We start from the raw sequence: 53445 nt of genomic DNA, 5'->3' as shown, positions 1-53445 counted from the left end.
TGGGGCTGCCATTCTTCGCCAAGCCGGCGCGCCAGGGCTCGTCGTTCGGAGTGAGCAAGGTGAACGACAGGGATGGTTTCGATCAAGCCCTCGAAACGGCTTTCCGCTATGACGGCAAGGCGTTGATCGAGGAGTTCGTCGAAGGCCGCGAGATCGAGTGCTCGGTGCTGCAACGGGCCGACGGCTCGCTCACGGTGTCGCTGCCCGGCGAGATCATCCCGGCCGGCAAGCACGGCTTCTACACCTATGAGGCCAAATATCTTGACGCCGACGGCGCGGTGGTCAAAGTGCCCGCCGATGTGCCGGCAGCGGTGATCGACCGGGCGAGGGAAATGGCTGGGCAAGCCTTCAAGGCACTCGGCTGCGAGGCGATGGCGCGCGTCGACTTCTTCCTGCGCGCCGACGGCTCCCTGCTGGCCAACGAGGTCAACACGCTGCCCGGTTTCACCGACATATCGATGTACGCCAAGGCGCTGGCCGCGATCGGCATCGGCTACAGCGAGGTCATCGATATCTTGATCGAGCATGCGCTGGCGCGGCACGGCGCGCGCTGATCCGAGTCAGCGGCCGCCGTATCGGATAAACCGCCCTTTGGACGGCGTGTCTTTCCACCTCTGGCTAATGTTGCTGGCCGGCTCTATATGCCCGATCATGGGACTGGCAGGGGAGGCATGGAATGGCGGCCAATCGTCGAAACGGGATGGCGTCGCCCGCGCATGGCTTGGAGGATATTCTTTCGCCCGCCGCCCCGCACCCCCGAACGTCGTTGCCCAATGTAGCCACCATCGTCACCACGGTGGCGGCGTTGTATTTCGGGCGTGAGGTTTTCCTGCCGATAGCGATCGCGCTGTTGCTGACTTTCGCGCTCGCCCCCCTTGTGTCCGCGCTCAAACGGGCCGGTATTCCCCGGATTGCCGCCGTCATCGTCAGCGTATTGGGGGCTTTCGCCGCACTTGCCCTGTTCAGCTTCATCGTCGCCACGCAGGTCAGCGAACTGGCGCAAAACATCCCGGTCTACCAGGCCAACATCCTGACCAAGGTCCGCTCGCTCAAGGAGACTGGCGTTGGGGGAGGGATCATTGCCAGGTTGAGCAAGGTGGTCGAACGTGTCGGCCAGGAGATCGACAGGCAGGAGACGCCGCCGCCGGCCGCCGCCCCGGAAAAGCCGCGTGAACCGGTGCCGGTCGAGATCGTCTCGCGCGAAAGGCCTTTGGAGGTTCTGCAGAACATAGTCGGGCCGCTGATCAGCCCGCTCGGATCGGCCGGGCTGATCATCGTCGTCGTCATCTTCATGCTGCTGGAGCGGGAGGATTTGCGCGACCGCTTTATCCGCCTTGTCGGGTATGGCGACCTTCACCGTACCACCGAGGCGCTTCAGGATGCCGGCAAGCGTGTTGGCCGGTACCTGCTGATGCAATTGGTCGTCAACATCGTGTACGCCGTACCAATTGCGGCCGGCCTGTGGATCCTGGGCATTCCGAATGCCTTGCTGTGGGGGCTGCTGGCCCTTGGCCTGCGTTTCGTTCCCTATATCGGGCCGGCGATCGGCATGCTGCTGCCGCTGTTCCTGGCGCTGGCCGTGGCGCCGGGCTGGTCGCTCGTGCTGTGGACAGCCGCCCTGTTCGTGGTGATGGAACTGATCACCGGCAATGTCGTGGAACCTTGGCTTTATGGCTCGCGAACCGGGCTGTCATCGCTGGCCATCATCGTTGCGGCTATCTTCTGGACGTGGCTGTGGGGCCCCCTCGGGCTGGTTTTGTCAACACCGCTCACCGTGTGCCTGGTGGTGCTGGGCAGGCACGTGCCGCAGTTTGAGTTCCTCGATGTCCTGTTTGGCAACGAGCCCGTGCTCGAACCCCACGCACGCCTCTACCAGCGTCTGCTGGCCGGTGACCCTGACGAAGCCACGGACCACGCCGAGGAGATGCTGGAAGAGAAATATCTGGTCGAGTTCTACGACAAGGTGGCCATTCCCGCCCTGCTGCTGGGCGAGCAGGACCGTGCGCGCGGTGTCATGGGCGACCAGCAAAGGCGTCAGGTGGCCGAGAGCGCCCTCGTGATGGTGGCAAACCTCGACGACAGTGCGCATGAGGAAGCAGAGGAAGAGGATGGCCCGCCGGCGGCCGAAGAGGAGCCGGATGACAAGGATCGGTCCGGCGAAGACGAGACCGAACTGCCCGACGGCACGGATCTGTCGGTGCTTTGCACAGGCGGGCGCGGTGAACTGGACGATGCCGCCGCCGCGATGCTGGCACAGGTGCTGGAAGTCCAGGGCACGACGGTGTCGAAGGCCGGCTTTGCCGATATGGAACCCGCCAACATCCGCCGTCTCGAGCTCGAAGGCATCGATACCGTGGTAGTCGGCTTCCTGAACCGGGATTCCGTCAAGCATGCCCGGTTTCTGGTTCGCCGGCTGAAGCGGGCGAAAGCGGCGTTGAGGGTGGGAATCGTGTTCTGGTCGCAGGGCCCCAATGAGGACAAGGAAGCGGCCGGGAAGCTCGCCCGTGACATCAACGCGGATTTCGTGGCGCATGGCATGGTGGACGCAGTGGTCGGCGCGCTGTCGAACGAGCCGCCAATTGCCCTCAAGCTCGTCGCCAAACGCCGGATGCGGCGACAGCGCGCCACCTCCCAAAAGGCCTCGGCGGCCTCGACCTAGGTGTGGGTGCCGGCTGATCTCAGAGACTGGGTCGATCTCGGTCGTTCACATATTGGAAGCGACATCGCGGGAGGAGGGCGACCTTGGCTTGTGTACCGGCCTCACCGTCGCGGCCTGGCGGGGGACGCGGGACACGGGTTTGACTGAATTTCCAGCGGGTGATTTCTGCACCTTGCGGCGCTGGAGCCAGCTGGACGACAGTTCGGCAAGCAGACTGCGCAGGACCTTCACGACATCCTCCTCTGCTGGACGATGCGGTAATCTCCGAAGGCCGGACTGGTTCCATGGCGCATGGAGCCGTCGCACCTTGGCGCTTCTGGCTATTGCATCGAGCCTGATCGATGTAGAGCGAGAGGGATCATCGAGCTCTCATCACGGTTCTCGACGAGTCCGGTTCCAGGCGGGGCCAATCCGTTGCCCAAAGCGTCGAATTCGATCGCAGCACCAACCAGTTGGGCAGCCTGCAGGACCAGATGTTCAATGTCCTCGAGGGCGACGTTCTCGGCCAGGTTCCTGACCCTGATCCTTTCCGCCACCACCGACACGTTGATGATGCCCGCGGTCTTGAACGCTGCGCGGACGCTCGCATAGACGTCTTCACGCAGTCGCGTGGAATAATCGTATCGCATTGAAACCTCCCAAAGCGAGTTGGTTTCCTCAAGCTGGCAGAATGCGCCCCATGGCGGCGCATGGCAAGTTAAAAGTGAAAAAAGCGTGAACAAAATCAGCTAGTTAGCATAGTTACACGAATGGGCAACCTGCGTTGGATGATCATCATTGGTGCGACGCTGCATTCACCCACTGACCGCGCTTGACGCAGGATGCCGAAATTCCTAACTGTAAGTAGAATGAGACGGTTACTAACTCGCCTGATCTTTGCGCTTGGAGGCGCACATGGCTGACCTGGAACGCCCGGAACGACTGCAGATCATGTTGACCCAGGATGAACTGGCCGCACTGGAAAACTGGCGTTTCGACAAACGCATGCCCAGCCGCTCGGCGGCGGTACGCGAATTGCTGCGCCGTGGCCTTGCCTCCGATGGCTTCCTGACGGCCGAGGTGGGCGCCAAGTCGCAGGAATTCGGCGTGCTCCTGCCCAATGGCGACGGCAAGGCCCCGCCGGAACAGGCGGAGTAAAACTTTCGCGGTAAGCCTTCCATTCTCGCGCCGGCGATTGCCTTGATCCGTTTGCGCCTTATCTGATCGGGAAAGATGCAATTGCGGGTGGCGATGAACGACATCGATGGCAGCGACAGACAGGGGGCGACCGCCGACGCCCGGCTCGCGGCAATTGTCGATTCCTCCTTCGATGCCATCATCAGCAAGGACCTGAACAGCGTCATCCAAAGCTGGAACCAGGCGGCGGAACGCATGTTCGGCTACACCGCCGAGGAGGCGATCGGCCAATCCGTCCTCATGCTCATTCCCGATCACCTCAAGAGCGAGGAGACCGAGATCATCAGCAAGATTCGCAGCGGCGACCGCGTGGCGAGCTATGAGACGACGCGCAAGCGCAAGGACGGAGCGCTGATTTCGGTCTCACTGACGATTTCGCCGATCAAGAACGGCGATGGCGAAATCATCGGCGCCTCGAAAATCGCCCGCGATATTTCCGCCGCCAAGGAGAGCGAGCGCCGGATCAGGCTGCTGATGCGGGAGGTCAACCATCGGGTCAAGAATCAGTTCGCGGTCATCCTGTCGATGGTCAGGGAGACCAGCAAGCGCTCGAATGGTCCGGGCGAGTTCGAGGAATTGATCCGCGCCCGCATCATGGCACTGTCGCGGTCGCACGATCTGCTCGTCACCTCGGAGTGGGCGGGGGCGAGCCTGTTCGACCTTATCCAGGAACATCTCAAGCCCTTCGGCCTCGAGGAGCAGATCCTGCTCTCCGGCCCGGTCCTGACGCTGCAGTCGAACGCGGTGCAGAACCTCGGCATGGCCTTTCACGAACTGGGCACCAACTCATCAAAGTATGGCGCGCTGGGCAGCGAAGGCGGCCGGGTCGAGATTACCTGGACCATCGGCTCCGGAGCGCATGCTCCGGGCTCCGCGGGCGAACGGGAATTCCAGCTGACCTGGGAGGAAAACTGCGAACCGCATCCCGGCGACCGGCGCGATCAGACCACGCGCAAGGGGTTCGGCACTGTCGTGCTGCAGCGTGTGGCGCCGCAGTCGCTGGGTGGCTCCGCCATTCTGGAGCGGTCGCCCGGCCATCTCAAATGGCAGCTGAGCGCGCCCCTGGCCTCCATCATCGTGGCGCAGGCCGGCAGCGAGGCCGATGGTGTTTCGCCGGGTTTCGGCATTTAGGGCGATCCGCCGGTGTGGACGCCGCCCCCTATTCCCTGTCGGGCTGCACCTGCTCGACCAGGATATGCGCCTCGCGCGCGGCCTCGACAAAGGCCTCCCTGGCGGTTTCGGGGGGCAAGTCGCCGCTCGTTGCCCTGCGGCAGGCGCGCAGTGCGGACTGATGTTTCAGGCTCCCGGCATCGCGCCAATGTGTCGTGAGGAGTTCGATCGCCTGTTGTGTGTTGGACAGGTTGCGGATGGCTCCGGCAACGCCTACCGAAACGACGACGGGCTTGGAGAACCATGCAGTTTGCATTGGAACCTAGACCATGTTTAGCCCGTGGAACGCGTTGGGCGGCATGAGGTTTCATCGCCGCCGATCACTGTAGCGTGAGGCTTTCGGGCATCTCCGCGCGAACCAATCCCTAGAGGATGCTGGTCGTCACTTCGACAATGATCGCGGCGCCTTCCAGTCCACCGTTGGGAACGTGCACGACGCGCGAGACCCGCAGATCCTGTGGGTTTCCGTCGACCGACAGGGACACGCTCTCGCCAATGCGCGGCACCGCCTGGAAAGTAACATTGGTGGCGTCGGGCCTGTTGTCGATGGATATGCGGCAATTGACGGTCATGGACTCTCTCCGGTGTCTGGCGATGCCCCGGTCGTCAACGCGGGGTCCATGAAATGGTTTCAGGAGGTTAGCTTCAAACACCTGCCGACCGCGGGCGAAATCACCAACTGCCCGGTAGCCCCGGCGTCCGGCCTCTGATTCAGTCGTCGGCTCTCGGAACGAAATAGCTGGTGGTGACCGCATCGCCGCCGATTCCACGCGTGACTTGAACCGAGGCATAGCCTTCCGGGGCAATCGAGCCGGTCGCCATCCGGTCGACCTGCTTGCACCGGCCGACCATTTCGCCGCTCGGCCACGGTGCCAATCTGATTTCAAGCGCCGCTTGGCACTCCGCCATCGATGAATAGACGACCGGGCGCGACTCCATGGGCCGACAGAGCGATGCGTTGCACGACAGCATGATCATCACCGCCGCGGTTGCCGGATCCATGAAACTCTCCTGTTGGCCGACGATGAACGTCCAACAGGCCGCAAGGTTTCATGCTGACGGGAGGAAGTGACCCCAATCAGATGGTCTGATTGTCGAGAAGCTCAGGACGTGCGGGAACAGGCCAGGACCGAGATCTGACGGCGCACTCACGCCTTATCAAAGGCCCGGCGGCTTCGGTCTCCGCGCCTCTGGGCAGCCAGAATTCCGGGAACATCAAAGGCCAAACGAGGACATGGTCCAAGGGTTTTGGTACCCAAGGCGCGGCTTGGCATTCGCTGCGTCGGTCGGGGTCGATGTTGCTGTTCCGGTTGCTGTGCAGTCCAATTTTGCTGCCACCGCCGCCTTGATCGACAGACCAGCGCATGCCTTCGAGGCGGTGACGGTCGCCTTCTTTTCGTGTGCCGCAGCGACATTTGAGCCGGCGAGGACAAGCGCCAGGCAAATGAAAACCATCTTCATTAGATCCCCCTAGTTTAGCTTAAGCTAAATTAAAGTTAACGTAACGTTACCTGGCCGTCAATCGCGACGGAGGTCCAGGGAGGAAGCCACCTTCCTCCTGCCCGGATACCGGCCGGTTCCTGTCCCGGATCACGGCATCATTGATCGGAGAGGATCGGGAGCTACCCGACCTGGTTCCGGCTACTCGTTGGCTTGCAGCTGCCTGGTTCCCGCTCATGGGCTCGAACCACGATTCACGCCTTCAAAGGGCGCTGTCCTACCATTAGACGAAGCGGGAAAGCCGGCACGTTATGGCGCCCAGGCAGCTTGCGGTCAATTCGGGAAATTGTTGACCGGCTCTTCGCAACGATAGACCGGGCAGTCCCCGTCGCGGGACGGGACATAGGCCGACATCGGCACTTCAGGCCAGTCGCACTCGTTGCCGAACTGCCTGACATAGCGATCGTAGGTGTTGGGGCCAGTGGTCAGCACCACGGCGCGGTGGTTCTGGATCATGGCCCGGATCTGAGCGCAGCCCATGGAGCGGCTGTCGGGCCGGGCATCGGCCAGACCGGTCGCCGCGAGCACGACGGCCATGGCCATCAACAGGGTCGGAACGCGAGCGGACATGATGGTTCTCTTCGGTTTGACGGAATTGCGAACGCGGCTGGCCCGGATTCGCCGGGGAATGGCCGCATGCATTGTCGCACATAACCCCCTATCGTGTCCGTTGGTTCCGCGACGGGCCTTGCCGGGCGCGCGTTGGCGCGCCGCGCAACCAAATCAGGCGTCGCGCATTGCTGGGCATGGACGGCAGGAAACCTTACGAAACACCGCAATGGCGGCCCGGAAACGAGGGCCGCGAGGCGATGTGCTGCTCCTTCTGCGGCGGCCGCGACCATCGGTTCGAGGAATGTCCGCGAATGCCCGATCCTTTCCGGCCCGGCGAGCCCGAGGGCGAGGATATAGCGGAGGAACCAGCCGGCTGATCCGAGGTGCCCGGTGGCGGGTGGCTAACCGGCATCCGACTTGAGCCCGCCGAAGAAATCGATCAGCGCACCTGCCGTTTGCGCGGGCGCCTCCTCCGGGAAGAAATGTCCGCCCGAGATCGCGCGGCCGCGCACGTCGTCGGCCCAGTTCCGCCAGAGCGCCAACGGCCCACCTTCGCCGGCATACCATTGGGCGAGCGCGCCTTGCCCGCTCCACAAGGCCAGCACCGGGCAGGCGATGCGCCGGCCGGCGGCTTTGTCCGCCCGGTCGTGATCGCGGTCCAGCGTTGCCGCGGCCCGGTATTCCTCGCAGATCGCGTGGAGGTGGGCGGGGTCGCGCAAGGCTTCGACATAGGCCTGGCGGATGCCGGCCGGAAAGACATCGGGCGACGACCCCCAGCCACCCAACGCATTGTCGACGATGGCGTTGGCGGCGCCCGCCAGGATCTTTTCCGGCAAGGGTTCGGGCTGTGCCAGCAAGGACCACGGCCAGAAGCCGAGGGCCAGCCGGGCGTCGGCCCGATCCCAGGCGTCGGCCGTGGGGACGATGTCGAGCACGGCGAGTTTTTCGATACGGCCGGGATGGTCGAGCGCCATGCGGTAGGCGACGCGCCCGCCGCGATCATGGCCGGCGACCATGAAGCTGGTAAAGCCGAGCCTGGCCATCATCGCCACCATCTCCGATGCCATGGCCCGCTTGGCATAGGGAGCATGATCGGCGCTCGAGGCCGGGCAGGCGCTGCGCCCATAGCCACGCAGGTCGGCGCAGATGACGGTGAAACGATCGGCAAGCAGCGGCGCAATATCGCGCCACATCAGATGGGTTTGCGGAAAGCCGTGCAGCAAAAGCACCGCCGGTCCGGCACCGGCGCGGCGCACGAAGATGCCGGCGTCCTCGATATCGACGTCGATAGGCTGGAAATGCTCGAACATGGCTGGCCTCCGGCACAGGCAACGGCTGGAGAACGGGATTGGTTGCGGCGCCTTCGCAAGCGCCGGCCGCAACGGGCCGATCCCGCGCAAGCTCTCCCCCAATCCCTTGGGCCAACCTTTTGGGCCGGCGGACGTTGTCCCCGTGAACGGAAGGCCGCCGTGGGGCGGCTTCAACGAAGGAGGCCGAGATGAAATCCCTCGTCATTGCGTCATGCGCCGCGATGCTGGCCCTGGCATTGCCGGCAGCGGCACAGACGGCCCAGCAGTCGCCGAACCAGCAGGCCGACAAATGCCGGGCACAAACGGATCAGGGCGGCAAGCAGCAGCCCGGCAACGGCGATCTGAGCGAGAAGCTCAATGATTGCGGTGGCGTGCTGAAACCGCCGCCTACTGGCGATCAGGGCATGGCCGCGCCGGCGCCCGACGAAGGCAAGACGCCGGTCATCAAGCCGGGCGAGGTGCCGCCCCAGCCGCCAAAGCAGTAGAGATCGTTCAGCAGCATTGTCATGACGGCGGAGGAACTTCGCGGATCAGGAAACGTTTCTGTGACAAAACCGGATCTGGAAAGGATGGAGCCGTGAGAGATGTTGCCAGTACCGCCGCGTTGCTTGCCTCTATTGCCATCGTCATTGTCCTGATGCTGACGGCGCCGAAGAGCTTCGGCTTCGAGGCCTCCCACCCGATCGTGGACGGCGATCTGCCAGTGTAATGACCGAAAGCGGTTCCGCAACAAGAAAGCAGGCGAGTTCGCCTGCTTTTCGTTTCCATGGTGCCTTGACTTACCTGACCAGAAGGCCGGCGTGATCGCAGAGCGCGGTGAAGGCTTCCTGCGCCTGTGCCGCGCCCTCATTGTTGGCCAGCGCCGACTCGATCTTTTCGCGCGCGATCTGGTAGAAGGGGCCGCGCCTGGCTTGTGGCCAGTCGATCAGGATTTCACTGGCGTCCTGAAGCGTGGCCACCTCGCGGATCGTGTCCGAGCCATGAGGCTTGACCCGCAGCGGTGTCGACAGCATCAAACCGGCCATTGGTTTCTCCCGCTACTGGGTCCTCATTGCCCGCTACCAGGGCCTCATTGCAGGATGCGCGCCTCGCGCGCGGCGTCGATCATCGCCCGCATCGCCTTTTCCGCCGGCGTCCAGCCGTCCAGCGCATCGCGGCAGCTGCGCAGTGCCGCCCGGTATCGGCGGCCTTGGCCGGCCGGCCAGTCGCCAAGGCATTCCAGCCCCTCCCAGGCGCTGCGCACCACGCGCTCCCGCTCGGGAGCGAATTTCAGGCGGATCGGTCGGGGAAACATCTTGTCGTTCAACGGTCGTCTCCATGAATCATGCACATCGGCCGACATGCACCGAGGAAGCGCCGGATAACGTCGACGACAGGGGAGGGTTCCAAGCCCGGACAATCAATTTTTAACCATGCTTTCAGTCGCGCGCGACGGCGTCCGACAAGGGCCTGGGCGCCGGCAGATCGACATCCTGTGCTTGCGGCCGGTCATGTTCGAACTGCTCGGCGTCGGGCAAGGCATGCAGCCAGGTTTCGCGCCGGCCGGTCCACAATTCATATTGCGGTGCCAGATCCGTCGGTGCGACGTCGAGGCTGCCGAGCATCACCTCGGCCTCGTTGTCGTCGACCCAGGCGACGCGGCTGCCGCAGGTCGGGCAAAAGCTGCGTGTGCCGTAGCTGGCGACCTCGCCCGATGTCTCGAACGCATCGCGCGGCCAGATGGCAAAGGCCGAATAGACCGAACCACCCGCCTTGCGGCAATCCTTGCAATGGCAAAGGCCAACCCGCGACGGCTGGCCGTTGACGACGAAATGCACGCCACCGCACAGGCAACTGCCGGTCCTGCGTGTTGTGTCGGACATGGTTGCGCCCTCCGTTTCGCCAGCCTGGCTTTGCCTGCCATACGGGTGCTCCAGCCGTGGCCGGCTCCGTCAGTTTGGCATGCCGCGGGCCGGGCGGGACAGATGCTCGTCTGCCATTTCGTTGGCCAGGATGAGAAACCGGGAAAAAGACATCCTGTTCACCGTACCGCCGAGCCCGGTTGACGCGGCCCGCAGCATTCTTCAACGCCATGCCGGCGAATTGGTTGCCGCCTTGCGGCCAGTCCTTCTATCCGCGGGCGGCCATGTGGTTGTCGAGCTTCTTGCGCGAGGGTCCGTAGCGCTTGATGATGGTCTGGGCCTCGCTCTGCGGAATGCCATATTTGCGCGCGAAGGCCGCGACCTCGTAAGTTTCCTCGCTCGAGACCAGCTTGCGGTCCTGTTTGGTCTTGGATTTGTCGTCAGGCATGTCGGGCCTCACTTTCTGTAAGCCGCATGGTCGCGCGGACACCTATATGTCGCGGTCACACATAACACGGATCGGCGATGCTGGTTCCATCGCGGAGCAATCCAGTTCAGCCTAGGCCGATGAAGAGGTCGGGTCGGCGCTGTCGGTGTCGCTGCATTGGGCGCAGCGCGCGCTGGCGCCGGGACAGCCGCGGCGATGCGTGCCAGCGGGGCAGCAAAGGCCGCTGGAACTCGTCCAGCGCGGGCATTGGAAAACCTGTCCGGTGCCGCCGCAGCCTTCGCACTCCAGAACCGGTGTCCGGACCAGATAGGACTTCGTCCCCAGCCTGACGCTTGCGCCCAAAACCCACCCACCCATATCGTGCACCAGACACAGCTGTGCATTAGCCCTGGCTAACAATATCACGATCAGGGTTACGGACAAGTTTCAGGATGATTAAGAATTTCTAAAGCTGGGCCTGCCGGGAAGCGGTCTTGCTTCTTCCTTCGAGCGGTGCGCTGCCATTGCATCGGGCGTCAAACCGGAACCGGTGAAAATTTTCGCCCGGCATGTCGGATCGGCACATGGCGGGGCGTCCTTGGGGCTGATGAAGCTGGAGAACAACCATGTCGCCCCAAATCGCACAATCGCCGTGGCAGACCGCGGCCCTTCTCGTCGCCCGCCTGATCTTCGCCGCCGTCTTCCTGATGGCGGTGACCTTCAAGTTCCTGGGCATGGAGGCCACGGCGGGCTATATCGCGGCCGCGGGCTTTCCGTTCCCGCTCTTCCTGGCATGGTGCGCGGCAATCCTGGAGGTGGCCCTGGTGCTGTGTTTCCTCAGCGGCGCCTTCTTCACCCAAGCCGCCCTTGTCGCCGCCGCCTATGTGCTGTTCCTCGCCTTTGCCTTCCACGGACCCAGCCACTGGGCCGGCAACCAGGCCGAGTTCGGTTTCTTCGTCGACCATTTTTCGTTCCTGGCCGGACTGCTGTTCGCGGCGGTCCACGGACCTGGAAGAATTCTGGCGCTGAACCTGGGATGGCCGGGCAGGGCGTAATGAGCATGCCGGGGGCAGGGCACGAGGAGTCCGCCAGGGGCAGGGATCTCACATCTGATCGTTGTAGGGCTCCTTCATCTGGCCGACCATGCGGGCCAGCTTCGAGAAAGACGGCATGTCGGCCTCCGGCTGGCACTGGTTGGCGAGTTCCAGCAGCCGGATCGGAAAATTGACGGCGTCGCGGTTCGACGCCGACATGCCGTCCGATCGCTCCTCGCCGGTTTCCGACGCCTCGGCCTTGCGAAGCGCGATGTCGATCTCCTCCGACGTCAGCACCCCCTTTTTGACCAGGACGTGGTTGATCGAGGCGACGGCCATCAACAGGCCTTCGAGTTGCAGGTTGGCGACGTTCATGGATTTCTCCCTCCGTTGATCGCAGTGGAACGCATCAGCGGCGTTTCCGATCCGGCCGGCGTGCGGGAACCAGCGCGCCGATCGTGAGCGGTCAGGCGCTACTCCTGCGTCAGGCGCTCGCCATACTCGCGCCAAAGCGCCCTGACTTCCAGGCTGCCGAGGCGTGGGATCGAAGGGTCGCCGCAATCTATGGCGACGGTGCCGATGTCGTAATTGGGGTAAGCGTTGGCGACGAAGCGGATCGCTTCGCCAAGCGAGTGCACCCGGATGACCGGATCGGCCTGACCCTGGCCGGTGCTGCGCACACCGGAAACCGTGGCCGGAGCGTGCCGCATCCTGAAGACGGATGCCATGGCTGGTCTGTCCATCGTCCTCTCCCACAAGGCCGTGCGACGGGAATCATTCCATGAGCTGGCGCTGATGATTTCACAGGTGCCGGTTCATGAACAGCCGGATAAACGTCAGCCGCCGGGATCATGCCTCCCGGAGAAATATGAATTTTTTCCTATTTGGCATTGACCGGTGAGGGCAGCGATGCTATAAATCCATCCATGGTGCTGATTTGCGCCACCGACCCGCCGCCGAGGCGGGTTTTCTGTTTCTGGCCCTGGTTGGGCTGCCTGCCGATGCGGTGGCGCCGTAGAGCGCTGCTTCCGCGAGATGCGAGAATCCCATGCCCCGCTATGCCAGCATCATCACCGGCGATGACGGCCGCGAGATCGTCAGCGCCATCGGCGAATTCGAGGGCGCCGGCCCGGTGGCGCGCCTCGGCCGCGTCGAGGAGGTTCCCGCCGGCGTGCTGATCGGCATGGTGCGCGATGCGGCCGGTGGCTTCTGCTTTCCGCAGGCCGGTATCGGCGCACAGCTCGTAGGTCTCGCAATGGCGCGGCTCAAGGCTGCAAGGCCTGTGGCGAGGCCCGCACAGGCCGCGAAGCCGAAGCGCGGAAAGGCCAGGAAGAAATCCGCCCGCTTGAAAAAGCGGGCCAGGCAGGCGCCGCCGAAGGCCGCCGCCGATGATGTCAATGTCGGGGCGCGGACCCATGACTGATGAAACCGGGCCGGCGCGCCGCAAGGCCAGGGCGGCAAGGCGCAAGCCCGCTGCCAGTCCGGTAGCCGCCAAGACGCCCCGGCCGAAGCGGACCAAGAAAACATTGGGCGATGATTTCCTCGCCGCCGTGCGGGCCGATTTTCAGGCGCATGGCGCCGGTGTCCTCGCCGAGGTGCGGACCGACAAGCCGGACCAGTATCTGAAGATCGTGCTGTCCGTGCTGCCCAAGGATTTCGGTGTCGCCGTAAACCAGCTGGACGCCCTCTCGGATATTCTGTTCGAGGTGATCGTGCGGAAGTTCAGGCCAGCCCCGGAGGACTGACGGCCGGCCCTGCTTTGGGACCGGCACCTGAGGCCTCGATCGAACCAAAAGCCCGCCTTGGCTCACGCCAGGGCGGGCTTTCTCGCGTTTCCGGGCAGCTCGCCGTTTCACGGATACGAGGCCCGGCTCCTCTTCGGCGCAAGGTCGGAAAACCGTACTCAGGCCAGGATGTTGACGGCGCGGGCCGCGACCAGCGCGATCGTGAGCAGCGAGATCATCGCCTCCGCCATCATCAAAAGCTTGGCGCGCTGGGAAAGCGGCAAGGTGTCGGTTGGTGAAAACGCCGTCGCATTGGTAAAGGCGAGGAAGAAATAATCAACGAAGCCAGGCAGCCAGTCGCGGATCTCGCGATCGTCCAGGGTCATTTGCGGAAACAGGAAATCGGCATGGGCGCGTTTGACCAGTCCGCAGGTCGGCGGCCCGCCGCGATCGGTGCTCCAGAACCACAAGGCGAAGACGATGATGTTGGTGAGCCAGATGTTGAGCGCGTCGACGAGCAATGTCTGGCCGCTGCTGCCGGCATGTCCCGCCAGCAACACGCGCACCAGCAGCACCAGCGAACCGCAGTTCATGACGCTGACGACGCCGGTCATTACCAGGGCCGTCCTGCGGATCATGACGCGAAAACGGCCGACGAGATACCAGTGCTCTTCCTCGACCGCTTTCTGGGTGGCGACCTGCGTCCAGGCGGTGGCCACGGACAGGGGCACCAGCAGGGCGGCCTCCAGCGCCGGCGCCAGCCAGCGAGGGCCGAACGAAAGATCGTTGATGACCAGAAGCTGCAGGCAGATGATGACGAGGACAGCCGCGCGCGCCAGCCAGAAGTCGAGCGCGCGGTGATGGATGACGGCATGCTGGTGACGCATCGAATGTCCGGGATGCTGAAGTGGGATCAGGTGTGCGGGCTGTTTTGCCCGGGGAGGGCAATAGAACGCCGAGATTCCCGCTCAATCTTGGTATTGCAATGGCGCACAAGTATACTTTTTTGTAAGCTTTGACCTTGGGGCTATTCGGCAAACCGGGCGATGTGATTTAAGCGCGGCATGGCGGGAATTGACGACTCCATGGATCGTTGGGTGCCGGCAGCACTGCCTGCCGTGGGCCTGGACTCGTCATTGGTCTGGTCCGCGCTGCTTCGGCACCCTTGGGGTTTGCTGGCACTTTTGTGCCTGGTGCAGATCCTGTTCTGGACCCTGGTGCCAACACTCATCGATCCCGCACCGCCCGGCGACGTCGTGGAAGGCTTCATGTGGGGCCGCGAATGGGTGCTTTTGACCTACAAGCATCCGCAACTCCCCGGCTGGCTGCTCGAGATCAGTCATCTCCTGACCGGATCGTTCCGCTGGCCGCAATATCTGCTGGCCCAGCTGACGATCTCGGCCACTTTCGTCCTGGTCCACCTGCTGGCTCGCGACACGCTCGGCCGCGACAAAGCGCTGGCCGCCGTGCTTTTGATGCCGTCGGTCTATTTCTTCGGCTGGCCGACGCCGCAATTCAATCACGACTATGCGCAGATGCCGTTCTGGGCGGCGATCTGCTGGTTGCTGTGGCGCGCCAGCCGCGGCGGCGGGCCGGGCTGGTGGCTGGCGCTCGGATTGGTGTCGGGCGTTGGGCTCTACGCCAAGTTTTCCACCGGCTTGCTGCTTGCCTTCGGCGGCCTCTGGCTGCTGTGCGACCCACGTGCGCGCAGCCGGCTGGCGACACCCTGGCCATGGCTTGGCCTGGCTGTGTTTCTCGCCGCCGCCACGCCGCTTGCCATCGCACTCTACCGCATCGATTTCCTGCCGTTGACCTATTTCGCCGGCCGCGATGCGTGGGTGAGCGAGCACCGGGCGCGGCTCTATTATATCGGCGTCCAGATGGCCGGCCTTTCCGGCTTTCTCCTGGTGTTGGCGCTATCAGGGCTGTTGCGGCGCTCACCAGCACCGCAAGTGCCGGTCGAGCGCGACACGCTCGTCTATCTTTGCTGGATGGGGCTTGGGCCGGCGGCGCTGATCATGGTGGTCTCGCTGTTCACCGGCACCGGCGAAGCCTGGGGCGCACCGATGTACAATCTTGTCGGCGTCGTCGCGCTCGCCTTTCTCGGTCACCGGCTCGGTGCCGTCGAGATGAGGAGGTTGGCGATCTGCGCCTTCATCTGCATCGTCGCCATGTCGGGCGCCTATGGGGCGATCCGATGGACGGACTGCAATGTGCGGGGACGCATGGACGCCGTCTGCTGGCCGGCGCGGCCGATCTCGGACGAGGCCGAGGCAATCTGGCACGCGGCGGCGCCGGGCAGGCTCGACATCGTCGGAGGCGACACCAATCTTGCCATGCTGGCTGGCCTCAACGCCTATGACAAGCCGTCTATCTTCACCGATCTCGATATGCGGTTCGCACCCTGGATCACGAGGCAGCGGTTGCGCGATCACGGCATGCTGATGGTCTGGTCGGGTCGTCACGTGCCGTCAAGATTTCTGGCGTGGGTGGACAATATCCCGGTCAAGACCGTTCTTTTCAACTGGTCGCGCGAGGCACCGCCGGTGGCGATCAGCTTTGCCGTCATTCCGCCCGGCACGCGATATCTGCCGGCTGCCGCTAGCAGCCGGACCCGGCATCCGCGCAGCTAGGGTGAGCGGCGTCGTGCGATCCCATTCCCTATAATACAACCGGACGGCCGCTCGTCTGACTGGACGAAGCTGGCAACAATGCCCATTTATGCACTATCCAAGTTTGTGCCGCGCAATTCCCGACGGAGAGCCGCTACACTTCCCCGGAATTGCCTTTTGAGGAGACGTGACATGGCGACTTCGAGCGAACGTGCAGTGCTTGCCGGCGGCTGCTTCTGGGGCATGCAGGATTTGATCCGGCGCTTCCCGGGTGTCCTTGCCACGCGTGTCGGCTACAGTGGCGGCGACGTGCCGAACGCCACCTATCGCAATCATGGCACGCATGCCGAAGCCATCGAGATCACCTTCGACCCGGCGAAAATCAGCTTTCGCCAGCTTCTGGAATTCTTCTTCCAGATACATGATCCGACGACGCGCAATCGCCAGGGAAACGATGTCGGCATGAGCTATCGCTCCGCAATCTACTACACCGATGAGGAGCAGAAGCGTGTGGCGGAGGACACCATCGCCGATGTCGACGCCTCCGGCCTGTGGCCCGGCAAGGTCGTCACCGAACTTGCGCCGGCCGGAGCGTTCTGGGAGGCCGAACCCGAGCACCAGGACTATCTCGAGAAATATCCCAACGGCTACACCTGCCATTTCGTCAGACCAGGCTGGAAGCTGCCGGTTCGTGAAAAGGCGGTTTCATAAGGTTCACCAGCCGTTTTGGCAGCAGGTGGGGTATAAACGCCCGTCGATTGCCAAGGATCATACGCATAGGGGCTGTTAGCCGCCGTGGCGGTTGACAGTTCGTTGCGTTGCTGGCCAACTGTGTGGGTTGATCGATCATCGGGGATGAGCATGAAGAAGATCTACGAAAAGCCGGTGTTGGTGAAGCGGGAAAGACTCTCAAGTGTTGCGGCGGGACCGCTTTCTTCCAAGGCAGCCTGACCGGCCAGGCCGGCTTTCGGGCCTGGCTGGCCGAGTTGTAACGGTGATCGAATTGCTGGCGCGGGCAGGCTACGTCTCGCCCCGCTGGGCTTGAGAAGATGATTTCTTCCGAACCCGCGGCCCGCGCCGGGGAACTCAATGCAATTTTCATCCTGGATGTTTCTGCTTATACCGGGCCGCTGCTTTCCGGATGGATCGAGGCGGGAAACCGTGTTGGTGCGATCATCGTGCCTGGTTTTCAACGCCCATCCAGAGGCTTCAGCATTGGCAATTTTCGGCGCAGGCTGAGGCGCCGGCTTTTGCTCAGGCGCCATCTCGGCAACACGCCGGTAAAGCTGATCGAATTCCGCCGGCCTTACGACTGGAACGAGCTTGCCCGGCAATTGCCTGACATCGCCGCGGATGTGCTGATCTGCTTCGCTTTCCCGACCTTGATCCCGCAGCAGCTGCTCGACCTCTTTCCCAAGGGCGGGCTTAATTTTCATCCGGCGCTGCTGCCCAACTACCGGGGGCCGCATCCTCTCCATCGTCTTGTCGCGGATGGCCAGCATGCGGTCCATGGCGGCGTGACACTGCATAAGATGTCGGCCAATTTCGACGACGGCGACATCCTCGGACAAGTGCTGTTCACCGAAGCAGACTGGGCATCGCGGCGGGATATGGTGGACGGCGTGGCGAGCGCGATGCGCCGGTTGGTGCGTGAGGTGGCGCCAGGCTATTGCAAGAATCTGGTGTCGGGGATGCGGCAGCCAGCCGGTGATTTCGTCTGGGCTCGACTTGAGCGGGACCACATGGCGATTTCGTCCGACATGTCGATCGGGCACGTTGCCCGGATGTGGCACGTATTGGGCGCTAAACCCGGTATCTATCTGGATGTCGCCGGCCGCAAGGTCAGGCTGGCCTTCCAGGTCAGGCGACTGGGTCCGCCAACCGGAAAGGGTCCCGTAAGGCGGTGGGGGATGGTGGAGTTCGATCTTGCCAATGGCCGGGTTCGGCACCTCACCTACGGGCGCCTGCTCAAACGGCTGATGAAAATATACGCCTCATTCCCACGCCCCCGGGCCGGCAAACCGTACGCTGAATTAAGGGTCTTTGGCCGGGTGGGCAGTGAAGCGGCACCAGAGCCGCAAGCGGGTAGTCGCGGACACTGAATCCCAATAATGGGAACCGCGGAAACTGCGTCCGCGGTTCTCATATCGCGATGGCAAACTACTTTCCGCAGTTGTTGTCGTTCACGGTCGGCGCGGTGGCGTTGCCATTGGCGTCCGTCTGTGCACCCTGCGGGTTGGTCGGGCAATTCTTGTCCGCATTGGAATTCATGTCGCCCGGCGTGGTGGTCGTGCTGTTGGTCGCGCCCGGATCGATCGTACTGGGTGAAGCCGGGGTGCTTGGGTCCACAGTGACGGACTTGCCGCTACCGCCGGGCCCATCCGCGCCCGCTGCGCTATTGCTTTGTGCCATGGCGGATGTTGCAACGGCAATGGTGAAGGCCGAAGCCGCGAGGATTTTCATGAACATGATTTGTCTCCATCTTCTGTGAACTCGTCGCCGGGAACGGTGCACGGTTTCGCGGAAATCATGAACCGCTCAATCTCTTGTTTTGACACAATCCCGAACGGAAAATTGGTCCTGGAATCGCGTCCAGCGACTGGTGGGACAACCCCTCGGAATGGCGAAGGTTCCAGACAAATTTCCGCGCCGGCGATGTCCAATTGCCCTGGAGCTCGGGCAATGCTTTAGCGCGGCTTGCCAAAAAAACAGCTTTCCCAACCGTCCGAATGATGCTTTAACGCGCCTATCCACAGGGGTGCTCCGTACGGTCGGGGCTGAGACGGGGGCGGCAAGCCCACAGACCCTAGAAGCTGATCTGGGTAATACCAGCGGAGCGAGGCGGGCGATGTTTTCAGGCGCACAGGTTTCCCTATATCCAATGGCCGACGATTTCGTCGGCATCATTCTGGGCGCGCTCGGCGCGCTCGATCCGTACCGCGATAAGCTCAGGATCGAGACCGACGACATTTCGACCTTGCTGGTCGGGCCCCCCGAGGTGTTATTCCCTGCGCTGCGCGACCTTTTCGTGGCCGCGTCTGGCAGCGGCAGGCATTGCGTGCTGTCAGCCACCATTTCGCGTGGCTGCCCAGGCGAGCCGGATGACCCGATCTGCCGCTCCGACACGTTCGGCGGACCTGCCGGGCCACTCGGCCCGCGCAAGCAAGCCGCCATCACCGCAGTGCGCGGCGCGCCGGCCACTGGCCAGCCGGCGGCGGCGCAGTTCTCGCTCTATGTGATGGGCACTGACGACCACATGGACGAAATCTATGGCTGCATAGATTTCCTGAAGCAGTCCGGCGTCTACGATCGCTCCAAGAATTTCTGCACCAAGCTGCGCGGCGATGCCGGCGCGATCTTCTCGGCCCTCGATGAAGCCTTCTGCCGCTTCGGGCCCGGCGCCGGCCATGTAACCCTCGATGTCACGGTCTCGGCCAACAGTCCCACCGCCGTCTGAACCGCTCGTGGTCTCATCGTCATTCAACCCGCGTAACGTCGCGGGCTTCTTCGCAAAAACAGCGCCGGCCGTGATATCGATCGGTTTGGTGCTCGTGGCCTGGGAACTGTACGCAAACATTTCCGGCATCAAGCCGACGGTTCTGCCGGCGCCCTCGCGCGTCTTCGAACAGGCGATGCTCAATCGGGAAGCCTTGGTCGACAACGCCATTCCCACGGTCCGCGCCACGCTGATCGGTTTTGCCTGTTCGCTCAGTGCCGCCTTCGCCCTTTCGATGCTGGTCGACTTCTTCCAGCCTTTGCGGCGAGCGCTGTTTCCCATCTTCATAGTCAGCCAGACTTTGCCGCTGGTCGCCATCGCGCCATTGGTGGTGCTGTGGTTCGGCTTCGGGCTGGCGCCCAAGATCGTGCTGGTGGCGCTGGTCACCTTCTTCCCGATGCTGGTCGCGCTGGTACAGGGCTACGAGGCTACCGAGGTGGAGATCGGTCAGATGCTGCGTGCCATGGGAGCAGGGCGTTGGCGTGTCTTCATGCTGGCACGATTGCCTTCGGCGCTGCCTTATTTCTTCGCTGGCCTCAGGATATCCATCACCTATGCCGTCGTCGGCGCCATTTTCGCCGAATATGCGGGCGCGGCCAAAGGGCTGGGCATCTACATGCTCAACGCCAAGAACAATTTCCGTCCCGACCTGGTGCTCGCCGCCGTCTGCGTCAGCGCAGCGCTCACCCTTGTCCTGTTCGGGCTGACGATGCTGCTGCAGCGTCTTGCCATGCCCTGGGAACGAGCCGCTGGCAGGCAAGGCCCTGGAAAAGGTCCAGAAGCATGAGCCGGCTCGAATTGCGGCATGTTCGCAAGGCGTTTGGCGGGCTCGATGTGCTCGCCGACATTTCGCTTCGTGTCGATGCCGGCGAATTCGTCTCGATCCTTGGACCTTCGGGAGCCGGCAAGTCGACGCTGTTCCAGCTTCTGACCGGCGCCGAGCATGGCGAGGGTGAGATGTTCTTCAACGGCGTGCCGCTCGACGATCACGGCAGGCATTTCGCCTTCATGCCGCAGCGCGACGCGCTGATGCCGTGGCGGCGCATCCTCGACAACACCACGCTCGGACTCGAGGTGCAAGGCGTCAGCCGCAAGGCGGCACGGAAGCGTGTGGCTCCGCTGTTTGCCGAATTCGGCCTTGCCGGCTTCGAGTGGCACTTTCCAGCGCAGATCTCGGGCGGCATGCGCCAGCGCACGGCGCTTTTACGCACCGTGGTGCAGGAACGCGATATGTTGCTGCTCGACGAGCCGTTCGGCGCGCTCGACGCACTGACCCGCGCGGCCATGCAGCGCTGGCTCGAACAGATGTGGCGGCACCACCACTGGACGGCGTTGCTGATCACTCATGACGTGCGCGAAGCCCTGTTCCTGTCCGACCGCATCTATGTGCTGTCCGCGCGGCCTGCCCGGGTCGTGCGCGAGATCAAGGTGCCGCTGCCCCGCCCGCGCGATCCCGCCAGCGCGGCCACGCGGCAGGCGGGGCCACTCGAGGCCGAGATTCTCGACATTTTGCTCAACCCCCAGCCATCCAAAGGACATGACCATGACTGACTTGACGCGCAGGCAAGCCCTGCTGCTCACCCTTGCCGGCAGCGTACCGCTGATCACCGGATCGAGCCGCTCCTTCGCGGCAACGCGGACGGTCACGGTCGCCCTCGACTGGACGGTCAACACCAACCACATTGGGCTGTTCGTCGCCCGCGATAAGGGATTTTATCGCGAAGCCGGCCTTGAGGTCGACATCCTGCCCTACAGCGATACCGGTGCCGGCACGCTTGTCGCCAACCATGTCGCCGATTTCGGGATCAACGGCACCATCAGCCTGTTCACCCAGAAGACCGCGGGCGCCGATCTGAAGGGCGTCTATGCCGTCGTGCAGTCCGAGACAGGCCGGCTGGTGTTCAATGCCGCGCGCAGCGAAATCAAAAGCCCGAAAGATCTGGATGGCCTGACCTATGGCGGTTTCGGCAGCGCCTGGGAGACCGCGCTGATCTCGACCATCATCCGTCACGACGGCGGCAAGGGCGATTTCGAGACGGTGACGCTGGGCACTTCCGCCTACGAGGCGCTGGCCAACGGTTCGGTCGACTTCACGCTGGAAGTGTCGACCTGGGAGGGCGTCGAAGCCGAACTCAGGGGCGTTAAGCAGCGCAGTTTCGTCTATGCCGACCATGGCGTCCCCGATGAGCACACCACGCTTATCTCTTCGAGCGAAGCGTATCTCCAGGCGAACCCCGAATTGTCGTCATCCTTCATCCAGGCAACGCGGCGCGGTTACCAATTCGCCGTCGATCATCCAGGGGAGGCCGCCACGCTGCTGATAGCCGCCAACAAGGATGCCCTGACGAATCCGGCCTTGGTCCACGCCTCGCTGAAGGCACTGCTCGAGGGCAATTATCTACGCGGGCAAAATGGTGCCATCGGGACGTTGGACCCTGCCAAGATGGAAGCGATCGGCAACTACCTCTTCGCCGCCGGCATTCTGCGCGACACCGACGGTAAGGTTCTGCCGCAGAGCCCGGATTTCGCCAGGTATTTCAGCAACGCATTTCTGGGGTAGCTGGCCAATCCCTTAAGGAGAGGATCAACTCGGGCGAAACCCATTCCTGGCGATCCTCGAAGCGGAGACAATCTGCACGGCCGTGCCTTGTGTCTCTTTCGGCGGCGCCGTCGCCGTTTCTGATGCCGATATGATCTTCTCGGTTAACCGCACAGCAATGGTTGCGTGCAAAGGTCCCTCCGAGGGATGATCGGGGTTCTTGCCTTGCTTGCACCAAAAAGCGAAACGCTTCCGCGCGTCAACCAGGGCGGGATGATATCCGAAGCGCGCAAGCGCGAGATCCTGGCCGACTTGCGCGAAGGCTTCTTTCGCATTTGTGCGCTCGCATGCGCCGCGCTGTTTGTGTACCGGGGCGTGTATCACTTCGTGCAGGATCCCACCCGGTTCAATATCGCGCTCGTGGCGGTCTCCGAGACGCTCACCTTTACCTGGCTGCTGCTATCGCGGCGGCCGGTGACGCGTGACTGGAGCCCGCTTGCGGTAGTCGCTTCGGTGACCGCCAGTTTTGGTGTCGCCTTGATCACCATGGAACCGGGCATCCCCATCATCCCCATCTATGTCGCCGCGCCGCTGCAGTTCCTGGCACTGTGGTTCGTCATCTGGGGAAAGCTGTCGCTGGGTCGTTCCTTTGCCATCCTGCCCGCCAATCGCGGCGTGATGACCGGCGGCGCCTACCGCCTGGTGCGGCATCCGATCTATGCCGGTTACCTTACCGGCCATGTCCTTTACCTGCTGTCGGCCTTTTCCTTCTACAATCTCGCCGTCTATGCGGTTATCACCTATCTGCAGGTGTACCGCATTCTGCGCGAGGAGGCCTTGCTTGCCGCGGAACCGGAGTACCGCTCTTATATGGAGCGCGTGCGCTATAGGCTGTTTTACCGGATATTCTGAAGGCCAGACTGTCACGCGAGAGTGGCCGGTCCTGTTTGATCCAGAGTTGGCCAACAGGGCTCCTTAGCGGCTAGTGGTCCGGAACTGCTCCGCAGGTGAGGTGCTGTATCCTGGCTGTTCGGTAGCAAGCAGCCTGGCACCAAATCATCGGCTCTCCAACAGCTGGCTCTAAATCGTTTTTTCTCGTAAACTTCTCAAAATATAGACATTGCAAACGTCTGCCATTAGATATTTTCTACAAGTATATTATATTTTTATTATCATTACCGCTTTCTTGTTTCGACAGTTAATACCATGCCGCTCACATGTATAGCGTGAATTGAAACTCAAAACTCTCTTCGACGTAGTTGCCATCGCAATCGGCTGCATGCCGACTGCCTAGCGCAACGACAACAGGAGAGTGTTATGGCCTTTACCATCAAGACAGTCGCCAGTGTGTTGGCGGGTAGTGCAATAGTCTTGGTTCTGTCCGTGCCAGCAAACGCAGCAGGTCTTGGCGTCGGTGTCGGCGCCTCGGTTGGCGGTAGCGGCGGTGTCAATGCCGGTGTCGGCGCCTCGGTCGGCGGCGGTGGCGGCATCAATGCCGGCGTCGGTGCCTCGGTCGGCGGCAGCGGTGGCGTCAATGCCGGAGCCGGCGCCAATGTCGGCGGCTCGAGGGGCGTCAGCGCCGGGCTCGGCGCGTCGGTCGGCGGCAGCAATGGCGTCAATGCAGGAGCCGGCGCCAATATCGGTGGTTCGGGCGGCATCAACGCCGGGCTCGGTGCCAATGTTGGCGGAACGGGTGGCATCAATGCGGGGCTTGGCGCCAGTGTTGGCGGCGCCGGTGGCATTGGTGTCGGCGCGGGCATCGGCAACGGCACCAATCCCAGCAATCCGTCCAACCCGAACAACCCATCCAATCCCAATCACCCCAACGTTCCTGGTGTCGTGGCCCAGATGTCAAGCTCGCAGGTGACGCGCATGAAGAAGCGCTGCGTCGATGTCCTCAGCAGCGAAGGGACCTATGACCGCGACTTGCGGCAGCTCTGCCTGCTGATCGCACGCCGCTGAGGCTGAGGGAGGTTGCGGAACCAGCCGTAGGCCTGACCGCACTCTCCTGGCCTCCGGCCGGTTGGAAAGCCCGCCGTCCAGGCGGGCTTTCTGCGTTGCGGGCTGTGTGTTCCGTAGCCGCAATAGTCCAGCGGAACGCCAGCCCCTCTAAAACGTTCATACCTCGCGACATCCGAAATGGCGCGATGTTGAACCAGCGCGAAAGCGCGCATTCAGGAGCAGGGAAGGCCATGGGTCTCGGAACGATACTTATCATTATTCTAATCCTCGCGCTGCTCGGCGGCTTCAGCGGTCTGGGCGGTGGCCCGTTCTACGGAACCGGTTACTATGGCGGTGGCGGTCTCGGACTTGTGTTGATCATCGTCATCATCCTTGTCGTCCTGGGACGCATCTAGCCGGCTCCTCTTGTGTCGCCGGCGTCGCGGTCCCGTGAGCGAACCCGCGCCGGCGTGCACTGGAATGTGATGGAAGCAGGCCGGCTTGTGATCATGCGCCCCGCAGGACGGCTGTATGGTGATTGCGGTCCACACCCCCCGTGGAAACAAGAGGAGAGGGTCCCACCCCTTCATCCTCCTCCAAGGCCCGCCCCGGTTCCCGGAGCGGGCTTTCGTTCTTCTGCAAAGCGATTGCCTTCGGTCTTTCTGCCGCTCTCGGCCACGGTCTTTTTTCTCCGTCATGACCGACCTGCCGCTGACGGGAAAGCCGTGGGCGTTCACGCTGGGCAATTACGCCGCCTTCTTCTCGCAGAATCTCTATCTGACGCTGCTGCCGGCTTCACTCCGCCTCGGCCTCGAGGTGACGGGCTATCGACGACTCGCTGATCGAAGCCGGGCGCTCGCTCGGCCTCGCGGCTGCGCCGGCCAGACGTTGAAAGTCATCGTCCAAAATACTGGCGCCGACAGGCTGGTGGAAGGTCAGGATGTGGTGCTGCGCTGGTCGCCGGAGAGCACAGTGCTGATTGCGGCGGCGGGCTGATCGTCGTTTCGGCTCTTGCCAGACCGCTGACAATGAGGAACGCATAGCCGGGCCCAAGTTAAGCCCGGAGCACCTTGATGACGCTTGACCTGACGGCCCGCGACCAATCCATGCTCGATGGCGAGCAAGGCCCAGCCGCGGCCGCCGCCATGAAAATCCTCGTCGCCTTCTCCAACGCGGTTGGGGCCGGCAGCCTGCTCGACATCTCAGGCGCCCATATCGATGGCTGTCTCTATCACGGCAAGGCAGGGCTCGATTTCGTCGAGCGGCTGGTCGAGGGAAGCGGACGTGTCCGGGTGCCGACGACGCTCAATGTCGGGTCGTTCGACCTTATTCATCCCGGCATGGTCAAGATGCCGGCGGCTGAAGAAATGCCGGCGCGGCGGTTGATGACGGCGCATCTGGAACTTGGCTGCCAGGCCACATTCACCTGTGCCCCCTACCAGACGCGGTTCCGGCCTGAATTCGGCCAGCAGATCGCCTGGGGCGAGTCCAATGCCATCGTTTTCGCCAATTCGGTGATCGGCGCTCGCACCAACCGCTATGGCGATTTCATCGACCTGTGCTGTGCCATGACGGGTCGCGCACCGGGCTGGGGCCTGCATCTCAGCGAGAACCGGCGCGGCCGCATCCTGTTCGAGCTGGATGTTGCCGACGGGGAGCCGAGCGACAGCCTGTTCGTCGGCGTCGGGCTGATCATCGGGCAAGCCAGTGGGGACCGCATTCCTGTGATCGTCGGTCTGCCGCAACCGCGCCACGAGGACCAGTTGAAGGCGCTGGGCGCGGCGGCGGCAACGACCGGCGCGGTGGCGCTGTTCCATGCGGTCGCGATCACGCCGGAAGCGCGGACGCTCGACGAGGCGTTCCATGGCCATGCGCCGGAAGAGACGATCCGCATCAGCCGCGCCGATATCGACCATGCGCTGGCCAGACTGTCTGGAGTGCCCGACGGCGCGCTGCTTTCAGCCGTGTCACTGGGCACGCCGCACTTTTCCCACCAGGAATGGATGCGCCTGTTGCCGCTGCTGCGTGCGGTGGCGCCGGGCAGGGGCATCCCGATCTATGTCAACACCGGCCGCGCGACGCTGACACAATTGCAGGAGGAGGGGGCATTGGCTGGCATGGAGGCGTTCGGCCTGGTCCCGGTCGCTGACACCTGCACCTATGTCACCTCGATTCTCGAGCGTCTCGACGGCGTGGTGATGACCAATTCCGGCAAATGGGCGCATTATGCGCCGGGCAATATCGGCGTGACCGTCGCCTTCGCCGAAATGAAGGATTGCATCCGCTCCGCCGCCGCAGGGCACGTCGTGCGGAGCGGCTCATGACGCGGTCGATTGAAGTGAAGGTCGTTGAAAGAGCCGGCACATTCCAACTGGCCGGTGCCGCCGAGGGCGAGGCGCTGGTGTTCTCGCAACCGCTCAGCTTCTGGGGCGGCATAGACGCCGAGACCGGCGACATAACGGATCATTCGCACCCAGGCCTTGGCCAGAATGTCTCCGGCAAGATACTGGTCATGCCGAGCGGGCGAGGGTCCTCGTCTTCTTCCTCTGTCTTGGCCGAGGCAATCCGCAGGGGCACGGCGCCGGCCGGCATTCTTCTGGAACGGCCGGACCCGATCCTTGCCGTTGGCGCCATCGTCGCCGAGTTCCTCTACGCGATCAGCATGCCGCTGGTGGTTTGCGACATTGGGGGCATTGTTTCCGGCGAGCGGATCGCGATCGGTATCGGGGCAGATGGTGAGGCGGTCGTTCGCAAGGTCTAGGACCATGCGTTCCTGAAGCTGGCGCGGGAGCTGCAGATTGAAGTCGCCGCTGCCAGAGCCATGTTCCCTGGCCAAATCGCGTTTCTTCCAAGACAGCCTCATCTCGAACAAACGTGCCGGCGCGGCCTGAAACATTGGCACGATATTCTAAGCTGCCCGGTTGACCGCAGATGCGCCCTCAGGCGTATAATCCTACTAAGTTTATAGAATAAGTACCTGCATGAAACCGCTGCAACGGAGACATCGATGCCGAAAACCGAATCCAACCCGATCGAGCTGGGCACCAGGGCCGCCGATTTCCTGTTGGCCGACGCGCAAGGCGTGCTGCACAAGCTTGCCGATTTCGATGCCAAGCCGGCCCTGCTCGTCGCCTTCATTTCCAATCGGTGCCCCTTTGTCGTGCTGATCCGCGAGCAGCTTGCTGCATTCGCCAGGGACTATGCGCCGAAGGGCCTGCAGGTGCTAGCGATCAACGCCAACGACCATTTAGAGCATCCCGAGGAGACGCTCGCGCGGATAGGCGAGGAGTCCGAAAGGTTCGATTATTCCTTTCCCTATCTGAAGGATGCGTCGCAGCAAGTGGCCAAAGCCTATGGCGCGGCCTGTACGCCTGACTTCTTCCTGTTCGGCGCCGACCGGCGCCTTGCCTATCACGGCCAGTTCGACGATGCGCGGCCGGGCAACGGCAGGCCGGTGACTGGTGCTGATCTGCGCGCGGCCGTCGACACGGTGCTGGAGGGCGGCAGGCCCGCCGCAAGCCAAGTGCCGTCGATCGGCTGCAACATCAAATGGAGCGCCGGGAACGAGCCGCTGTGGTTCCCGGGTGCGGCCCGCGCCGCATAACGCCAGCCGCCTCACACTCCTTCGCCGAGCATCCATGCCCAAATCGCAAAAATCAGCTTCCGATGCCTTGCAGCTCCAGGTCGACGTGCTGGTGCTGGGCGGCGGCCCGTCCGCAGCCTGGGCAGCCGTCGCGGCCGCTGAAAGCGGCGCCAAGGTGGTGCTGGCCGACAAGGGCTATCTCGGCACCAGCGGCGCGACCGCGCCGTCGAACACCGGCACATGGTGCGTGCCCCCGGGCGACAACAGGCATGCGGTGGTCGAGCGGCGCTGGCAGCGCACGGGCGAGCTCGCGGACCAGCGCTGGATGCTGCGCTGCGTCGACACCGCCTACCGCAATTTGCTCAGGCTCTCGGAATGGGGTTATCCCTTCCCGAGCGAGGATGACGGCCGGCTCTACATCGCCAATCTGCGTGGGCCCGATTATATGCGCTTCATGCGCCGCCGGGTGCTGCTTGCCGGCGTGACCGTGCTCGACCACCATCCCGCGCTGGAACTCTTGTCCGACGGCGATGCCATCGTTGGTGCCGCCGGAGTCGCCAGGCAGGCCGGCCACGATTGGCGCGTCGAGGCGGGCGCGGTGGTCCTGGCCACCGGCGGCTGTGCCTTTCGCGAGCGCATCCTCGGCGGCACGGGGCTGACCGGCGACGGCTATCTGATGGCGGCCGAGGCCGGCGCCCGCCTGTCGGGCATGGAATTCACCGGCAAGTATACGTTGGCGCCTTATGGCTCCTCGCTCAACAAGGGATTGCCCTTCCGCTGGGCCTCGTTCCACCGCGAGGATGGTTCGCCGATCCTGGGCTCTACTGGCGAACCTTTGCGCAACGGCATCGGCGACCGCGAGGAGGAAGTGGCCCGCGCGCTGATCGACGGCCCGGTCCATGCGCGGCTGGACCAGGCCGAACCGGCGCTACAGGGCTGGCTGCGCCAGGGCCAGCCGAACTGCTTCGTGCCTTATGACCGTGCCGGCATCGACCCGTTCAGCGAGTTGTTCCGTATCACACTGCGCGCCGAAGGCACGGTGCGCGGCACTGGCGGCATCGACATCGTGTCCGACGATTGCGCCACCGGCGTGCCCGGCCTCTACGCCGCCGGCGATGCGGCCAGCCGCGAGATCGTGACCGGCGCCGTGTCGGGCGGCGGCGCCGTGAATTCCTCCTGGGCGCTGGCCAGCGGCTGGTGGGCAGGCAAAGGGGCTTCGACCCACGCGAAGCGGCGTAGCGGCAAAGCGTTTCGGGGCGCCGCACAACCGCTCGGTCAGGCCGGTCTGCGTCCGGCGGCGGCGCCGCGTGCCGGTATCGCGGCAGGCGAGGTCATTGAGGCGGTGCGCAACGAGGTGACGCCGCTCGATAAGAACTTCTTCCGCGATGGTGGCCGCCTTGAGAAAAGCAGCGAGCGGCTGGAGAGCATCTGGCGCGACGTGCGTGACCATTTCCGGGGCGAGGGGGCCGACCGGATTCGCACGCGCGAAGCGGCGTCGATCGCCGCAGTCGGGCGCTGGTCGGTGGCCGCGGCATTGCACCGTACCGAAAGCCGCGGCATGCATCGCCGCGTCGACCTGCCGGGCAAGAATCCGGCACTGGCGCATCGCCTGATCGTCACCGGTGTCGACGAGTTCCGCATCGAAGGGGCGCCCGGGCGGCTGGCGGAGCTGGCGTCGTGATCGAGATCGTCTCGGCCACGCGCTGCATTGAGTGCGACATCTGCGTCAAGGTGTGCCCGACCAATGTCTTTGACGCGACTGAGCATGGCGCGCCCGTCATTGCTCGCCAGGACGACTGCCAGACCTGTTTCCTGTGCGAAATCTATTGTCCGACCGACGCTCTTTACGTGGCCGAGGCAGCCGAAGGGCCAACCGGCATCACCGAGGCAGAGGTCGAAGCGCGCCTTCTGTTCGGCTCCTATGCCCGCGCACTCGGCTGGACACGCGGCAAGGCCGGCGGCTCCGAATTCGACCCGACGCACCGCATCCGCGTGGCGCAATAGGAAGCGACAAGACATGAACCGCATCGTCGTCAACGACATCAGCAAGACCTTCCAGCTCAAACCAGGACAGTTCGTCACCGTCGAAGGCGAGGCGACCGATCGCGTCACCGTTCTCGACGGCGTCGATCTTGCCATCCGCAAGGGCGAGTTTGTCACGCTGGTCGGTCCGAGCGGCTCGGGCAAGTCGGTGCTGCTCGACATTATCGGCGGCCTGACGCGGGCGACCGGCGGCGACGTCCAACTCGACGGCAGGCGCATCACGCGTCCCGATCCCAAGACCGGCTACGTCTTCCAGCAATATGCGCTGTTTCCCTGGCGCACGGCGCTCGCCAATATCGAATATGCGCTGGAAGTGCGCGGCGTGGCGAAGACGGAGCGGACGGCGACGGCCAGGCACCTTTTGTCGCTGTTCGGGCTTGCCGGCTTCGAGGATCGTTTCCCCAACCAGCTTTCCGGCGGCATGCAGCAGCGCGTGGCGATCGCCCGCGCGCTCGCCAGCAATCCAGAAGTGCTGCTGATGGACGAACCCTTCGCCGCGCTCGACCAGCAGACGCGCGAACTGCTGCAGGGCGAGTTGTTGCGCATCTGGGGCAAGATCAAGACGACGGTCATTTTTGTCACCCACTCGATCGACGAGGCGATCTTCCTGGCCGATCGCGTGGTGGTGATGACGGCGCGGCCGGGCGCGGTGAAGGAGATCATCGATATCGACCTGCCGCGGCCGCGCGACGGCGACATCCGCGCCAGCACTGAATTCAACGCGTATCGCGCCCGCGTCTGGGACGTGCTGCGCGACGAGGTCAACAGGGCGCAGAAGGACTGGACGCTGTCGCCGGCCTTCGGCCATTGAGGAGTTAGAACCATGGCCTATCTGACCGAAAAGTTCGGCCCTGCCATCGGGTTTCGCGGCGAGGCCGCCGTTGTCGCAAAAATTCCTGCAATCAAGGCGCGTGGCGCAGCCCAAGAGGTCAAAGCCCGGAGGAAAGAGACGTATGGCGGCACCTTCGTCTATGGCCTGCCGCTGCTCGGCCTGTTCTTCCTTTTGTGGGAGATTGCGCCGCGGCTCGGCTGGCTGAACCGCATCTTCTTTCCACCGCTGAGCGAGGTGCTGCTTGCCTGGTGGGACCTGCTTGCCTCGGGTGTACTGGTCGAGCATATCGGCATCAGCCTGCAGCGCGCGGCCATCGGCTTCGCGCTTGGCGTGTCGGTGGCCATCCCGCTTGGCCTGCTCATGGGCCGCTACTCTCTGTTCGAGAAGGTCAGTGACCTTTTGGTGCAGACGCTACGCAACACCTCGCAATTCGCGCTGCTGCCGGTGTTCATCCTTTTGCTTGGCATCGGCGAGGAATCCAAGGTGGCCATCACCTTCTACTCCTCGGTGTTCTTTCTCCTCGTCAACACGATCAGCGGCGTGAAGTCGGTCGATCCGCTGCTCATCAAAGCGGCGCGCTCGATGGGCACGTCTGACTTCGACCTGTTCCGGAAAGTCATCCTGCCGGCCAGCATTCCCTCAATCGTCGCCGGTGCGCGGCTGGCGGTCAAATCCTCGCTGTTCGCGGTGATCGGCGCCGAGATGCTGGCGGCCAAATCCGGCCTCGGTTTCCTCATCCAGAACTCGCAACTGATGATGGAAACGGCCGACATGTATGCCGGCATCCTGACGCTCACCGTCATCGGCCTGACCGTCAACTACCTGCTCGTCTGGTTCGAGCGCTGGGCGACCGCCTGGAAGGGCCAGTCCGAGCCTTCGCTCATTTAAGCCATTCGCTCCAAGTAGGAAGGATTTTCCCATGTCCAGCATCGCATTCGATGGATTTCGCCGGCTGTTTCTGAAGGGCGCCCTTGTGGTGGTGATCGGCCTTGGCGGCATGCCTGCCTTCGCGCAGGAAAAGCCCGACGTTATCCGCATCGGCAGCACGGCGCCCGGGCACCTCAAATTCATCCTCGCCCAGAAAGATGGCTGGTGGGAGAAGGAATTCGCCAAGGACGGAATCAGGGTCGAACTGGTGACCTTCAACGGCGGCTCGGAGGCGACGACGGCCTTGGCCACCGCCGCCATCGAGTTCACTTATACCGGCAACAACCCGGCGCTGCGTGTCGCCGCGTCCGGCGCCGACGTCAAGCTGATCGGCCTGTCGAGCTATGTCAGGGCGGGCGGCTCCTACATCGTCGTCAAGACCGATTCCCCGCTGAAGACGCTGCAGGACCTCAAGGGCAAGAAGGTCGCCTATCTCACAGGCACGGTGCGGCACTCCAATTTCAGCAAGGCGCTGAACAGTGTCGGCCTGACCACGAACGATGTCGAGGGTTTGAACCTGCCATTCGAGGCATCAGGCCCAGCCCTGTTGCGCGGCGATATCGATGCCATCGTCGAGACCGACTCGACGGCGGCCAAGCTCGTCGACTCCGGCGAGGCGCGTCTGCTCTACGACACCAGCACGCATCCGGAATGGAATGTGCCTAACGTCATTTCGGTCAACGGCGCCTTCGCGGCGAAATATCCCGATCTGGTCAAGCGGCTGCTCAAGGTCGACATCGAGATTTCGCGCTGGGCAGACGCCCATCCCGACGAGACGATCAAGACCTTTGTCGAGGCGACCAAATCGTCGGAGAAATCCGTGCGCAAAACCTATGCCGATGGCGCCTTCCACCAGGATCCGAAGCTCACCGATGATGCGATCGAAGCCCTGAAGGCCGAAGAAAAATTCATGGCCGGCGCCGGGCTCCTCAAGGGATCGATCGACTACGGCAAATGGGTCGACAAGAGCTTTGGCGAAGCCGCGTCCGCGGAAGTCGCCACAGTCCAGTAGACGGAAGGGTCGAGCCAGCGGGCGTCTCCGCACCGCGCCCGGCTCATCAGTACCGCTCAAATCTCCGGGATGTTCTCCTTGAAGATCACCTGCAGCCTCGGCTGGTGCAATTCATAGGGGAGGCCCCGGACGGCGTGGGTCAGGATGTTGAGCGCCTCACGGGCTTCGACGCGCGGGTTCTGGTCGATGACGGCGTCGAGCGTGCCGTCGAGCAGCAGTTCCTTGGTGCCGTCCGTCGCCTCGTGGCCGAGGAAAACCATGGATTGCGCACGGCCGCGTTCCTTCAGCGCACGCGCTATGCCGGTGTTGCCGGCGCCGACATTGTAGATCGCGGCAAGGTCGGGGTGGCGTTCCAGAAGGGCTGACGCCTCCGAATAGGCCTTTTCGCGGTCGTCGAGCATTTCGCGCATCTCGACGATCTCCAGATTGGGCGATTCCTCGGTCAGTATGTGCCGGAAGCCCATCTCGCGTTCCTCGTGGCCGCGATAGGACAGCGAGCCTGCAAACAGCGCCACCTTGCCGGGGCTGCCTGAGCCCATGAAACGGTTGAGCAGATAGCCGGCCAGCCGCCCGGCGGCGCGGTTGTCGATGCCGATATAGGCAACCCTTGGCACATGCAGGATGTCGGAGGCGATGGTCACCACCTTGACGTCGTTGGCCGATAGCGAGCGGATCGCCTCGCGCACCGTCGGATGGTCGAGCGCGATGACGCCGACGCCTTGCGTCTGGCCGCGCAAATCCTGCAGCAGGCGGGCGAGCCGGTCGGGATTGAAGCCCTCTATGGTGGCGATATGGACGTCGAGATCGGGGCGCGCCAGGGCTTGTGCCTCGATGTGGCGGTGCAGCATCTTGATGAAGGAATTGGTGCCGGCCGGCAGCGCGAAGTCGAGCCGGATGACCTCGCCGGGCACCGGCCTGGGCGGCGCCCCGTTCGGGCCTTCGGCGATGTAGCCGAGGCGCTGCGCCATTTCGAGCACGATCTCGCGTGTGCGCGCCCGCACGCCGGGGCGATTGTTGAGCACGCGGTCGACGGTGGCGGCGGAGACGCCGGCTTCCCGGGCTATGTCGGTCAGGGTGGAACGCACCGTCTCATCTCCTCAATGCATCAGGAATGACGCAGTGCCGGCTGGCGGCTGATTGCGCCCAACGCCCCGCGATCCGCGATTCTGATGGGAAATGATGTATCCGGCCTTGGCCGATGCGCAAGCCGCCAAGCTAAATCAACTCGTCCGGCACGATCGTGTCGGAAAGGGAGATCACATTTCCCATCAAATCGACGCATTCGGAGGGGTCTATGAACCTTGGTATGACGCATTTCCTCACTCTATGCGATGTTGTGATGTGTTTTGATTATTAATGATGTTGACAGCCTTCCGATCCTGCCGTCAATATCCCTCATGGGCTCGTGGAGGAAACATTGGGCCTGAGGGAGGAATTCCAATGTCTGATTTGATCCGCATCTCGCGGCGCCGGTTGCTGGCGTCCGGAGGAAAGGCGGCGGTGTTCGTGGCCGCCGCAGGTATCGCTCCGCAATTCATTCGTCCCGGCCGCGCCTTCGCGGCCGATGCGCTCGCACCTGGCATGATCGGCGGTCCGACGGGCTTCGATGGCGCCGAACGCTATCAATACGGTCCCGACACACCGGAGGGCCGCGCCATTGAGGCCGCCAAGGCTTTGAAGGGCGCCGGCAAGGCGCCGGCCAAGATCGTGCTTGGCCTGTCGGACGGCTCGATTGGCCAGCTCACCCAGCCTTTTCCGGCCGGGGCGCCGTCGATCAAGGAGCTGTGGGAAAAGGAAACCGGGATTCCGATCGAGATCGTCGGTCTGCCGAACGGCCAGGAATTCACCAAAACCATGCAGGACATCTCCACCAAGGGTGGGGCCTACGACATCTATTCGACCGAGTGGAATCGCCTTGGCGATCTCGCCGAGACCGGCGGCATCGCCAAGCTCGACGACTTCGTCGCCCAGTACAAACCCGAATGGGACGATCCCAAGACCGGCTATGTCGACGGCGCCAAGGGTGTATCGCTGCTCAACAAATATCGCGGCTCCAACTATGGGGTGTCGTTGGACGGCGACTTCCAGACCTGGGTCTACCGCACCGACCTGTTCGGTGACGAAGCCGAGAAGAAGGCCTTCAAGGACAAATACGGCTACGATCTGGCGCCGCCGAAAACCTGGAAGCAGCACGGCGATATCGCCGCCTTCTTCCAGCGTCCGGACAAGGGCCTGTTCGGCTCCACCGACCTGCGCAACCAGGGCTGGGGCTACACCAACTGGTATCAGCGCTATGTGTCGATGGCCTCGCCCAACCAGTTTCTGTTCGGCGATGACGGCAAGCCGCTGATCAATTCCGAGCATGGCATCGCCGCCACCAACGAATATGTCGAATCGCTGGTCCATCATTCGCCGGACGCGATCTCGTGGGGCTGGCCGGAGCAGTACGGCAATTTCGCCAAGGGCGGCGCGGCGATGACCTGTGCCTTCTCCAACCTGCCGAAATTCCTCGACAATGCCGGCAACAAGGACTCCAAGGTCACCGGCAAGATCGGCACGATGCTGCCGCCCGGCCGCGAGATCGACGGCAAACTGATCAGCCGCTCCGTATTGTGGTTCTCGCTGACCGGCATGGTCTCGTCGCAGTCGAAAAACCAGGAGGTCGCCTATCTCCTGCTGCAATGGCTTGGCTCGGCCCGCATCTACGCCTGGATGAGCGCCAACCCCGGCGGCTATCTCGATCCGTTCCGGCTTTCGGATTTTTCCGATCCGCTGGTGCGCCAGACCTACCACGCCTACCACATGGACGTGGTGCGCGAGACGGTCGCCCGCACGGTGCCGACCATCAACTATCCCGGCGCCACCGCCTTCCACAACGCGCTGGACGAAAACCTGATGGCCTCGCTGACCAAGGCCAAGACATCGGAGCAGGCGATGGCCGACACGGAAGCCGAGTGGAAGAAGATCGCCCGGCGCATTGGCGAGGACAAATTGCTCGAAGCCATCAGGACCAACAAGGAGGCATGGCCGACCGTTCTCGATCCGATCAGCTGATCCATCTCCCTGGATCAAAGCCGGAGGGGAGGAGCATCCGCTCTTCCCCTCCGCAACCGACGCCACCAGCAAAAGCAGCCAGATGAAGCGTTCCGTCCCCTTCGAGATATTCCGCTACGCCGCGATCCTCGCGGCGATGGCCGTCACGCTGGTGCCGATCCTGTGGATGGTGTCGATGGCCTTCAAGCCGATCGCCGAATGGTCGGCGACGGGTGCGGACCTGACATGGTGGCCGAAGAACCCGACGCTCAGCAATTTCCAGTTCGTGTTCGGCGAGTCCACCAACAATCTGATCGTTGCGCTCGACCGCACCGCGCTGAGGCCGATCCTGTCGTCGCTTCTGTCGGCGGTATTCGGCACCGCGATCGCCATGTCGGCGGGTACCGCCGCCGCCTATGGCCTGTCGCGCTTCGGCTCCGGCCAGAACCTGCCGCTGGCGCTGATCCAGCTCAGGCTGTTTCCGCCGATGGCCGTCATGATCCCTGTGATGATCATGTGGGCCTTCCTGAATTTCACCGACAGCTGGTGGGGGCTGGCGCTGATCTACGGCATCGTCACGCTGCCGTTCGCTTTCTGGCTGATGAAGACCTTCTTCGACGACATGCCGCGCGAGATCGAGGAAGCCGCCTTGGTCGAGGGCTGCTCGCGGCTGCGCGTCTTCACCCGCATCACGCTGCCGATGATGCGCGCGCCGTTGGCGAGTGCTGCGCTCTTCGTCTTCATCCTCAACTGGTCGGACTATCTGATCGCGCTGCTTCTGACGACGCGCGAATGGGTGACGATCCCCGTCTACATGGCCTCGCTGTCCTCGTCGATGACCGGCCAGCTCTATGGCGCCAAGGCCGCACTCGGGCTGATCGCGGCGGTGCCGCCGGTCATCATGGGCATCGCCATCCAGCGCCATCTGGTGCGCGGGCTGACTTTCGGAGCGCTCAAGCAATGAGCGCGGTGGTTGCGACGATTTCGGAGGGTGAGATGGACGCGGCCCGCGCAAAGCCGGCGCTGCGCGACGAAGGCATGCGGTTGGGCTTTCGCCTGACCTTGCCGGCGCAGATCCTGGTGCTGTTCATCTCGGCCTTTCCACTCTTAATGCAGCTCTACATCAGCGTCACCGACTGGTCGCCACTCTCGGGCCTCGGCTGGTGGAACGCCTGGGAGATGTGGAACAGCTTCGCCAACTACACCGACCTTGCCGCCGACGCGCGCTTCTGGAGCGCGCTGAAGCGCACGGTCATCGTGATGGTCGTCTGCGTGCCGGCCGAATTCCTGTTAGGCTTGGCGCTGGCGACGCTGTTCGCCGATGATTTTCCGGGCAAGCGCATCTTCTATTCGATCCTGCTGATGCCGATGATGGTGGTGCCGGCGGTGGCCGGCTACATGTTCTTCATGCTGTTCCAGTCCGGCGGCCCGGTGAACGACATCCTGTCGGCAATCACGGGCACGCAAGTCACCATTGCCTGGCTGTCGGATCCGACACTGGCGCTGATCGCGGTGATGATCGCCGACATCTGGCAGTGGACGCCGCTGATGTTCCTGATCCTGCTCGCCGGCCTGGTCGGAGTGCCGGAGGACCAGATCAAGGCGGCAACGCTGCTCGGCGCCAATCCCTGGCAGCGCTTTACCACCATCGTGCTGCCGAAGATGAAGACGATCATCATCATCGCGCTGGCGATAAGGGTGATCGAGAACTTCAAGATCTTCGACACGCTGTACATCATGACCGGCGGCGGCCCCGGCGTCGCCACCGAAACGATCTCCGTCTACATCTACAAGGTCACCACGCAGGATCTGATCTGGGGCTATGTGGCGGCGATCGCGCTCGCCATCCTGGTCGTGCTCTCCATCGTCGCCGTGTTCGCCATGAAGCGCATGGCCCGGGCAAGGCAGGTGGCGGCATGAGCACGATCCAGCTCAAGCACCTCACCAAGACATTCGGCGACTTCACGGCGCTGAAGACCATGGACCTCGATATCGCCGATGGCGAGTTCATGGCTCTGCTGGGGCCTTCAGGCTGCGGCAAGTCAACGACGATGAACATGATTGCCGGGATGGAAGAGCCGACCAGCGGAAAGATCCTGTTTGGCGAGCGCGACATGGCCGGCGTGCCGATGGGCCGGCGCGGCGTTGGCTTCGTGTTTCAGAACTACGCGATCTTCACCCATATGACGGTGCGCCAGAACCTTGCCTACGGGCCAAGGATGCGTGGCGCCGCCACGGTCGAGATCGATCGTCGCGTCGGCACGATTGCCGAGCTGCTGCAACTGACGCCGCTGCTCGACCGCAAGGCCGACCGGCTGTCGGTCAACATACTGCAGCGCGTGGCGATCGGCCGCTCGGCAATCATGGAGCCGGCGATCTTCCTGCTCGACGAGCCGCTGTCCAATGTCGACGCCGCCTTCCGCGCGGTGATGCGCACCGAGCTGAAACAGCTGCAACGCCAGTTCAAGCAGACCATGGTCTACGTCACGCACGACCAGCTGGAAGCCATGACCATGGCCGACCGTATCGCGGTCATGGACCACGGCGTGCTGCAGCAGGTCGGCACGCCGCTCGAGGTCTACAACAATCCGGCCAATGTATTCGTCGCCCGCTTCATCGGCGCGCCGGGCATGAACCTGCTCAAGGGCCGACCTGCGGAGAGCGACCGGAGTCTGGTCGTCGATCTCGGGGCGCTTGGGGTCTCGCCGCCATTGCCGGATGAGCTGGCGGCCAGCGTGCGCGGTGCTCGCGGGGAGGTGCTCTACGGCTTTCGGCCGGAACAGGTAGCCCTGGCGGAGAATGGACGCGGGCTTGCCATGCCTGTCACTTTCGTCGAGCGCATCGGCGCGCGCACCATCGTTCACCTCGGCCAGGGCGACGGCGCCGTGAAAGCGGTCTTCGACAATGATGTCGGGCTGTCGATAGGGCAAACCGCGGTCGTCGCACCCGCGGCGTCGTCAGTGCGGGTCTTCGACGCCGTTAGCGGCCTTGCGATGAGAGCGGGTTGAGCCATGGCCGACATCGTCTTCCGCAATGTCACGAAACGCTACGGCACGATGCTCGCCGTCGACGACGCCTCGTTCACTGTCAACGACAACGAGTTCTTCTGCTTCTTCGGGCCGCCGCTGTCGGGCAAGTCGACAATCCTGCGCCTGGTGCTCGGGCTGGAGACGCCGGATGCCGGCGAAATCCTCATCGGCGGCAAGCCCGTCAACACGGTGTCGCCAGCAGAGCGCAATGTCGCCATGGTGTTCCAGAACTTGGCGCTGTTCCCGCATATGAGCGCGCTCGACAATGTCCGTTTCCCGCTGGTCGAGCGCCGGGTCGCCGAGGTCGATATCAAACGGCGCGTCGCCGATGTCGCGGCCAAGCTGCATATCGGCCATATCCTGCACAAGCCGCCGGCACTGCTTTCGGGCGGCGAGCGGCAGCGGGTGGCGATCGCCCGCGCCCTGGTGCGCGACCCCAACGCCTATCTGATGGACGATCCGATCTCGGCGCTCGACGCGCGGCTGCGCGAGGAAACGCGCGTCGAACTGAAGCGCATCCAGCGTGAGCTCGGCAAGACGCTGATCTATGTCACGCACGACCAGGAAGAGGCGATGTCGATCGCCGACCGCATGGCCATACTGGAAAGCGGAAGGATCCGGCAGATCGGCGCGCCGGCCGAGATCTATGATCGCCCGGCCAGCACCTACGTGGCGCGGCTGCTGGGGTCGCCTGTCATGAACATCCTCAAATCCGTTCAAGGCGAGGGCGGCATCGAGGCCGCCGAAGGCGCGATCAGCATCGCCGATCGCACGGCTCCGGCCGACGCCGTCGAGATCGGGCTGAGGCCGGAGGATATCAAGGTCAGGCCCTGGAGCGACACCGAGAAGGAGAGCGCCGGCCGCCCGGCGCGGGTGTTCGAGGTCGAGCCGCTTGGCGGCTATACCGTGGTGACACTCGCCGCCGGGCAAGCGCGGCTGAAGGCTTTGCTGCGCGGCCAGCCTGACATCAGGCCCGACGCGATGGTGGCGATATCCTGCGAGCCGGCGCGCGTGCATTATTTCGGACAGGGCGGAGGCGCGTTGGCAAGATGAACGCGGCCGCAAGGACAGGATTTCGGGAGGAAGGCATGACAGGCAAGGGCTTCGAGCCGGATGTGAAGGTCCGCACGAAGGAATATCGGATCGGCTGCGTCGGCGCCGGCATGATCATGGCCGAATGCCATCTGGCCGCCTATAAGGACGCTGGCTTTCCGGTCGTGGCGATCGCCTCGCGTACCAAGGCGAATGCGCAAAAGGTCGCCGACCGTTGGGGTATCCCGACCGTCCACGACACCCCGGAACAGCTGATCGAGGATGCAGATGTCGAGATCATCGACCTCGCGTTTCCGCCGGACCAGCAGCCGGCGCTGATCCGCCATGCGCTGAAGCAGAACCACATCAAGGCGATCCTGGCTCAGAAGCCGCTGGCGCTGTCGGTCGAGGAAGCCGTCAAGTTGCGCGACGAGGCGGCGAAGGCCGGCAAGATACTCTCGGTCAACCAGAACATGCGCTACGACCAGTCGATGCGCGTGTTGAAGCAGCTCATCGACAGTGGCGCGCTCGGAGACATCGTCTTCGCGCAGATCGACATGCACGCCATTCCGCACTGGCAGACCTTCCTTCAGGGTTACGACCGGCTGACGCTTGCCAATATGAGCGTGCACCACCTTGACGTGCTGCGCTTCCTGTTCGGCGATCCCGATGAGATCACGACGCTGACGCGCAAGGATCCGCGCACGACATTCGACCATTCCGACGGCATCACCGTCTCGACACTGCGCTTCCCGTCGGGTGTGCTCGCCGTCTCGCTGGAGGATGTGTGGTCTGGCCCGCGCCAGGACGGCTACAAGGACGACCAGCACATCAACTGGCGCGTCGACGGCACCAAGGGCGTTGCCAAGGGCACGATCGGCTGGCCGACCGGTGCTGCTTCGACGCTGACCTATGCTTCGGCCGAAACGACCGGTGGCGAGTGGGTAACTCCAAGCTGGGAGACGATGTGGTTCCCGCATGCCTTCATCGGCGTCATGGAGCAGCTGCAGCACGCCGTGAAGACCGGTACGCCGCCGGCGCTCACCGTTGCCGACAACGTCAAGACCATGGCGCTGGTCGAAGCGGGCTATCGCTCGATGGCATCGGGCCGCACGGTCAAGCTTTCCGAAATCTCCACAAACGCAACTAACTGAAATCGCAGACAACTGAATCGCTTACAGGGAGGAATTCAAGATCATGATGCAGGCAGGTATTTTCACGGGCTATTTCCCGTACGGCCTCGAAGAGACGGCAAAGAAGATCCGCGGGCTCGGTTTCAACACGGTGCAACTCGACCTGCACTTCAGGGATGTCGACCTGTCGGCTGGGCAGATCACCAAGGACAAGGCCAGGAAGGTGCGCGACGTCTTCCGCGACCACAACCTGCCGGTCTGCTGCGTGTCGGGCTACACCAACATCATCCATCCCGACAAGGCGGAGCGCGACAAGCGCGTCGGTTATCTCAAGGAGATCATCCGCAATGCGCGCGAGTTCGGCAGCCCTTACGTGATCTCGGAGACCGGCACCTACAACACCGAATCCGACTGGGTGCATCACCCCAAGAACAAGACCGAGGAAGGTTTTGAGGAATGCCGCAAGGTCATCGCCGATCTTGCCCAGACGGCTTACGACCATGGCGCGGTCTTCCTGCTCGAAACCTATGTCAACAACGTCGTCGGCTCGGTCGAGGAGACGGTGAAGATGTTCGCGCAGGTCGACCATCCAGGCCTTGGCCTGCTGATGGACCCGACCAATTATTTCGAGACGCACAACATCGACCGGATGGACCAGATCCTGAACCAGGTGTTCGACACGCTGACCGACAAGATCAGAATAGCGCATGCCAAGGACGTCAAGCGCTCAGGCGATGACAAGTCGGAGAAGCACGCCGACATCGGCGATGCCGACGCGATGGAAAGCCATACGTTCCGCGGGGTTGGCGAAATCGAACTGCCGGCGCCCGGCCTTGGCTCGCTGAACTACGACCTCTACCTCCAGCGGCTGGCCGAAAAGCATCCGAACATACCGGTGATCATCGAGCATCTGTCGGAAGACGACGTGCCGCGCGCCAAGACATTCCTCGACGGGAAATTCCGCGCCAACGGCCTGTGACGGCTAGCCGCGCCACCAGTGCACGGCGGCGCGGCTTCAAACAAGGGAGGAAAGAATGTTGAAATTCGCATTGAAATTGGCGGCCTCCGCGACAGTGCTCGCCGGCGTCGCCCTTGGCACGGCGGCGCAGGCGCAGGACGGCCAGAAGACCTTCTATCTCTTGTCGCATGGCGGTCCGTCGGATGCGTTCTGGATCGACTGGAACGCCGGTGCGACCAAGGCCTGCGACCAGCTCAAGGTAACCTGCAAGATTTCCTTCAGCGGCGGCGACATGGCGGCGCAGAAGGAAGCCTTCAACTCGGCGCTTGCCGCAAAGCCCGACGGCATCGCCACCACGTCCGCGCAGCCGGGCCTGTGGACGGAGGAGGTGAAAGCAGCCAAGGCGGCTGGCATCCCGATCGTGTTCTTCAACACCGACGATCCGGCGACAGGGCGGCAGGCCTATGTCGGCGCGGACCTGAAAGAAGCGGGTGTCATCTGGGCCAAATATCTGGTCGACCACAAGATGGTGAAGCAGGGCGACAAGGTTTTCCTGCCGGTCGAGGTTCCCGGCGCCAGTTACCAGCAGCTCGAGACCGAGGGCATCGCCAGCGTTTTCGATCCCTTGGGGATCAAATATGACGTGGTCGATTGCGGCACCGATCCGGCTGGCATCATCGCCAAGATGACCGACTACATGGTCGCCAACAATCCGCCGGCGATCATCGCGCTCGGCGATTCCGTTGCCGCCAGCGTCAAGCGCGTGTTCGATGGCGCCGGCGTGCCGGCGGGCAAGATCCCCGTCGTCGGCTGGGGCAATTCGAAGGAGACGGCACAAGCCGTCAAGGACGGCTTCGTCAATGCCGCCGCCTGGCAATATCCCTCTGCGCAAGGCTTCATGCCGGTGGCGCTGCTCGGGCTTGCCGCGTCAGGCGAGCCGATCGGCTACGACATCCACACTTTCGGTCTCTACGACGCCTCCAGCGTCGACCCGATCCTGAAGCTTTACGACAAGAAATGAGAAAAACAGCGCCCGCCGGAAAAGCGGCGGGCGTCTTTTCAAGCATGGTTCAAGCAGTCATGACAATTGCCGCAGAAGACGAAGTGCCGGGGGTGAAAGGCAGATCGCGCCTGCTGCGCTCGCCGCAATTCTCCTCCTTCGTCATCCTCCTCATTTTGCTGGCGGTATTCGCGGTCGCCGACGCCAATTTCCTGTCGCCGCTCAACATCTCCAACATGATGGCGTTCCTGCCCGAGCTCGGCATCATCGCACTCGGCATGACGCTGCTTTTGACGGCAGGCGAATTCGATCTTTCCGTCGGCGCGGTGTTTGGGCTGGCGCCGGTGGTGGTGATGCTGCTGGTGCAAAATGGCGGGGTGGATATAGGTGTCGCGCTTCTGGCCGGGCTGCTGCTTTGTATCGCGATCGGCGCGATCAACGGGCTGATCGTCACCAAGATCGGCATCTCCTCCTTCCTGGTGACGCTGTCGATGTTGCTCGTCGTACGCGGGGCAGCGCTTTACATCACGCAAGGCTTTCCGCTGAAATCCTGGGACCAGCCCGGCTTCTTCGTGACGCTGCTCGCCGGCAGCTTCAACATCGGCTCGTTTCGCTTCTACACCTCGCTGTGGTGGTTCATCGGCCTCTCGCTGTTTGCCATCTACATCCTGCGTTACGCCAAGCTCGGCAACTGGATCAGCGCCATCGGCTCCAATCGCAACGCGGCGGTGGCGCGAGGCGTGCCGGCCGATACGGTCAAGATATGGCTGTTCATCGCGACCTCGGTGCTGGCCGGCCTTGCTGGCATGATCAGTGCCTTCCGCATCTCGGCCGCCTCACCGGTGGCCGGCACCGGCTACGAGCTGGAAGTGATCGCCATGGTGGTGGTGGGCGGCACGGCGCTGACCGGCGGACGCGGCACCATCCTCGGCACCATCGTCGGCGCGCTGATGCTGCGCGCCATCCGCAACGGCATCGTACTGATCGGCGTGCCGGGGCTCGCCTACAACATCTTTGTCGGCCTCATCATCCTCGCCATGCTCATCCTGCACGCTTTGCTGCAGAAGAACGCCGCAAGGGGCTGACGATGGTGCAAGAAGTACTTCGGCTGCAGAACCTGCAAAAGTCCTTCGGCAGCGTGCGCGCGCTGAAGAACGCTTCGCTGACACTGCGGGAAGGCGAGGTGGTGGCTCTGCTAGGCGACAACGGCGCCGGAAAATCGACGCTGATCAAGGCGATCTCGGGTGTCTTCCCTGTCGATCGTGGCGACATCTTTGTACGCGGCGAAAAGGTTTCGATCCGCTCGACTCGGGATGCGATGGACCTCGGCATCGAGACCATCCATCAGGACACCTCACTGGCGCCTGATCTCAGCATCGCTCGTAATCTTTTCCTCGGCCGCGAGCCGGTCAATTTCGGCTGGCTCGGCGTGTTCGCGCCGCTCGATCTCGCGAAGCTGCGCAAAGCCGCTTCCGAACTCCTCAAGCGCGTCGGCATCTCGAAGAAACTCGACGCTGATGCGCTGGTCTCGACGCTGTCGGGCGGCGAGCGGCAGTCGATCGCCATCTCGCGCGCCATGCAGTTCGCCGCCAAGGTGATCATTCTCGACGAGCCGACCAACAATCTCGGCGTCGAGGAAACCCACGGTGTGCTGCGTTTCGTCAAGGAGGTACGCGACGCCGGCCATTCGGTGCTGCTCATCACCCACAACATCCACCATGTCTTCCAGGTCGCCGACCGCATCGTCGTGATGCGGCGCGGCGAGATCGTCGCCGAACAGACGGTCGCCGACACCGACCTCCTGACCGTGGAAAGCATCATCACCGGCGCCGACATGTCGGCCTTGCTCAAGGAGGCGAGGGCAAAGTGAAGGGCGTCGCATGGTAGAGCTTTACGGCAAGACGCTGTCGCGCCGGCAAGTGGCCGAGCGGTCAGGCCAGCTGTCGCAATTCGCGGGCGTGCGGCTGATGACGCTCGGCGACGGGTTGGAGCGCGGCATCCGCATGCTCGAATTCCGCACCGGCTCGGGCCTGCGCTTCACCGCGCTCGTCGACCGGGCGCTCGACATCGCCGATTGCGACTTCAAGGGCCAGGCGATCGGCTGGCATTCGCCGAGCGGCTTTCGCCATCCGGGCTTGCACGACTATGAAGGGGAAGCGGGGCTGGCCTGGGCGCGGTCCTTCTCGGGCCTGCTCGTCACCTGCGGCCTCGACCACATTCTGGGGCGGGAAGAAGTGCCGGCCGAGAGCTACAACTATCCTGGGAAGAAGACGGTGCTTCATTCGCTGCATGGTCGTGTCGGTACCATCCCGGCGCGGCTGACCGGCTATGGCGAGCGCTGGGAGGGCGACCGCTGCGTGCTGTGGGCAGAAGGCATCGTGCAGCAGTCGGCGGTGTTTGGCGAGGATCTGCATCTCACTCGCCGCATCGAAGCCGATGTCGGGGGTAACGAGATCCGGCTTTCGGACCATGTCGTCAACCACGGCTTCAACCGCACCCCGCATATGTATTTCTACCATGTCAATGTCAGCCATCCCTTGCTGGACGAAGGCTCCCGTTATCTGGCGCCGATCCGCGACGTCGTCTGGGCCAGCCATGCCGGCGAGCGCTACGAGGCGCAGAGTGTCGGCTATCGCACCGCGCCGGCGCCGCAACGGCACTTCAGGGAGCAGGTCTGGCAGCACGAAATGGCCGCCGACGCCCATGGCGAGGTTCCGGTGGCCGTCGTCAACGACCGGCTCGGCCTCGGCTTCGAAGTGGCGACCCGCAAGGATCAGTTGCCGTGTGCCTACCAATGGCAGAATTTCCAGGCCGGGCAGTACGCTCTGGGGATAGAGCCATCGACCCACCATGTGCTCGGCGATCTCGCTGCCCGCGAGCGCGGTGAGATGATCTGGCTGGAGCATGGCGAAAGCCGGGCCTACGACGCGGTGTTCCGCGTCCTCGACGGCAAGGAGGAAATCGCTGGCGCCGAAGCCAGGATCGCGGATATCGCCCGGCAGCCCGAGCAGGATTATCCTCAGCCTTCAGAAAATTTTCCAAGACTGGCCGGCAGGACATGAGCGCGACATTTATTCAAAGCAAGCCCTCCGGCCGGCGGACCGGATTGCCAGCGCTGCGCGACGATTGGAGGCCAATTTGACGACGATGGCGAAAAAGCGCGACTACAGCCTGGTCGGCGAAAGCACCAGGGCAGCGATCGAGACCGGGCTTGCCTCGGCCGAGTGGTACCATACCGACGTGCCGCGCAAGGCGATGAAGGAACTGATGCAGCGTTCCGACGGCCCGGCGATCCGCGACACCATCATCTGGATTGTCGCGATCCTGGGTTCGGCCGTGGGTATCATCTGGTTCTGGGGTTCGTGGTGGGTGGTGCCGTTCCTGTTCGTCTATGGCGTGCTCTACGGCTCGTCGAGCGACTCGCGCTGGCACGAATGCGGCCATGGCACGGCTTTTCGCACGCGCTGGATGAACGATGTCGTCTACCACATCGCCTCGTTCATGCTGATGCGCAATCCCGTGCAATGGCGCTGGAGCCATGCCCGCCACCACACCGACACCATCATCGTCGGCCGCGACGCCGAGATCGCGGTCATGCGTCCGCCGGACCTGTTGAAGGCGGCGCTCGCCTTCACCGGCATTCTCGACTTTCGCTATTCGCTGCCGACGCTGGTGCGGCAGGCATTCGGCACGTTATCCGACGAAGAGAAGAGCTATATCCCCGAGATGGAACAGCATAAGGCCGTGGTCGCGGCCCGGTGGCATGTCGCGATCTATGTGGCGACGATCGCCCTCGCGATCGCGCTGAGGTCATGGATACCGCTGGTGCTGATCGGCCTGCCGCGCCTCTACGGCACCTGGCACATGGTCACGACCGGCCTGCTGCAGCATATCGGGCTCGCCGACAATGTCGTCGACCATCGGCTGAACACACGCACCGTCTACATGAACCCGATCAGCCGGTTCATCTACTGGAACATGAATTACCATGTGGAGCACCACATGTTCCCGATGGTGCCGTATCACGCGCTGCCCAGGCTGCATGAACTGATCAAGCACGATCTGCCGAAGCCCAATCCGTCGATGTGGCACGCCTACCGCGAGGTCTGGCCGGTCCTGCTCAGGCAGCTGAAATACGAGGATCATTACCTCAAGCGCGAACTGCCGCCGACGGCCAGGCCCTATCGCGGTGAGTTCCACGAGGTCGATATGTCGGCGGCGGCCGAGTAGCGATCGCGAATGTCCGCAGGAGATAGAGATGGCCGATTGGGTTGAAGCGTGCGCGGTGGACGATGTCGAGGAAGAGGATGTCATCCGCTTCGACCATGGTGGGCGGACCTTCGCGATCTATCGCTCGCCGGATGACGAGTTCTTCGCCACCGACGGTTTTTGCACGCATGAAAAGGCGCATCTGGCCGACGGGCTTGTCATGGACGACATCATCGAATGCCCCAAGCACAATGGCCGCTTCAACTACAAGACCGGCCAGGCCAAGGGCGCGCCGGTCTGCGTCAATCTCGCGACCTATCCGGTGAAGATCGAGGCCGGCAAGGTGATGATCCAGATCTGAAGCGCTGCATGATCCACCGATCCGGCACCGCGACGGCAAGCAATAGAGGGGAACGCTTTAATGAGCCGAAAGAGACCGACCGTCGCCGATTTGCGCGCCATGAAGGGCAAGCGTCAGCTGACAATGCTGCGCGTGCTGACGCTGGACGAGGCGGAAGCCGCCGAGCGGGCAGGGGTCGACATCGTCTCGGTGCCGCCCGAACTGGTGCTCAACCCGCAATATCGCGATGCCGCACCCAGCCTGTTCACCATGCCGGGCGACAATTTCTTCGAGATCGGCACCGCGGATGATTTCGTGCGCTGGGCCTTCCGGCTCTACAAGGCCGGCGCCGACGCGGTCTATTGCAGCGCGGGCTACGCCACCATCAAACGGATGGCGGACGATGCCATTCCCGTCATCGGCCATGTCGGCCTCATTCCTTCCCGCGCGACCTGGACCGGCGGCTTCAAGGCGGTCGGCAAGACCGCCGATACGGCGATGCAGGTGTTCGAAGCGGTCAAGCAACTGGAGGCTGCCGGTGCGATCGGCGCCGAAATAGAAGTTGTACCAGTCGAGGTGGCGAAGGCTATCTCGGAGCGCACCTCGCTGATCATGCTGTCGATGGGTGCGGGTACCGGCTGCGACGCGCAATATCTGTTCGCCGACGACATTCTTGGCCAGAACCGTGGCCACATGCCGCGCCACTCGAAGATCTACCGCAATTTCGCCGCCGAATACGATCGGCTGCAGGCGGAGCGGGTGGCGGCATTCTCCGAATATGTCGCCGACGTCAACAGCGGCGCCTATCCCGAGGACAGGCACATCGTGCATATGGACCCAGCCGAGCTAAAGCTGTTTCTGGACAAGGTAGGCCAGTCGTAAGGTCGCTTGCTGGTATCCTGTGGCCGAGCCACACGATTTTTCGGGAGCAATGCGTCAATGAAAAATGTTCAATTGATCGATGGAGCCATCAATTCGGCGTATAATATCTATGCAGTGTCGGATGAGGACTTTGAATTGATGTTTCCGAACGGTCAGGATATAGAATTCATTGAAGATTTCTTTAAGCGCGTTGGAAGTAAGAGAGGCAAACGATTTCAGGATTCCTTAAATAAGGGTCGACAAAAGAAAACTGAAGTCAACGGAATACATGGAACACTGTTTTATGGGCTGAAGTGGCAGAAGAAGCATCTCTACCCAAATAAAAAATTTTCTGATGACCCTTCGTCGGCATATTGATGGCATGTCAGAAACGGCATAAGGCCTGCCATGTGCCGCCGGTCAGCGCGGCGTAGAGTGCTTCGGCGTAGATGCCGAGAGGCCTGTCTTCCTTCAGGGTTGGGACGAGCCCGCGCACGGCTGTTTGAACCGCTGCGGTGCGTGGCGCCGGCGTCAACCCTTGACGCATATCCACGGCCTGGGCGGCGGCCATCAGTTCGAAGGCGATCAGCCGCCGCCACAGCGCGATCATGTCGGCGCATTTCGAAACCACCAGCGGCGTCTGGGTGGCGTGATCCTCCACGCCTTCCGAAACCGGCAGGAAGTCGAGCATCACCGGATTGGCCTTGTGGCGGATGGCGGCCAGGATCGACGTCACGGTCTTCTGCAGCGGCACCAAACCAGCCGAGGCGCCACCGACCGGCGAGAGATATTTGGGCAGACCGTTGCGGCCCGAACCGGTGAGCTGGATGAAGCGGGCGGCACTGGCGGCCGCACATTGAGCGATTGCCAGGCTTAGCGTCTCGAAGGCGAGCGCCAGCGAAGCGGTGTGAAAGTTGCCGGTCGACAGCACCAGCTCGTCGTCGCTCAGAACCAGCGGGTTGTCGGCGGCGGCATTGAGTTCGGTCTCGACGGCGCGTCTTGCCTGGCCGATCGCCTCGATCAGCGCGCCATGGATCGAGGGCATGCAGCGGATCGAGAGCGGGTCCTGTATGGTGGTGGTCGCGGGCGCTTCGTCGCGGGCGAGAAGATCATGCAGCGCCTTGGCGGCTTCCTGCTGGCCGGCGGCGGGCCGCGCCATGTGCAGGCGGGGATCGAGGATGGTGCGGTTGGCGCCGAAACCTTCCATGGTCAGCGCGCCGGCCTGGTGCTGCTGGGCAAGAGCCGACAGCGCGTCCGTGACCGCAAGCGCGCCGCCGCCGACGGAGATGGCAGAAGCGTTGATCAGCGACAGCCCATCCTTGGGCGCTAGGCCTATGGGGCCGAGGCGGGCCATCATCAGTGCCTTGACCGCCGGCATGCGCCTTCCCTGGTAATCGGCTTCACCTTCGCCGATCAGCAGGCGGGCGATCGCGGTCATCAGCACCAGGTCGCCGGCGCCGATCGAGCCGAGCGACGGCATCACTGGATGGACGCCGGCGTTGAGGACTTCGACCAGGGCTACGAACACGGCGGGCGACAGGCCGGAGCCACCGGCCGACAACATTGTCAGACGGGCAAGCATGGTGGCGCGCACGGCCTCGACGGGCAGCGCTTCGCCGACCGCCCCGCTGCGGCCCTCGAGCAACTGGCGCTGGAAGGCGCTGGCGTCACCCTCGACCGAGGTGCGAAGATTGGCGCCGAGCCCGGTGTTCAGGCCGTAGATCTGCTGGCCGGAGGCCGCCGCCTGGTCGAGCACCTTTCGCGCCTTCTCCAGCCTGCCGATGACATTGGCTCCGATCTCCACCTTGCGTGCCTCGCGGGCGACGGCGGCGACATCGTCGACACTGACGCCGGCCCCGGTGAGGACGAGCGCGCTCATGCGAAGCGCAGCCTTTGGCCAATGCCTTGCGCCTGCGCCTTGGCCAGCATCGCCTTGCCGAGCGCAATGTCGGAGAGCGACAGGCCGCGATGCCAGAAGAGGATGGTTTCGTCGTCACCCTGCCGTCCCGGCCTGAGGCCGGCGGCGATCTGGCCGAGTTCGGCATGCAGCGTCTTTTCGCTCAACCGCCCGGTCTCGACATGCGCGCGCAGCGAGCCGAATTTGCCGCCCTTGCACTGGCCCCAGTCGTCGACGACCAACTTCTGCATGATGTCGGTCAGCGACAGCTCCACCGCGCTCATCGTGCCATAGGGAACGACAAGCGCGCCCGGCTTGATCCATTCGGTCTTGAGAAGGGGCTGCGGCTCGGGCAGGCGTGAGGCTTCGACGACGATGTCGGCGCCTTTGACGCAGCTCTCCCAGTCGGCGACCGCGGTGACGGGCTTGCCGAGGTCGGCGGAGAGTTTTGCGGCAAAGCCATCGCGACTTTCTGGGCGACGCGAATGGACGCGGATCTCATCGAAATCGAAGAGATGGTCGAGCAGGCGCACATTCCAGTACGCAGTGCCGCGCGCGCCGATATGGGCGAGCACCTTCGCGTTCTTGCGTGCCAAGTGCTTGGCGCCGATGGCGGTGACGGCGCCGGTGCGCATGTCGGTGATGACCGTGGCGTCGAGAATGGCGCGCGGCGTGCCGGTGCGTGGATCGAACAAATTGAGGATGCCGAATTCCGACGGCAGGCCGTGAAGATAATTGTCGACATAGTCGCCGACGATTTTCACGCCGGCCGTATCGAGCGGCGCGACGTAGCCGCGCAAGACATTGAAATGGCCGTGGAAGGATGGGTCGGGTTCGAGGTGGACACGCGGCTCGATCACCGTCTGGCCCTTGCCTTGCGCAACGAGCCCGGCCTCGACGGCGTCGATGATCTCGCCATCGGCCATGGCAAGCGCTTCGATGTCGAGGGCGTTGAGGTAGTCGATATAGATAGGCTTCATGCGCGCACGGTTCCTGTTGTTTAAGACCGAGGCCCATTCATTCCATAACAGGCGGCGATGCGACACGAAAGTTTGTTGGTCCATCTCTGGACGCAGTTGGCTAAATGTTGTTGAAACCGACCCGACATGACGGCCATTCCCGAAAATGAAGCCTTGCCCGAGACAGCCACGAATTCGCGGCGCGTGGCGCTGATCGTCGCCATCGCCTTCTTCATGCAACTGCTGGATTCGACGATCATCTCGACGTCGCTGCCGCAGATGGGCGCTTCCTTCGGCGTGCCGGCGGTGGCGATGAGCCTCGGCATCACCGTCTACATGCTGACCATGGCGGTGTTCGTGCCGCTGTCGGGGTGGCTCGCCGACCGGTTCGGCGCGCGTAACATTTTCCTCGCAGCCATCGCGCTGTTCACGCTGGCGTCGCTCGCCTGCGGCTTCTCCGGGAGTCTGACCGAATTCGTCGTTGCCCGTGCCGTGCAGGGCCTGGGCAGCGCCTTGATGACGCCGGTCGGCCGCATCCTGGTCCTGCGCAACGCGTCGAAATCCGAATTGCTCAACGCCACGGCGCTGATCACCTGGCCGGCGCTCTTCGCGCCCGTGGTCGGCCCGGTGCTTGGCGGTTTCATCACCACCTATCTGTCCTGGCACTGGAATTTCTTCATCAACATCCCGCTCGGCGCGATCGGGCTGGTGTTGGTCGCCCGCTTCATACCGGGTGATCGTGAAGCCGATCCCAAGCCGCTCGACTGGCCGGGGTTTTTCCTGACGTCGCTGGGGCTCGCCTGCCTGCTCTATGGTCTCGAGCGCATCGCGCATCCGGAGGATGGGGCCTTGCCTACGGTGGGGCTGATCGCGGCGGGGATCGTCGTCGGCTGGCTAGCGGTGCGGCATCTGCGCCGCGCGCCGCATCCGCTGCTCGACCTCTCCTCGTTCAAGGTGCAAACCTTCGCCATCTCGACGCTTGCGGCCGGCACCATCTTCCGGGTGGCGATCAATGCCACGCCGTTCCTTTTGCCGCTGCTGTTCCAGGTCGGCTTCGGCCTATCGCCCGTCGATGCCGGCATGATGATCCTGGCCTATTTCCTCGGCAATCTCGGCATGAAGACGGTGACCACGCCGACGCTGCGTCGCTTTGGCTTCCGCTCGGTGATGGTCATCAACGGCATCATCGCCTCGATGTCGATCATGGCCTGCGCGGCGATCTCGCCGCAGACGCCGCAGGCGCTGGTGGTGGCGCTGATGCTGATCGCCGGCCTGTCGCGCTCGATGCAGTTCACCGCGCTCAACACGCTGGCCTTCGCCGATATCGCCGCCGCCCAGCGTAGCTCCGCGGCGACCTTGTCCTCGATGCTGCAGCAGGTGGCGATGCTGTTCGGCGTCGCGGTGGCGGCGGCGATCCTCAACCTGTCGCAGATCGCGCGAGACCGGCCGGCGCTCGACCTCGTCGATTTTCGAGCAGCCTTCCTGCTGATCGGCGTCATCGGGCTGGTGGCGTCGTTCCGTTTCCTGGTGCTGCCGAGAGGTGCCGGCGCCGAGGTCTCCGGCCATGTTGCCGGGAACTGAAATCGAATTTTCCGCCAGATCGCAGGGTTAAATTCCGTCTTCGCCTTTCGCCTTGGTGTTGTGCTTCGCCAAGCGCCGAGACGGTGCAAACAATTGCCAAAAGTGCAGGAGTTTCCGGGCATTGCGCCAGATTCGGCAATCAATGCGTCCACTTTGCGAATCTCATCGCCAGCCTACGTTTTGAACGCGGATTCATTTGACGAAGCGGCGTTGAGCCGATTAGCTTTCTCTCCAGGGGTGGCAGCGCTGCCACCGGGGTGAAAGCAGACAATGAACATGGCCGGCTGGCTGAACTTCAGAAGCCTGAATCAGGAAGGCATTGTCTTTGCCATAGCGGTGGTGCTGTTCGTTGCCGCGGCTATAGGCCTGCCAGGCTTCATCGATGCCAACAATCTGGTCGCCATTATCCGCTCCGTCTCGGTGCTGGGTATACTGGCGCTGGGCATGGCTGTCGTCATCATCGGCCGCGGCATCGACCTGTCGGCGGTTGCGATCATGGCCATGTCGGTCGCCTGGTACCTGCAACTGCTCAACAGCGGAACGCCGGACGGGCTCGCCTTCGCCTATGTGCTGGCCGGCGTGCTCGCCATCGGCCTGCTCAACGGCTTTCTCGTCGCCTACGCCGATGTACCGGCGATCTTCGTCACGTTGGCGACCGGCTCCTTGGTCTTCGGCTATGTCCGTTCGCAATTGATCACGCAGGACGCCGTGCCGGTGCCGCAGGGCCATTGGGTGGAACTGCTCGGCGGTCTGCGCTTTCTCGACGTCCCGATCGAGGTGTTCGTCTTCGCCGGGCTCGCCTTCCTGTTCTTCCTGTTCCTGCGCTACACCAAATGGGGCCGCTACATCTATTTCGCCGGCGACAATCCGGTCGCGGCGCGCAATATCGGCATTCCGGTGCGGCCGATGCTGGTCCTGCGTTACGTGCTGTCAGCATTCGTCGCCCTGATCGCCGGCCTTTTGACCGCGGCCAGCCTGCATTCGATCAACACGCGTGTCGTCAATTCGACGCTGCTTTACGACATCGTGCTGGTG

At 63.2% G+C, this 53445-nt stretch carries 64 protein-coding genes, 1 tRNA gene, 2 pseudogenes and 1 riboswitch (1 of these 68 only partly in view); of the genes and pseudogenes, 48 read left to right on the top strand and 19 right to left on the bottom strand.

Going from position 1 to position 53445, the window contains the following annotated elements; translation table 11 throughout:
- Positions 1-554: the 3' portion of a D-alanine--D-alanine ligase family protein gene (locus FJ543_RS18150; RefSeq protein ID WP_140876274.1), read on the top strand. Its footprint begins 526 nt before the window's first position; only the last 554 of its 1080 coding nucleotides appear in the window; its start codon lies off the left edge, out of view; its stop codon occupies positions 552-554.
- 122 nt (positions 555-676) lie between these two features.
- Positions 677-2659 carry an AI-2E family transporter gene (locus FJ543_RS18145; RefSeq protein ID WP_140876272.1) on the top strand — a complete coding sequence of 661 codons (1983 nt, stop codon included), beginning with the start codon at positions 677-679 and terminating at the stop codon, positions 2657-2659.
- A 320-nt stretch (positions 2660-2979) separates the two neighbouring features.
- Here the strand turns inward: FJ543_RS18145 and FJ543_RS18140 are convergent, their stop codons facing one another.
- Complete coding sequence (locus tag FJ543_RS18140; protein ID WP_140876270.1) at positions 2980-3288, bottom strand: hypothetical protein; 309 nt, start codon at positions 3286-3288, stop codon at positions 2980-2982.
- A 265-nt stretch (positions 3289-3553) separates the two neighbouring features.
- On the opposite strand from FJ543_RS18140, the gene FJ543_RS18135 reads away from it, so the two are divergent.
- Together FJ543_RS18135 and FJ543_RS18130 are read left to right on the top strand one after the other, a co-directional pair.
- Positions 3554-3796, top strand: coding sequence for a hypothetical protein (locus tag FJ543_RS18135; protein WP_015317026.1), 243 nt, complete (start codon positions 3554-3556; stop codon positions 3794-3796).
- A gap of 93 nt (positions 3797-3889) precedes the next feature.
- Positions 3890-4966 carry a PAS domain S-box protein gene (locus FJ543_RS18130; RefSeq protein ID WP_041163410.1) on the top strand — a complete coding sequence of 359 codons (1077 nt, stop codon included), beginning with the start codon at positions 3890-3892 and terminating at the stop codon, positions 4964-4966.
- 28 nt (positions 4967-4994) lie between these two features.
- On the opposite strand, the gene FJ543_RS18125 is transcribed toward FJ543_RS18130, so the two are convergent.
- From FJ543_RS18125 to FJ543_RS18095, 7 genes are all read right to left on the bottom strand, one after another.
- Positions 4995-5261, bottom strand: a complete 267-nt coding sequence (locus FJ543_RS18125) for a DUF982 domain-containing protein (RefSeq protein WP_140876268.1) — start codon at positions 5259-5261, stop codon at positions 4995-4997.
- A gap of 109 nt (positions 5262-5370) precedes the next feature.
- Positions 5371-5577, bottom strand: coding sequence for a hypothetical protein (locus tag FJ543_RS18120; protein ID WP_015317029.1), 207 nt, complete (start codon positions 5575-5577; stop codon positions 5371-5373).
- A gap of 139 nt (positions 5578-5716) precedes the next feature.
- Positions 5717-6007: a hypothetical protein gene (locus FJ543_RS18115; protein WP_140665778.1), complete on the bottom strand. Its 291-nt coding sequence runs from the start codon at positions 6005-6007 to the stop codon at positions 5717-5719.
- 213 nt (positions 6008-6220) lie between these two features.
- Positions 6221-6466, bottom strand: a complete 246-nt coding sequence (locus FJ543_RS18110; RefSeq protein ID WP_140716216.1) for a hypothetical protein — start codon at positions 6464-6466, stop codon at positions 6221-6223.
- 203 nt (positions 6467-6669) lie between these two features.
- A tRNA-Gln gene (locus FJ543_RS18105) sits at positions 6670-6743 on the bottom strand.
- A 35-nt stretch (positions 6744-6778) separates the two neighbouring features.
- The gene (locus FJ543_RS18100) at positions 6779-7075 is read right to left on the bottom strand and encodes a hypothetical protein (protein WP_140618060.1); all 297 of its coding nucleotides are present in this window, start codon (positions 7073-7075) and stop codon (positions 6779-6781) included.
- A gap of 383 nt (positions 7076-7458) precedes the next feature.
- On the bottom strand, positions 7459-8367 hold the full coding sequence (locus FJ543_RS18095; protein WP_140876266.1) for an alpha/beta hydrolase: 909 nt from the start codon (positions 8365-8367) through the stop codon (positions 7459-7461).
- Positions 8368-8555: 188 nt separating this feature from the next.
- Here FJ543_RS18095 and FJ543_RS18090 point away from each other — a divergent pair, with 188 nt between their 5' ends.
- Together FJ543_RS18090 and FJ543_RS32205 are read left to right on the top strand one after the other, a co-directional pair.
- Positions 8556-8852, top strand: a complete 297-nt coding sequence (locus tag FJ543_RS18090) for a hypothetical protein (protein ID WP_015317034.1) — start codon at positions 8556-8558, stop codon at positions 8850-8852.
- 92 nt (positions 8853-8944) lie between these two features.
- Entirely contained in the window at positions 8945-9076 is a 132-nt protein-coding gene (locus FJ543_RS32205; protein ID WP_263495571.1) for a hypothetical protein, read from the top strand.
- A gap of 70 nt (positions 9077-9146) precedes the next feature.
- Here FJ543_RS32205 and FJ543_RS18085 read toward each other — a convergent pair whose 3' ends face one another.
- The 4 genes from FJ543_RS18085 to FJ543_RS18070 all read right to left on the bottom strand — a co-directional run bounded on the left by FJ543_RS18085 (position 9147) and on the right by FJ543_RS18070 (position 10656).
- A complete protein-coding gene (locus FJ543_RS18085; protein ID WP_140876264.1) occupies positions 9147-9392 on the bottom strand; it encodes a DUF982 domain-containing protein in 246 nt (81 codons plus the stop codon).
- A 44-nt stretch (positions 9393-9436) separates the two neighbouring features.
- The gene (locus tag FJ543_RS18080; protein WP_023782817.1) at positions 9437-9673 is read right to left on the bottom strand and encodes a DUF982 domain-containing protein; all 237 of its coding nucleotides are present in this window, start codon (positions 9671-9673) and stop codon (positions 9437-9439) included.
- A gap of 112 nt (positions 9674-9785) precedes the next feature.
- Positions 9786-10229 (bottom strand): GFA family protein, encoded by a 444-nt coding sequence (locus tag FJ543_RS18075; RefSeq protein WP_140791368.1) that lies wholly within the window; start codon positions 10227-10229, stop codon positions 9786-9788.
- Positions 10230-10476: 247 nt separating this feature from the next.
- Positions 10477-10656, bottom strand: coding sequence for a DUF3606 domain-containing protein (locus FJ543_RS18070; protein WP_015317039.1), 180 nt, complete (start codon positions 10654-10656; stop codon positions 10477-10479).
- Between the two features lie 605 nt (positions 10657-11261).
- On the opposite strand from FJ543_RS18070, the gene FJ543_RS18065 reads away from it, so the two are divergent.
- Positions 11262-11690 carry a DoxX family protein gene (locus FJ543_RS18065; RefSeq protein ID WP_140620672.1) on the top strand — a complete coding sequence of 143 codons (429 nt, stop codon included), beginning with the start codon at positions 11262-11264 and terminating at the stop codon, positions 11688-11690.
- 48 nt (positions 11691-11738) lie between these two features.
- Here FJ543_RS18065 and FJ543_RS18060 read toward each other — a convergent pair whose 3' ends face one another.
- On the bottom strand, positions 11739-12044 hold the full coding sequence (locus tag FJ543_RS18060) for a hypothetical protein (protein WP_015317041.1): 306 nt from the start codon (positions 12042-12044) through the stop codon (positions 11739-11741).
- A gap of 98 nt (positions 12045-12142) precedes the next feature.
- Positions 12143-12397, bottom strand: a complete 255-nt coding sequence (locus FJ543_RS18055; RefSeq protein WP_224531690.1) for a hypothetical protein — start codon at positions 12395-12397, stop codon at positions 12143-12145.
- On the opposite strand from FJ543_RS18055, the gene FJ543_RS31470 reads away from it, so the two are divergent.
- The 3 genes from FJ543_RS31470 (at position 12396) to FJ543_RS18045 (ending at position 13414) form a co-directional block, all read left to right on the top strand.
- Positions 12396-12563 carry a hypothetical protein gene (locus tag FJ543_RS31470; RefSeq protein ID WP_181174002.1) on the top strand — a complete coding sequence of 56 codons (168 nt, stop codon included), beginning with the start codon at positions 12396-12398 and terminating at the stop codon, positions 12561-12563. The two genes, FJ543_RS18055 and FJ543_RS31470, sit on opposite strands and share 2 nt — an antisense overlap.
- Positions 12564-12717: 154 nt before the next feature.
- Positions 12718-13092 carry a hypothetical protein gene (locus FJ543_RS18050; protein ID WP_140718396.1) on the top strand — a complete coding sequence of 125 codons (375 nt, stop codon included), beginning with the start codon at positions 12718-12720 and terminating at the stop codon, positions 13090-13092.
- Positions 13085-13414, top strand: coding sequence for a hypothetical protein (locus FJ543_RS18045; protein WP_246678836.1), 330 nt, complete (start codon positions 13085-13087; stop codon positions 13412-13414). The genes FJ543_RS18050 and FJ543_RS18045 overlap by 8 nt, the downstream gene beginning before the upstream one ends.
- Before the next feature lie 158 nt (positions 13415-13572).
- Here the strand turns inward: FJ543_RS18045 and FJ543_RS18040 are convergent, their stop codons facing one another.
- Entirely contained in the window at positions 13573-14280 is a 708-nt protein-coding gene (locus FJ543_RS18040) for a hypothetical protein (RefSeq protein ID WP_140876260.1), read from the bottom strand.
- Between the two features lie 198 nt (positions 14281-14478).
- Between FJ543_RS18040 and FJ543_RS18035 the strand changes: the two genes are divergently transcribed.
- The 4 genes from FJ543_RS18035 (at position 14479) to FJ543_RS18025 (ending at position 18107) form a co-directional block, all read left to right on the top strand.
- Positions 14479-16026, top strand: coding sequence for a glycosyltransferase family 39 protein (locus FJ543_RS18035; RefSeq protein WP_140876258.1), 1548 nt, complete (start codon positions 14479-14481; stop codon positions 16024-16026).
- A 171-nt stretch (positions 16027-16197) separates the two neighbouring features.
- Positions 16198-16716 carry a peptide-methionine (S)-S-oxide reductase MsrA gene (gene msrA, locus FJ543_RS18030; protein WP_140620653.1) on the top strand — a complete coding sequence of 173 codons (519 nt, stop codon included), beginning with the start codon at positions 16198-16200 and terminating at the stop codon, positions 16714-16716.
- A gap of 150 nt (positions 16717-16866) precedes the next feature.
- The gene (locus FJ543_RS31720) at positions 16867-16956 is read left to right on the top strand and encodes a putative RiPP precursor (RefSeq protein WP_210161496.1); all 90 of its coding nucleotides are present in this window, start codon (positions 16867-16869) and stop codon (positions 16954-16956) included.
- Positions 16957-17054: 98 nt separating this feature from the next.
- Positions 17055-18107, top strand: coding sequence for a formyltransferase family protein (locus tag FJ543_RS18025; RefSeq protein WP_140876257.1), 1053 nt, complete (start codon positions 17055-17057; stop codon positions 18105-18107).
- A gap of 58 nt (positions 18108-18165) precedes the next feature.
- Here FJ543_RS18025 and FJ543_RS18020 read toward each other — a convergent pair whose 3' ends face one another.
- Positions 18166-18474, bottom strand: a complete 309-nt coding sequence (locus tag FJ543_RS18020; RefSeq protein ID WP_140718388.1) for a hypothetical protein — start codon at positions 18472-18474, stop codon at positions 18166-18168.
- Between the two features lie 275 nt (positions 18475-18749).
- Positions 18750-18863, top strand: a riboswitch (TPP riboswitch).
- On the opposite strand from FJ543_RS18020, the gene FJ543_RS18015 reads away from it, so the two are divergent.
- From FJ543_RS18015 to FJ543_RS17935, 17 genes and pseudogenes are all read left to right on the top strand, one after another.
- Entirely contained in the window at positions 18854-19462 is a 609-nt protein-coding gene (locus tag FJ543_RS18015) for a YkoF family thiamine/hydroxymethylpyrimidine-binding protein (RefSeq protein ID WP_015317050.1), read from the top strand. (Overlaps the previous riboswitch by 10 nt.)
- Positions 19463-19469: 7 nt before the next feature.
- Complete coding sequence (locus FJ543_RS18010) at positions 19470-20288, top strand: ABC transporter permease (RefSeq protein ID WP_246678835.1); 819 nt, start codon at positions 19470-19472, stop codon at positions 20286-20288.
- On the top strand, positions 20285-21052 hold the full coding sequence (locus FJ543_RS18005) for an ABC transporter ATP-binding protein (protein WP_140876255.1): 768 nt from the start codon (positions 20285-20287) through the stop codon (positions 21050-21052). Before FJ543_RS18010 ends, FJ543_RS18005 begins: the two co-directional genes overlap by 4 nt.
- Positions 21045-22061: an ABC transporter substrate-binding protein gene (locus FJ543_RS18000; RefSeq protein WP_140876253.1), complete on the top strand. Its 1017-nt coding sequence runs from the start codon at positions 21045-21047 to the stop codon at positions 22059-22061. The genes FJ543_RS18005 and FJ543_RS18000 overlap by 8 nt, the downstream gene beginning before the upstream one ends.
- A gap of 204 nt (positions 22062-22265) precedes the next feature.
- On the top strand, positions 22266-22952 hold the full coding sequence (locus tag FJ543_RS17995) for an isoprenylcysteine carboxylmethyltransferase family protein (RefSeq protein WP_224531680.1): 687 nt from the start codon (positions 22266-22268) through the stop codon (positions 22950-22952).
- Positions 22953-23357: 405 nt separating this feature from the next.
- Complete coding sequence (locus FJ543_RS17990; RefSeq protein WP_015317055.1) at positions 23358-24002, top strand: hypothetical protein; 645 nt, start codon at positions 23358-23360, stop codon at positions 24000-24002.
- A gap of 230 nt (positions 24003-24232) precedes the next feature.
- A complete protein-coding gene (locus tag FJ543_RS17985; RefSeq protein ID WP_023769518.1) occupies positions 24233-24397 on the top strand; it encodes a DUF3309 family protein in 165 nt (54 codons plus the stop codon).
- A gap of 237 nt (positions 24398-24634) precedes the next feature.
- Positions 24635-24803 (top strand): annotated as a pseudogene (locus FJ543_RS32295) (ABC transporter permease); the annotation flags it as partial.
- 57 nt (positions 24804-24860) lie between these two features.
- Positions 24861-24977 (top strand): annotated as a pseudogene (locus tag FJ543_RS32290) (spermidine/putrescine ABC transporter ATP-binding protein); the annotation flags it as partial.
- A gap of 77 nt (positions 24978-25054) precedes the next feature.
- Positions 25055-26305, top strand: a complete 1251-nt coding sequence (locus tag FJ543_RS17970; protein ID WP_140876251.1) for an aconitase X — start codon at positions 25055-25057, stop codon at positions 26303-26305.
- Entirely contained in the window at positions 26302-26742 is a 441-nt protein-coding gene (locus FJ543_RS17965) for a DUF126 domain-containing protein (protein ID WP_140620641.1), read from the top strand. The genes FJ543_RS17970 and FJ543_RS17965 overlap by 4 nt, the downstream gene beginning before the upstream one ends.
- A 246-nt stretch (positions 26743-26988) precedes the next feature.
- Complete coding sequence (locus tag FJ543_RS17960; RefSeq protein WP_140876249.1) at positions 26989-27585, top strand: thioredoxin family protein; 597 nt, start codon at positions 26989-26991, stop codon at positions 27583-27585.
- 34 nt (positions 27586-27619) lie between these two features.
- The gene (locus tag FJ543_RS17955) at positions 27620-29245 is read left to right on the top strand and encodes an FAD-binding protein (protein ID WP_140876247.1); all 1626 of its coding nucleotides are present in this window, start codon (positions 27620-27622) and stop codon (positions 29243-29245) included.
- Positions 29242-29568 (top strand): ferredoxin family protein, encoded by a 327-nt coding sequence (locus FJ543_RS17950; RefSeq protein WP_015317062.1) that lies wholly within the window; start codon positions 29242-29244, stop codon positions 29566-29568. Before FJ543_RS17955 ends, FJ543_RS17950 begins: the two co-directional genes overlap by 4 nt.
- 13 nt (positions 29569-29581) lie before the next feature.
- Positions 29582-30418 (top strand): ABC transporter ATP-binding protein, encoded by an 837-nt coding sequence (locus FJ543_RS17945; protein WP_015317063.1) that lies wholly within the window; start codon positions 29582-29584, stop codon positions 30416-30418.
- A gap of 12 nt (positions 30419-30430) precedes the next feature.
- On the top strand, positions 30431-31327 hold the full coding sequence (locus tag FJ543_RS17940; protein WP_140876245.1) for an ABC transporter permease: 897 nt from the start codon (positions 30431-30433) through the stop codon (positions 31325-31327).
- A gap of 31 nt (positions 31328-31358) precedes the next feature.
- Positions 31359-32378 carry an aliphatic sulfonate ABC transporter substrate-binding protein gene (locus FJ543_RS17935; protein WP_140876243.1) on the top strand — a complete coding sequence of 340 codons (1020 nt, stop codon included), beginning with the start codon at positions 31359-31361 and terminating at the stop codon, positions 32376-32378.
- A gap of 56 nt (positions 32379-32434) precedes the next feature.
- On the opposite strand, the gene FJ543_RS17930 is transcribed toward FJ543_RS17935, so the two are convergent.
- The gene (locus FJ543_RS17930) at positions 32435-33463 is read right to left on the bottom strand and encodes a LacI family DNA-binding transcriptional regulator (RefSeq protein ID WP_140876241.1); all 1029 of its coding nucleotides are present in this window, start codon (positions 33461-33463) and stop codon (positions 32435-32437) included.
- Between the two features lie 355 nt (positions 33464-33818).
- On the opposite strand from FJ543_RS17930, the gene FJ543_RS17925 reads away from it, so the two are divergent.
- From FJ543_RS17925 to FJ543_RS17855, 15 genes are all read left to right on the top strand, one after another.
- Positions 33819-35432: an extracellular solute-binding protein gene (locus tag FJ543_RS17925; protein WP_140620628.1), complete on the top strand. Its 1614-nt coding sequence runs from the start codon at positions 33819-33821 to the stop codon at positions 35430-35432.
- Positions 35433-35514: 82 nt separating this feature from the next.
- On the top strand, positions 35515-36375 hold the full coding sequence (locus FJ543_RS17920; protein WP_140876239.1) for a carbohydrate ABC transporter permease: 861 nt from the start codon (positions 35515-35517) through the stop codon (positions 36373-36375).
- Entirely contained in the window at positions 36372-37331 is a 960-nt protein-coding gene (locus FJ543_RS17915) for a sugar ABC transporter permease (RefSeq protein WP_140876237.1), read from the top strand. The genes FJ543_RS17920 and FJ543_RS17915 overlap by 4 nt, the downstream gene beginning before the upstream one ends.
- Entirely contained in the window at positions 37328-38419 is a 1092-nt protein-coding gene (locus tag FJ543_RS17910; protein WP_140725468.1) for an ABC transporter ATP-binding protein, read from the top strand. Before FJ543_RS17915 ends, FJ543_RS17910 begins: the two co-directional genes overlap by 4 nt.
- A 3-nt stretch (positions 38420-38422) precedes the next feature.
- Positions 38423-39493, top strand: coding sequence for an ABC transporter ATP-binding protein (locus FJ543_RS17905; RefSeq protein WP_140876235.1), 1071 nt, complete (start codon positions 38423-38425; stop codon positions 39491-39493).
- Between the two features lie 35 nt (positions 39494-39528).
- Entirely contained in the window at positions 39529-40626 is a 1098-nt protein-coding gene (locus FJ543_RS17900) for a Gfo/Idh/MocA family oxidoreductase (RefSeq protein ID WP_140876233.1), read from the top strand.
- Positions 40627-40669: 43 nt separating this feature from the next.
- On the top strand, positions 40670-41584 hold the full coding sequence (locus tag FJ543_RS17895) for a sugar phosphate isomerase/epimerase (protein ID WP_015317073.1): 915 nt from the start codon (positions 40670-40672) through the stop codon (positions 41582-41584).
- Between the two features lie 55 nt (positions 41585-41639).
- Positions 41640-42584, top strand: a complete 945-nt coding sequence (locus FJ543_RS17890; RefSeq protein WP_140876232.1) for a substrate-binding domain-containing protein — start codon at positions 41640-41642, stop codon at positions 42582-42584.
- A gap of 44 nt (positions 42585-42628) precedes the next feature.
- Positions 42629-43648 (top strand): ABC transporter permease, encoded by a 1020-nt coding sequence (locus FJ543_RS17885; RefSeq protein ID WP_140725477.1) that lies wholly within the window; start codon positions 42629-42631, stop codon positions 43646-43648.
- A 2-nt stretch (positions 43649-43650) separates the two neighbouring features.
- Complete coding sequence (locus FJ543_RS17880) at positions 43651-44433, top strand: ATP-binding cassette domain-containing protein (protein WP_140824141.1); 783 nt, start codon at positions 43651-43653, stop codon at positions 44431-44433.
- 10 nt (positions 44434-44443) lie between these two features.
- Positions 44444-45625, top strand: coding sequence for an aldose 1-epimerase family protein (locus FJ543_RS17875; RefSeq protein ID WP_140665847.1), 1182 nt, complete (start codon positions 44444-44446; stop codon positions 45623-45625).
- A gap of 85 nt (positions 45626-45710) precedes the next feature.
- Complete coding sequence (locus FJ543_RS17870) at positions 45711-46793, top strand: fatty acid desaturase family protein (protein WP_140876230.1); 1083 nt, start codon at positions 45711-45713, stop codon at positions 46791-46793.
- 28 nt (positions 46794-46821) lie between these two features.
- Positions 46822-47133 carry a MocE family 2Fe-2S type ferredoxin gene (locus FJ543_RS17865; RefSeq protein WP_023769541.1) on the top strand — a complete coding sequence of 104 codons (312 nt, stop codon included), beginning with the start codon at positions 46822-46824 and terminating at the stop codon, positions 47131-47133.
- A gap of 60 nt (positions 47134-47193) precedes the next feature.
- Positions 47194-47994, top strand: coding sequence for a 3-methyl-2-oxobutanoate hydroxymethyltransferase (locus FJ543_RS17860; RefSeq protein WP_140876228.1), 801 nt, complete (start codon positions 47194-47196; stop codon positions 47992-47994).
- Positions 47995-48051: 57 nt separating this feature from the next.
- Positions 48052-48351, top strand: coding sequence for a hypothetical protein (locus tag FJ543_RS17855; protein ID WP_140876226.1), 300 nt, complete (start codon positions 48052-48054; stop codon positions 48349-48351).
- Positions 48352-48358: 7 nt separating this feature from the next.
- Here the strand turns inward: FJ543_RS17855 and hutH are convergent, their stop codons facing one another.
- On the bottom strand, positions 48359-49852 hold the full coding sequence (gene hutH / locus FJ543_RS17850) for a histidine ammonia-lyase (RefSeq protein ID WP_140876224.1): 1494 nt from the start codon (positions 49850-49852) through the stop codon (positions 48359-48361).
- Positions 49849-50850, bottom strand: a complete 1002-nt coding sequence (locus FJ543_RS17845; protein ID WP_140876223.1) for an ornithine cyclodeaminase family protein — start codon at positions 50848-50850, stop codon at positions 49849-49851. Before FJ543_RS17845 ends, hutH begins: the two co-directional genes overlap by 4 nt.
- Before the next feature lie 126 nt (positions 50851-50976).
- Here FJ543_RS17845 and FJ543_RS17840 point away from each other — a divergent pair, with 126 nt between their 5' ends.
- Both FJ543_RS17840 and FJ543_RS17835 read left to right on the top strand, forming a co-directional pair.
- Positions 50977-52410: a DHA2 family efflux MFS transporter permease subunit gene (locus tag FJ543_RS17840; protein ID WP_140876221.1), complete on the top strand. Its 1434-nt coding sequence runs from the start codon at positions 50977-50979 to the stop codon at positions 52408-52410.
- Positions 52411-52680: 270 nt separating this feature from the next.
- The coding region (locus FJ543_RS17835; RefSeq protein WP_140876219.1) for an ABC transporter permease at positions 52681-53445 on the top strand (765 nt) is incomplete at its 3' end.

The sequence above is a fragment of the Mesorhizobium sp. B2-5-7 genome, assembly GCF_006440875.1.
GTDB classification, from domain to species: Bacteria; Pseudomonadota; Alphaproteobacteria; order Rhizobiales; family Rhizobiaceae; genus Mesorhizobium; species Mesorhizobium australicum.
This window is presented reverse-complemented; position numbering and strand designations above follow the sequence as displayed.

Bases quoted from the DNA above. Each gene is read 5' to 3' on its own strand.
- FJ543_RS17885 (WP_140725477.1), top strand. From the start codon at position 42,629: ATGGTTCAAGCAGTCATGACAATTGCCGCAGAAGACGAAGTGCCGGGG.
- FJ543_RS31470 (WP_181174002.1), top strand. From the start codon at position 12,396: ATGGCTGGTCTGTCCATCGTCCTCTCCCACAAGGCCGTGCGACGGGAA.
- FJ543_RS17880 (WP_140824141.1), top strand. From the start codon at position 43,651: ATGGTGCAAGAAGTACTTCGGCTGCAGAACCTGCAAAAGTCCTTCGGC.
- FJ543_RS17945 (WP_015317063.1), top strand. From the start codon at position 29,582: ATGAACCGCATCGTCGTCAACGACATCAGCAAGACCTTCCAGCTCAAA.
- FJ543_RS18055 (WP_224531690.1), bottom strand. From the start codon at position 12,397: ATGGCATCCGTCTTCAGGATGCGGCACGCTCCGGCCACGGTTTCCGGT.
- FJ543_RS18120 (WP_015317029.1), bottom strand. From the start codon at position 5,577: ATGACCGTCAATTGCCGCATATCCATCGACAACAGGCCCGACGCCACC.
- FJ543_RS17840 (WP_140876221.1), top strand. From the start codon at position 50,977: ATGACGGCCATTCCCGAAAATGAAGCCTTGCCCGAGACAGCCACGAAT.
- FJ543_RS18065 (WP_140620672.1), top strand. From the start codon at position 11,262: ATGTCGCCCCAAATCGCACAATCGCCGTGGCAGACCGCGGCCCTTCTC.
- FJ543_RS18090 (WP_015317034.1), top strand. From the start codon at position 8,556: ATGAAATCCCTCGTCATTGCGTCATGCGCCGCGATGCTGGCCCTGGCA.
- FJ543_RS17920 (WP_140876239.1), top strand. From the start codon at position 35,515: ATGAAGCGTTCCGTCCCCTTCGAGATATTCCGCTACGCCGCGATCCTC.
- FJ543_RS17875 (WP_140665847.1), top strand. From the start codon at position 44,444: ATGGTAGAGCTTTACGGCAAGACGCTGTCGCGCCGGCAAGTGGCCGAG.
- FJ543_RS18070 (WP_015317039.1), bottom strand. From the start codon at position 10,656: ATGCCTGACGACAAATCCAAGACCAAACAGGACCGCAAGCTGGTCTCG.
- FJ543_RS17870 (WP_140876230.1), top strand. From the start codon at position 45,711: ATGGCGAAAAAGCGCGACTACAGCCTGGTCGGCGAAAGCACCAGGGCA.
- FJ543_RS17855 (WP_140876226.1), top strand. From the start codon at position 48,052: ATGAAAAATGTTCAATTGATCGATGGAGCCATCAATTCGGCGTATAAT.
- hutH (WP_140876224.1), bottom strand. From the start codon at position 49,852: ATGAGCGCGCTCGTCCTCACCGGGGCCGGCGTCAGTGTCGACGATGTC.
- FJ543_RS18025 (WP_140876257.1), top strand. From the start codon at position 17,055: ATGATTTCTTCCGAACCCGCGGCCCGCGCCGGGGAACTCAATGCAATT.
- FJ543_RS17905 (WP_140876235.1), top strand. From the start codon at position 38,423: ATGGCCGACATCGTCTTCCGCAATGTCACGAAACGCTACGGCACGATG.
- FJ543_RS18115 (WP_140665778.1), bottom strand. From the start codon at position 6,007: ATGGATCCGGCAACCGCGGCGGTGATGATCATGCTGTCGTGCAACGCA.
- FJ543_RS31720 (WP_210161496.1), top strand. From the start codon at position 16,867: ATGAAGAAGATCTACGAAAAGCCGGTGTTGGTGAAGCGGGAAAGACTC.
- FJ543_RS17990 (WP_015317055.1), top strand. From the start codon at position 23,358: ATGGCCTTTACCATCAAGACAGTCGCCAGTGTGTTGGCGGGTAGTGCA.
- FJ543_RS18005 (WP_140876255.1), top strand. From the start codon at position 20,285: ATGAGCCGGCTCGAATTGCGGCATGTTCGCAAGGCGTTTGGCGGGCTC.
- FJ543_RS18035 (WP_140876258.1), top strand. From the start codon at position 14,479: ATGGATCGTTGGGTGCCGGCAGCACTGCCTGCCGTGGGCCTGGACTCG.
- FJ543_RS18140 (WP_140876270.1), bottom strand. From the start codon at position 3,288: ATGCGATACGATTATTCCACGCGACTGCGTGAAGACGTCTATGCGAGC.
- FJ543_RS18145 (WP_140876272.1), top strand. From the start codon at position 677: ATGGCGGCCAATCGTCGAAACGGGATGGCGTCGCCCGCGCATGGCTTG.
- FJ543_RS17970 (WP_140876251.1), top strand. From the start codon at position 25,055: ATGACGCTTGACCTGACGGCCCGCGACCAATCCATGCTCGATGGCGAG.
- FJ543_RS18045 (WP_246678836.1), top strand. From the start codon at position 13,085: ATGACTGATGAAACCGGGCCGGCGCGCCGCAAGGCCAGGGCGGCAAGG.
- FJ543_RS18130 (WP_041163410.1), top strand. From the start codon at position 3,890: ATGAACGACATCGATGGCAGCGACAGACAGGGGGCGACCGCCGACGCC.
- FJ543_RS17925 (WP_140620628.1), top strand. From the start codon at position 33,819: ATGTCTGATTTGATCCGCATCTCGCGGCGCCGGTTGCTGGCGTCCGGA.
- FJ543_RS18040 (WP_140876260.1), bottom strand. From the start codon at position 14,280: ATGCGTCACCAGCATGCCGTCATCCATCACCGCGCGCTCGACTTCTGG.
- FJ543_RS17940 (WP_140876245.1), top strand. From the start codon at position 30,431: ATGGCCTATCTGACCGAAAAGTTCGGCCCTGCCATCGGGTTTCGCGGC.
- msrA (WP_140620653.1), top strand. From the start codon at position 16,198: ATGGCGACTTCGAGCGAACGTGCAGTGCTTGCCGGCGGCTGCTTCTGG.
- FJ543_RS17845 (WP_140876223.1), bottom strand. From the start codon at position 50,850: ATGAAGCCTATCTATATCGACTACCTCAACGCCCTCGACATCGAAGCG.
- FJ543_RS18110 (WP_140716216.1), bottom strand. From the start codon at position 6,466: ATGAAGATGGTTTTCATTTGCCTGGCGCTTGTCCTCGCCGGCTCAAAT.
- FJ543_RS18000 (WP_140876253.1), top strand. From the start codon at position 21,045: ATGACTGACTTGACGCGCAGGCAAGCCCTGCTGCTCACCCTTGCCGGC.
- FJ543_RS17965 (WP_140620641.1), top strand. From the start codon at position 26,302: ATGACGCGGTCGATTGAAGTGAAGGTCGTTGAAAGAGCCGGCACATTC.
- FJ543_RS17860 (WP_140876228.1), top strand. From the start codon at position 47,194: ATGAGCCGAAAGAGACCGACCGTCGCCGATTTGCGCGCCATGAAGGGC.
- FJ543_RS17985 (WP_023769518.1), top strand. From the start codon at position 24,233: ATGGGTCTCGGAACGATACTTATCATTATTCTAATCCTCGCGCTGCTC.
- FJ543_RS18050 (WP_140718396.1), top strand. From the start codon at position 12,718: ATGCCCCGCTATGCCAGCATCATCACCGGCGATGACGGCCGCGAGATC.
- FJ543_RS17890 (WP_140876232.1), top strand. From the start codon at position 41,640: ATGTTGAAATTCGCATTGAAATTGGCGGCCTCCGCGACAGTGCTCGCC.
- FJ543_RS18085 (WP_140876264.1), bottom strand. From the start codon at position 9,392: ATGGCCGGTTTGATGCTGTCGACACCGCTGCGGGTCAAGCCTCATGGC.
- FJ543_RS17895 (WP_015317073.1), top strand. From the start codon at position 40,670: ATGATGCAGGCAGGTATTTTCACGGGCTATTTCCCGTACGGCCTCGAA.
- FJ543_RS17915 (WP_140876237.1), top strand. From the start codon at position 36,372: ATGAGCGCGGTGGTTGCGACGATTTCGGAGGGTGAGATGGACGCGGCC.
- FJ543_RS18060 (WP_015317041.1), bottom strand. From the start codon at position 12,044: ATGAACGTCGCCAACCTGCAACTCGAAGGCCTGTTGATGGCCGTCGCC.
- FJ543_RS18125 (WP_140876268.1), bottom strand. From the start codon at position 5,261: ATGCAAACTGCATGGTTCTCCAAGCCCGTCGTCGTTTCGGTAGGCGTT.
- FJ543_RS17955 (WP_140876247.1), top strand. From the start codon at position 27,620: ATGCCCAAATCGCAAAAATCAGCTTCCGATGCCTTGCAGCTCCAGGTC.
- FJ543_RS17865 (WP_023769541.1), top strand. From the start codon at position 46,822: ATGGCCGATTGGGTTGAAGCGTGCGCGGTGGACGATGTCGAGGAAGAG.
- FJ543_RS17960 (WP_140876249.1), top strand. From the start codon at position 26,989: ATGCCGAAAACCGAATCCAACCCGATCGAGCTGGGCACCAGGGCCGCC.
- FJ543_RS17900 (WP_140876233.1), top strand. From the start codon at position 39,529: ATGACAGGCAAGGGCTTCGAGCCGGATGTGAAGGTCCGCACGAAGGAA.
- FJ543_RS17935 (WP_140876243.1), top strand. From the start codon at position 31,359: ATGTCCAGCATCGCATTCGATGGATTTCGCCGGCTGTTTCTGAAGGGC.
- FJ543_RS18135 (WP_015317026.1), top strand. From the start codon at position 3,554: ATGGCTGACCTGGAACGCCCGGAACGACTGCAGATCATGTTGACCCAG.
- FJ543_RS18020 (WP_140718388.1), bottom strand. From the start codon at position 18,474: ATGTTCATGAAAATCCTCGCGGCTTCGGCCTTCACCATTGCCGTTGCA.
- FJ543_RS18100 (WP_140618060.1), bottom strand. From the start codon at position 7,075: ATGTCCGCTCGCGTTCCGACCCTGTTGATGGCCATGGCCGTCGTGCTC.
- FJ543_RS18075 (WP_140791368.1), bottom strand. From the start codon at position 10,229: ATGTCCGACACAACACGCAGGACCGGCAGTTGCCTGTGCGGTGGCGTG.
- FJ543_RS17910 (WP_140725468.1), top strand. From the start codon at position 37,328: ATGAGCACGATCCAGCTCAAGCACCTCACCAAGACATTCGGCGACTTC.
- FJ543_RS18015 (WP_015317050.1), top strand. From the start codon at position 18,854: ATGTTTTCAGGCGCACAGGTTTCCCTATATCCAATGGCCGACGATTTC.
- FJ543_RS18095 (WP_140876266.1), bottom strand. From the start codon at position 8,367: ATGTTCGAGCATTTCCAGCCTATCGACGTCGATATCGAGGACGCCGGC.